A 41,931-nucleotide genomic window follows, 5' to 3' on the forward strand; every position below is an offset into this window, starting at 1 on the left:
GATATCAAAGCTTTAGGCCTAACCAATCAACGCGAAACGACAGTGATTTGGGATAAAAAAACTGGTGAACCTCTAGCCCCTGCGATTATTTGGCAAGATCGCAGAGCAAGTGATTGGTGTAATTCCCTCATTCAACAAGACTTACAAAACAAGATAAATTACACCACAGGACTCCGCATTGATCCTTATTTCAGTGCTGGAAAATTAGTGTGGTTACTTGAAAATATTGATGGTTTAAGAGCTCGTGCGGAACAAGGCGAAGTGGCTTTTGGAACCATTGATAGCTGGCTAGTTTGGAATCTCACTCAAGGTGCTGAACACGTGATTGAAGTCTCGAATGCTTCAAGAACCATGTTAATGAATCTGCATACCCAGCAATGGGATGACGAATTACTCGCACTATTTAATATCCCAAAAGCAATACTACCCAAAATCGTGGCTTCTGATTGCCATATTGCCAATACAGCAAAAGGTCTCTTAGGTGCAGAAATTCCAATTACAGGGATTTTAGGTGATCAACAATCAGCGTTATTTGGTCAATCATGTTTTGACGTAGGCTCAGCTAAAAATACCTATGGTACTGGCTGCTTTATGTTATTCAATACAGGTGATCAAATTCAACTGAGTCAGAATCAGCTTCTCTCCACTTTAGCTTGGCAATGCAAAGAACACACCTCGTATGCGCTTGAAGGTAGTGTTTTTATGGCTGGTGCGATTGTGCAATGGTTACGTGATGGACTAGGAATTATTCAAAGTAGCCAAGAAGTTGAACAATTGGCGTGTCAAGTTAACAATACCGATGGTGTCGTACTTGTTCCTGCCTTTACAGGCTTAGGAGCACCTCATTGGGATACGGATGCCCGCGCATTATTATGCGGTATGTCTAGAGGGACAAATAAAGCACATATTGCGCGAGCAGCTCTCGAATCAATCGCATTTCAAGTCGCTGACGTTTTGAATGCCATGCAATCTGATATTCGAAACCCTTTAAAAGAATTACGTGTAGATGGTGGTGCGAGTCAAAATGATATGTTGATGCAGTTTCAAGCCGACTTACTGAATGTTCCTGTATTAAGACCGCAACTTTTGGAGTCAACGGCTTGGGGAGCTGCGGCAATGGCAGGTTTAACTGCAGGTGTATTTAAAAATCCGTCTGATATTGCGGCATCATGGAAATTGGAAAAAGCCTTTGAGCCAACAATGTCTGAAGATCAACGTCAATTTCATTTACATCAATGGAATAGTGCGTTAAAACGTTCAAGATCAGATGTTTAGTATAAAAAACCGCCTACAAGGGCGGTTTTCTTATAAGAGATACATAGATTTTTCAATATGCGTATGAAGCAATACCTGTTGCAATTGCTTTACCTTCATCATTCACCATATTCATGCGCATCGTACAACCTTTGCGACCCATGCGTAGGACTTCAGCAGTGGCAATAAAATACTTTCCGCGCCCTGGTGATAAATAATCCACTCGCATATCCACTGTTGCTAAACGTGAAACTTTCTTTAAAGTTTCAGGCAACATATCAGGCTCTGCACGCTTGTAAAGCTCGCCCATTGCAACAATCCCGCCAATACTATCGAGTAATGTTGCTGCTACACCGCCATGCAAAATTTGGAAAGAAATATTACCAATGAGATTAGGTTTCATCTCAATATAACCTTGGATTTCACCTTCTACGACACGCATTTGCATTTCGTTGTAAGCGAAATAAGGAGAGGTATTAAATACTTGAGTGAGTTGATTTAATACCACTTCAAGATCTGGTTTAGCACCTAAATGGAGGTTACCCATCCATTTTTTTTGGGAATCGTTCATACAAAACTCAAATTAACATCATGAGAAAAAACCATCAGCATTTTCCCAAAAACCGCCTTAAGGGGGCTACAATTAGACCCAAGTAAAATACCAAACATCGAGATTGTGATGACTTATACGTTTAATCGCCCTGCTTTTCCTGCAACACGCATGCGCCGTATTCGAAAAAATGACAAACTCAGAGCGATGGTGAGAGAAACACATCTTTCTGCTGAACATCTCATTTATCCGGTATTTGTTCTACCAGGTCAAAATCAAACCCAAGAAATACCTAGTATGCCAAATATTCACCGTCTTTCAGCTGATTTGTTGTTAAACAAAGCTGAAAAACTTTTAGAATTAGGTGTATCTAAATTAGCTTTATTCCCAGTTACCCCACAAGAAGACAAAAGTTTAACTGCTGAAGCAGCATGGAGAGATGATGGTTTAGTTCAAAGCACTGTCCGTCTTCTAAAAAAAGAATTACCAGAAATGGTACTCATCACTGATGGCGCTTTAGACCCTTATACAACACACGGTCAGGATGGCATCATAGATGAAACAGGTTATGTCCTGAATGATGAAACTGTTGAGTGTCTGATTAAACAAGGTTTAAGCCATGCAGAAGCAGGAGCCGATGTTTTCGCACCGAGTGATATGATGGATGGTCGTATTGCTGCGATTCGTCAAGCATTTGAAGCAAATGGTCATATTTATACCAATATCATGGCTTATTCTGCCAAATATGCATCAAGCTTCTATGGTCCTTTCCGTGATGCAGTGGGTTCAGCATCTAATTTAAAAGGTGGTAATAAGTATAACTACCAAATGGATGTAGGAAACCGAGCTGAAGCTCTTCACGAAATTGCACTAGATATTCAAGAAGGTGCAGACATGGTGATCGTAAAACCAGGGATGCCATATCTAGATATTGTACGTGAAGTTAAAGACACATTTGGCATTCCAACATTTGTTTATCAAGTGAGTGGTGAATATGCCATGTTGGCAGCAGCAATCCAAAACGGCTGGCTTTCTGAAAGTGTGATTTTAGAATCATTGATGAGCTGTCGTCGTGCTGGTGCAGATGGAATTTGGACCTATTTTGCTGAAGATGCTGCAAAAATGCTTAAAGATCTGTAATACACTATTGAATCAAAAGCGCTTTTACATAAAGCGCTTTTTTTCTACTACAATCATCATCATTGTATTCGAGACCCAACTTTTAACTCACTCATTTAACATCTTACATCTCATCGATCTCTTTTCATCATTGAGATTATTTGCACGATTAGAGCTTGAATATGGTCTAATACACCCCGTCATTTTGAAGGTGGATAAAAATGCACGTTGCCATCATTGGATGTGGAATTAGCGGCTTACTAACAGCGCTTGAATTACTCGAACAAGGTTGTGAAATTACCCTCATTGATCAAAAACAAGCAGCTAAAGCTGCATCTTGGGCAGGTGGTGGTATTTTGTCACCTATGTATCCTTGGCGTTATCCCAAAGCAGTCAATCAATTGGCACAACTTGGTAAATCGTTATATCAATCTTGGAATCAAAAAATTCAACCATTGAGTGGCATTGATTTCGAAATTCACGATTCAGGCATGTTAATTTTTGATGAAGATGATTTTGAGATTGGACTCAGTTATAAGGCGCAATATAACGAGCCGATGCAGCATTGCGATTTACTCGACGAGACTCAATTAAGAAATCTGAATCCACGAGTTTCTAATACTTTCAAGCAGGCTTTGCATTTTCCACAATTGTCTAATGTTCGTAATCCTCGTCTTTTAAAGTCTATTCTGACTTATCTTAAATCACATTCAAAAGTAAAGATTATCGAGCATAAGTGGGTAGAAAAATTACTGATTCAAAATCAGCAAGTTCAATCCATTGTTCTGCATGATCGACATCAAATTAAAGCTGATCAGTATGTTATCGCTACTGGAGCTTGGTCGGCACATTGGGCATCACAACTCGATTTCAATATCCCTGTTCAACCTGTTCAGGGGCAGATGATCCTATTCAAAACCCCTGAAAACTGGCTACCCACGATGTGTATGTACAAGGTCATGTATATGATTCCACGTCGAGATGGCCATATCGTCTGTGGTTCCAGTATGGCGGAATTAGGTTTTGAACATCGCCCAAATTTGAAAACACAACAATCCATTTACCAAGCATGCATTCAACTCATACCTGAACTTAAAAATTTCCCGATTGTGCAACAATGGGCAGGCTTGAGACCTAGCTCACCTGATGGAATTCCATATATCGGTTTAATGCCTGAAATGAAAAACTTATGGGCGAATTTTGGTCACTTTAGGAATGGTTTATGCATGGGGCCAGCTGCAGCGCAGTTACTACGACAGCTCATGCTGAATCAGACCACCCTCGTTGATCCTAGACCCTATGACCCATCTTTGAAGTTTCAAGTTTAATGTGATGGAAGTAGTTGCTCCAACGCCATTTTGAGTTCTGGATACTGAAATGTATAACCTGCTTGAATAAGTGCTTCTGGTATAACGTATTGTCCATTTAAAACCAATTGAGACTGCTCACCTAACATGATTTTAAACAATGAATCAGGCAGACTTAAAAGCGGTTTCTTGTTTAAAATTTTTGCTGCGGTGCGAACAAAATACACCTGATTCGTTTGTTCAGGAGCAACGAAATTAAAAACTTCGTTTGGAGTGTCATTCAACATCAGAAATTCAATCGCCTTAATCACGTCCTGAATATGAATCCATGCTAAGGGCTGCTGACCTGAACCAATTTTACCTAACAGATTAAATCGAATCGGTAAGAGTAATTGTTGTAAAATTCCTCCGCCATGCCCAAACACCACGCCTAAACGAATGACCTTAATATCAAACTGATTTTTGTATTGGAGCGCCGACCTCTCCCACTCTTGGCAAAGTTCGGACATAAAGATCGGTTGAGATGATCCCTGCTCATTGTTTTTTTCTGACCATTCTTGATCAGGATCAATACCATAATACCCCACAGCAGAACCAGAAATAATTCGCTTGGGATGTTGCTGATGGGTCAGCAGATAATGAAATAATGCATCGGTCGTCTTCACCCGACTGTCGATGAGTTTTTGTTTTCGCCTTTGTGTCCAGCGACCATCACCAATACTTTCACCCGCTAAGTTAATAACATAATCAATTTGAGCGTGTTGAATATCATCGAAAGATTGAACCCATGTCAAACGTGGATGCTTCATTTTGGGATTGGACTGTCGGCTTAAACCAATCACCTGATAATCTTGATCTAGCAGATATGCAACCAAATAAGATCCAATAAAACCTGTTGCACCAGTAACTAAAACGCAAGGATGATACATGGAAATACTCTTATGATCTGATCCCTCTATCATGGTGAAAGATGCCTTTGAGCTCAATTCATGATTACTTATTTACCACCAATTTATTCGCCATGCGCTTCGCTTGTGGACCATAAAACCAAAAGGTAATTAAATATAATGGGATCGCCAGCATCAAAATCATAATTGCACTGAGACTTAAGAAACTGGAATTTTGGACATAGATTAAAAAGTTCTGCCAAATTTCAGGGTCTTTTCTCGAGAAAAATAAAATACTTAAAAAAACACCAAGAAAGTTATAGCCCCAAAAAATCAATGTAAAGCCTAATGTGAATTTTTTACGTTCTTGATCCGAAGGTGCACGTTGTTGTTGATCAATAAATTTATATAAAACAACAATCATCGCAATTAAATATGGAAGTGCAGTGACTATTCCTGCAATTGCCGAAGGCAATAACGCTGCCAAAATACCTGCAACCAGCGTTAATCCTAAGCAAAGTAAAAAGAACCATAAAAAATATTTTCTTAAAGAAACCATAACTCTCAGACGCAATAAATTCCTGTCACAAAGCATAACCGAAAATAAATCAAATATTTTTAATTTTCTTGTCAACCGAATCACAACCTTATGCGTTATATAAGGTACAAGGTCAGTAGCAACCGCGTAGTCATTGCACCGGCATCCGCAATGATACACGGTGACCTTATACCCCAATGAGACCTATAAATCATGCTTCTTGCAGAAAATTTAGTTTAGCAGCCTAAATTTGAATGACTGAAGTATTTTGGCCGACGATTTCACATCACTCGAATCGTCGGCTTTATTTTTGAACTTAATAAATTTTCTAAATATACTTTTATCCATAAAGATGAGATAACAATCAGAATAAATCCTAGTCGCAATGTATAAAGAAAAAATTAAACATAAAATTAGTCTAAAAAAACGTCTAAATTTTAAATCAGACTTTTGGGATGTATTGAATTATCCATTCAATCGCTTTCTTATCAGTATCGTATTAGTTTGCTATTGCTTTGTTTTTATTAAAGCATTTATTAATCATCAATTTCACATACCGCTTACAATCATCAGTTTACTCTGTGGTGTTTTTTATCAAAGTTATCAAATCATTAGAAACAAAGAAAAAATCTTAATTTATTCAATTTTAAGCCTATTTTTGAGTGCACTTTCATTTATTTCTATACAGAGTAATAGCTCGAATCCATTAATAATTTGGGTCTATTTCTATCTTGGTGCTTACTTAATAGTTTTTTCTGTAGAGCATCATCAGAGTTTAACCACACCTTTTGGTGAAGGTCTTAGTTTTTTATTCGCACTTGGAATTTGCTATTGGTTTTTCGAAAAACAGATGCTTGGTGTTGATACAGTATTATCGACATTTATCACAATAATCTTGTTAATATTTTTACTTTATTCGATTGTACATGCCTTTTTTGAAATTAAGCATCATCATTTAAGCCGTTTTCTACTGAGTTTCTTTACTTGTTGTTCAATTTTAATTTTGTCTATTGATCAAATTATAGAACTTTATTCACAGGGCGATATTACATCTGAGCATCGTTGGGTTGAGCGTTTAATTTTATTATTTCGATATTTTTTACTCGGTATATCGTCTTTATATCTTTTTCAAAACTTAATGCTGCTTCTCAGCTATTTTCCCAATAAATACACGCGTTCTTATTTTTCAGATGTCAAACAAAATACGCTGATCCATATCAAACGTTTTGCAGAAGATCAAATTTCTAAAACAGAAGCTTGGTTTGCACTCATTTTTACGGTTTCAGTCTATTCTTTAAATTATATCTATCAAATAATTCCCATCAATATGAGTATTTGGCTAAGCATTCTATTGGTACCCTTAGTCATCCAATCTTTTTTTTCATCATAAAATAGATCAATCGTTAACAGCAGCTAAACTGCATGCATCCTCTTCTCATAAGCAAATCTCGATCAACTCGAGAATCAAAAATAGAAAAAAGAGAAAAAGACGAAAAAAGAGTAAATCGAATAAAAAATAGCGATTAAAAGCTGTCTTATAGAGATGTTAAAAATTTCGATGTTTTAAAGTCCGATATTGGATAAGATGACAATTGAGATGTTTTGGGGTTCGGTAATGGCAGTGCGTTTTTTTCATACTTCAGATTGGCATTTGGGGCAATTTTTTCACAATCATGATCGTGACTATGAACACACACAATTTTTAAACTGGCTACTTGCGCAAATTCAACAAAAACAACCGAATGCCCTGCTGATTGCCGGTGATATTTTTGATGTGGTCAATCCTGCATCATCTGCTCAAAAACAGTTATACCAGTTTCTCACCGATGCCCATGCCATTGCCCCGCATATGCAAACCTTAATGATCGCAGGTAATCATGATTCCGGTTACCGCATTGAACAGGTTGAACCTTTTCTAGCGAAATTCAATGCCAAAGCGGTCGGTATTATTGGCAAACAGGATGGTGAATTTGATCTCGATCGTTTGTTGGTACCTATTTATGATGCTGATAAAAATATCGTTGCTTGGTGCTTAACCCTGCCTTATTTACGCAGTGCCGAAATTACAGGCTTAAATGAAAATACCACCAACAGCCAAAATGCGATTGCCTATTTACACCAACAACTTATTGCGGAAGCTAAAGCGCGTAAACAACCCAATCAAGCCTTAATTTTGATGTCACATGCCCATATGCAAGGCGGTGAAACCTCAGATTCCGAACGTCCAATTGTGATTGGTAACGAAGAGGCTTTATCCACTGCATTATTTGATGATGTGATTGATTATGTGGCACTCGGTCATTTGCATAAACCGCAAAAAGTTGGACAGGAACATATTCGCTACAGTGGCTCACCTATTCCACTGTCTTTTAGTGAACGCAACTATAAACATCAAGTGGTTGAAGTCACCATTGACCCCGAAGCTGATGAACAAAATCATTTTCAATATCAAGCGCACATTATTCCACGTACCGTGGATTTGATTCGAATTCGTGAACCCTTGTCTGAATTAATCACTACGGTACATGCCCTGCCAAAAGGCGAAATTGACAATCTCAATGCACGACATTTTCTAGAGATTGAATATACGACAGATGCCCCACCGCCTGTAGACTTACGTCAGCAGATTGAACTGGCACTGCCACCAAATCGTTATCGTTTACTGCGTATAGCTCGAATTTATCAAAAAGCAACGGAGCAAAACGATGAAAGTCACAAAGTCGATTTAGCGCCCCCCACCCCTGAAAAATTATTTTTAAGCTTGTGGGAAAAAATGGGCTATGAGCAGGATGAATCGGTGAAGCGTGATTTCTTAACTTTGCTTGAAGCGGCACAACACGATTTGGATCAAAAAGCGCACTAAGGACAGGTCATGAAAATTATTCGACTCAGTTTAAACAACTTGGCCTCTTTAGCCGGTGAACAACATATCCATTTTGAACAAGCGCCATTGGCTCAGGCAGGTCTGATTGCCATTACTGGTAAAACAGGTGCAGGAAAATCGACGCTGCTCGATGCCATGTGTTTAGCTTTGTACGATGAAATCCCACGTTTACGTGGCGCAGCTGGCAGCATGAAAGATGTAGGCGGTAAAGACATTTCAATTAAAGATTCGAAGAATATTCTGCGTCGTGGTACCACCGCTGGTTTTGCTGAACTTGAATTTCTTGCCCTTGATGGTAAACGCTATTTGGCGCGGTGGGACATTAGCCGTGCGCGTAAAAAAGTTGATGGCAATTTAAAAGTCGAGCGCTTTGTTCAATGTTTAGATGATGGCGCGACCTTAACGCAAAAAATCTCGGAAGTGACGCCACTGATTGAAAAGCTGATTGGTCTCAGTTTTGAGCAATTTACCCGTGCAGTCCTGTTAGCACAGTCTGAAGTCGGTGCATTTTTAAAAGCCAAAGACCATGAACGTGCAGACTTACTCGAATATTTAACCAATTCGCAAATTTTTAGTGAAGTCAGTAAAAAAGCCGCTGATAAATTTAGTGAAATTAAACAGCAACGTACTGATTTAGAAAAACTGATTGGACATTTGGAAATTCTCTCAGAAGATGAATTGACCGAACTGAATCAACAACATCATGCGCTGAAACTTGTGTTAGAAAATCTTGCACAAGCAGAAAAGCTCCTCGAAAATGATCTAAAATGGCATAAAGACCGCCATGAGCTCTATGCAGGCACGCAAGCAAAAAAAGAAGTCTATGAGGTACAATTAGACGCTGATCTCAAACTGCAACCACAAAAACAACTACTTGCCCAACTCGATGTATTTCAAGAAATTCGTGCCCAATATCAAATACAGAAAGACAGTCAATTAAAACTCAATCAACTGACGCACGATCTTAAAAATTTCCAACCGAAATTACAGCAAGTACACACTCAACATGAGCAAGCGACTCAGCAGTTGCATCAAGCTGAGCAGAATCTGAATCTATGGCAAAGCCAACTGGAACAACTGAAACCGCAATTAGAAAAAGCCACACAGCTTGATCATGAGATTCAAAGTAAAATTCAACAACATCAAATCATCAAACAAGAGCAACAACAGTTTTTTGTAAACCAAGTTCAACCACTTGAACTGCAATGTCAGCAACAGCAAATTGCTTTAAACCAAGCACTACAATCCAAACAACAATTTGAACAGCAATTGCAACAGTCTCAAGAATGGGCTGTTTTTGATGATTCATTTGCCACAACCACACAACGTTTAAACGATTATGTTCAGCAATATCAGCAACTGCAAAGTACGCAACCCACGTTATTGCAACACTCACTCGAGGCATTACAGCAACAACAGTCTGAATTACAACAGCGTATTTCAGTTTGGAAAAATCAGTATCAAGAACTTGCCTTACTGGAACAAAAACTACAACAAAAACAGCAGATCATTCAGAAATATGACCAATCTTCACGTATTTTGGAGCGCCTTGAACAACAGGCTATGCAGATAGTGCACAATGAACAACAGTATCAGCAACTTATTGAACAGCAAGAGCGTAATCAGAAAATTGCAGATGATTTAAAGCAACAGGTCAGCGTACAACAGCAACAGGTCCAACAGATTCAAATTGCTCTACAACAACTTGAGCAAATTTTCGAGCAACAGCGCCTATTGCAACATCAAAGCGTGCAGGATTTGCGTGCCCAGTTGAAACCGAATGAAGCCTGTATGGTCTGTGGTAGCCATACGCATCCTTTTGTTGAACATGCAGATTTACTCAGCAATGCTTTGGGACAATTGCAAGACCAACAGCTACAGCAAGCAAAGCAAGAAGATGATCAACTTCGCCAACAGCTTAAAAAATTGGAAATTGAAGTGTCAAAAGCTGATGCAACTTTGCAGCAACAGCAACGCCAGATTGATGTTCTGGCGCAAAACATCGACTTACAAGTACAGAAACTACATGCTGAATTACAAACCCAAGCTTTAAAGATTGATGCTCAACAACCGATCACAGAAATCTTACACGTGATTCGTACCCATCAAGAACAGACCTCGAAAACCATTGGGCAATTAAAGCTTGAATTAGAACAGGATCAACAGATCCTACACACATGGCGATTGGCACAGCAAAAAGCTGAACAAATGCAATTTGGCTTACAACAACGTCAGCAACTCGAACAACTAATCGAAGCCATCGTAACTCAGTTTAATGACCCTCAACGGCAACATTGGCAGGCAAATCCGCTGCATTATGCCGAGCAAATATTGCAACACTTGCGACAGCGCCAACAGCTTTTGACAGCGGTCACTGAGCAACACAAATACTGTGAGCACGTAAAAACTGAGTTAAATCAACAACAACTTAAACTTGAGCTCGTGCAAAAACAATCACAGGAAAAATTAGATCAATTGGCTGAAATTGCGCATATTGGAAAATCGCTACGTCATCAACTGAATACCCTGACTGAAGCCTATGCAGGTCGTCAGTATCAGAAGGTGAGCGAATGGCAAGCAACGCTGGATCAAGAGCAACAACAGTTACAACAAGCCATTGCCACACAGCGCCTGCAGTTAAAAGCTAGTGAAGAACAGCGCCAACAACTACAACTGCAACAACAGCATTTAGACAGCCAAATCACACTCAATACTCAACAACTGCAACAGGCGACTGAGCAAATTTCCACATGGATGAAGACTCATCCAGAGATGCAACCGAGTGTGATCGAACAATGTCTTGCAATTGAACATAATCAACACCGACAAATTCGGCAGAACTTGCTCAATCATCAACAGGCTTTAGAAAGTGCAAAAACAGCATGGCAAACACTTGAGGAACACTATGCTAAACATCTCGAACAACAACCTGAACTCAGCTTCGAAGAGGCTCAAAGCAAACTCGCTGAATTGGCATTAGAAAAAACCACACAGCAAAATGCCTGTAATGTAGCTGGTGCAAAGCTACTCATGAATGCGAACAATCAAGCCAACTATGCTAAGTATCAAAGCCAAATTGAGCAAATTAAAGCAGAAGAATATCGTTGGGGTCGTATCTACGATTTGATTGGGCATAAGGAAGGCACCAAGTTTAAAAAGATTGCTCAAGAACACCATTTAGATATTTTGGTGGAATATGCCAACCAACAACTGCAACCCCTATCACAGCGTTATCAATTACATCGTATTCCAGATAGTTTAAGTTTAGCAATTATCGATCTCGATATGAACAGCGAAGTCCGACCTGTGTTGTCCTTATCAGGAGGTGAAACTTTCCTGGTGTCACTTGCCCTTGCTCTTGCAATTGCCAATATGGCATCAGGTTCAATGAAACTTGAATCACTGTTTATTGATGAAGGCTTTGGTACGCTCGACCCAGCATCCTTACATATGGTCATGAATGCCCTCGATCATTTACAAAGCCAAGGTCGTAAGGTCGTGCTCATCTCTCATGTACAAGAAATGCATGAACGTATTCCGGTACAGATTCAAGTCAAACCTGTAGGTGCAGGTGCGAGTACCATTAATATTGTCGGTTAATGATTCATGATAAAAAGTTGAAGCCGTCAAATGACGGCTTTAATCTAAGCCTGTTTTCTTAAAGTTAAAATTTGCTCAGCTCGTCCAAAAGGTCCATTCAGATCATGAAGAATAGATGAAGTTAACCCGATACCGTCATCACCATATTGTTGCACTGTTTCCAGACCTAGCCACTTACCTATTGGCATACGATAGAGATGTATCTGTAAATCTAAATTTGGAAAAGTATAGTTAAACGGCCAACCTTGTCGTGTGACAATTCCATTCGCTGTATCGACCATTCCCATCAACTTCACAAAGTCTGAATGTATTTGTCCTTCAACCATGTCATAAGGATTGGTTAGCCATACAATGCCCTTGCCTGCCCGTCGATCTAAACGGCGTGCCTCAAGTGATTGAATATAGCCTCCAGGCCAGTTTCTAATTTCTTCCCATAAGATCCCCTCGTCAGGATCAGCAACTTTTTGATCTTCTAATCCTGCGACTGCCTGAGTATCACTCATCATCATTCGCCAAGTACGTGCCTGAATACAGCTTTTACCATATGCAGACATGGTCGACTCGATCAATTCAATGGTTTTTCCAGGTCGAATAATTCGAGTTTCAATTTGAAACTCCCCAGCGGGTATCAGGCCCAAAATATCTAAACTTATACGTCCAATCCGTAGGTCAGACCGAGCAGAAAAGTGATCCAACTCTGCACAAATAATCCCTGTTGCGGGCGCCATATGCTGTTCGTGCGCATTCCATGCACCTTGAGCATGTATAGTCGACTTATACTTAGCCAGTACTGATCCATCATCACACACTTTTCGTTCTAAAAGCTGATAATACGAACTCATCCAATTCTTCCCTGTTTTATGATTATGTGAAATATATTGGTTTATTTTTATACATAAAAAGTTGTATTTACAATGACAGCGACTGAACCCGAAAGTTCAGTGCAGACTGAATCCAATCATTTTGAGTAATCTCGCGCCCCAAATAAGGCCGTCCCTATGCGAACCATAGTCGATCCAGCGCTAATCGCATCTTGTAAATCACCCGACATTCCCATACTCAAGGTATCCCAATCAGAAGGATGTGCATGATGCTCTTTCATCTGATCAAAAAGTGTCTTGGCATCATAGAGTGCATCTACATTGCCAGGTGCTGGAATGACCATTAATCCTCGTAATCGAAGTCGAGGTAATATGCTCATTTGAGCAACCAGATCTTCGACCTCTGAAACTGCACAACCATCTTTGCTTTCTTGAGCATCAATATTCACTTGAAGACAAATATTGATAGGCTCCTGTTCGATTGTGCGTTGATTAGAGAGTCGCTCTGCGATAATAAAGCGATCAACCCCATGCACCCATGCAAATTGTTCAGCCAACTGTTTGGTTTTATTGCGTTGTACATGACCAATAAAATGCCATTCGATGTCTAAATCATTCAGCGCTTTGATTTTATCTAATGCTTCTTGCAGGTAATTCTCACCAAATGCTCGTTGACCAGTCTGATACATTTCTCTCAAAATATCCGCTGGATGCGTTTTGGAAACAGCAAGGAGTTTAACCTCGTTAGATTGTCGTTGAGCAACTTCACAGGCTTGTTCAATTTGTTGAATGACACTATTTCTCGCTTGCTCTAGACTCATCATGTATAGCTATCTCAGTTAATTCATCTTTTTTTACTTTCTTGCACGCTAACTGTTGGTTAAGCTGTAGGAAAGCCTTATTATTCTATCAAAATAATTACGATTTTAATGCGTTCGGGGAATTTATGGATATTACAGAATTACTGGCATTTTCAGTGAAAAACGGGGCGTCTGACTTGCACCTTTCTGCAGGAATGCCACCGATGATTCGTGTTGATGGTGAAGTTCGTCGTATTAACTTACCAGCCTTAGAACACAAAGAAGTACACCGCTTAATCTACGACATCATGAATGATAAACAACGTCGCGATTATGAAGAAAAATTAGAAACCGATTTCTCATTTGAAGTACCCGGTGTAGCACGCTTCCGTGTCAACGCATTCAACCAAAATCGTGGCGCTGGCGCGGTATTCCGTACCATTCCTTCTCAAGTGATTTCTATGGAAGACTTGGGCATGGGGCAAATTTTCAAAGACATTTGCGCCTATCCACGAGGAATTGTTTTGGTCACAGGACCAACGGGTTCAGGTAAATCGACTACTCTTGCGGCAATGATGGATTACATTAACGACAACCGTTACGACCATATTTTAACCGTCGAAGATCCAATTGAATTTGTGCACCAATCCAAAAAGTGTTTGATTAACCAGCGTGAAGTGCATCGTGACACACACGGTTTTAATGAAGCGCTACGCTCTGCACTGCGTGAAGATCCAGATATTATTCTCGTCGGTGAAATGCGGGACCTCGAAACCATTCGACTTGCACTTACTGCTGCGGAAACTGGTCACTTGGTGTTTGGAACACTGCATACCACATCTGCCGCAAAAACAATTGACCGTATTATCGACGTGTTTCCTGCCGATGAGAAAGACATGGTTCGTGCCATGCTTTCTGAATCGCTTCAAGCCGTCATCTCTCAAACACTTTTAAAGAAAACAGGTGGCGGTCGGGTAGCTGCTCACGAAATTATGATTGGAATTCCAGCGATTCGAAATCTCATCCGTGAGAACAAAGTTGCACAAATGTATTCTGCAATACAAACCGGTGCAAATTATGGCATGACCACTCTCGATCAAAGTCTCAAAAATCTTGTCGCGAAAGGCATTATTACCCCGCAAGTTGCACGTACAGCGGCTAAACAACCAGAATCATTTTTATAAAAAAGTGAACGTCATTTGATTTAGGGGAATCAAAATGGATTTTAATGACCTGCTCGACATGATGATTGCGCGCAAGGCTTCAGATTTATTTATCAGTGCAGATATTGAACCATCAATGAAAATTAATGGTGAAATTGTGCCTGTAGTTAAAACAAAGCTCACTGGTGAAATCATAGGTCAATTGATTCACTCGATTATGAGTGAAAGACAACGAATTGAATTTGCTGCAACACACGAATGTAATTTTGCTATTGCCAATCGTGATAAAACTGCACGTTTTCGTGTCAGTGCTTTTCAGCAACGTGATCAACCTGGCATGGTTTTACGTCGGATTGAAACTGTCATTCCAAGTATTGATGAGCTGAAACTACCGCCCGTCCTTAAAGATCTAGCAATGACTAAGCGCGGTATCATCTTATTTGTAGGTGCTACTGGTACAGGTAAATCGACTTCGCTTGCAGCAATGATCGGTCATCGTAATCAAAATTCTAAAGGTCATATCATTACCATTGAAGACCCAATCGAATTTATTCATCAACATCAAGGCTGTATCATTACTCAACGTGAAGTTGGCATTGATACAGACTCATTTGAAATTGCACTGAAAAACACACTCCGCCAAGCACCTGATGTCATTCTTATTGGTGAAATTCGCTCACGTGAAACCATGAACTATGCGATTAGTTTCGCTGAAACAGGTCATTTAGTATTTGCGACCTTACATGCCAATAATGCCAACCAAGCCTTAGATCGTATTATTCATTTCTTTGAGACGGATCGTCACAGCCAACTGTTTATGGACCTCTCACTGAATTTGAAGGCGATCATTGCACAACAGTTAATTGCGACTCCTGATAAAAAATCACGTCATCCTGCAATTGAAATCTTAATCAATTCTCCACTGATTTCAGACTTAGTGCGTAAAGGAGAAGTTCATGAAATTAAGGAAGTCATGAAGCGTTCCCGTGAAATTGGAATGCAGACGTTTGATCAAGCGCTATTTGACTTATATAAAGCTGAGAAAATCACTTATGACGAAGCATTGCGTCATGCTGACTCTGCCAACGATTTACGCTTACAAATCAAACTCTCTGAAGAAGATCCAAACTATCTGTTGAATTCTGGCCCCCGCCTCACTTTTGATGGTCAAGATGATTAATCAATAGTGAATAAAAAAGGAGCAATCATTGCTCCTTTTTTACTTTAATCAAGATTTATTTTTTACGGTATGCTTCTTGGCATTCAGGCGCATCGCAATAACCATATAAATTCAAAGAGTGACCTGTTAAAACAAAACCAAGTTGTTCAGCAACATTATGTTGTTCTTGTTCAATCAAATCATTGTGGAATTCAACAACTTTGTTGCAGTTCTGGCAGACCATATGATCGTGGTGATCATCTTGCATGATTTCGAATACAGAGTGATTATTCTCGAAATGATGACGTTGGATAATACCAGCAGCTTCAAACTGAGTTAACACACGATATACAGTTGCTAGACCGACATCTTCGCCTTGCTCAAGTAAGGTCTTATAGATATCTTCCGCGCTCAAATGATGCTGTCTTGAATTTTCTAATAATTCCAAAATCTTGATTCGTGGAAGGGTAACTTTAAGTCCAGCTTTGCGTAAATCTTGATTTGAAATAGGCATATAAAAAGGTCTCTCAACAAATTTTAAGTTGGAATATGCAACAGAGTTGAGATGCAGTATGATCTATCCTTGGATCAATTGCATCATAATTAATTTGGGATAGTGTAGCAAAATGCAAAAAATCATGCTGACGTTATTCGTCGCTTCTTTACTGGGTGGTTGTTCTGTCTTTGGTGTATACAAAGTTGATATTCCTCAAGGAACACCATTAACCCAAGCGCAAGCTTCAAAAATTCAAGTCGGGATGACTTACCAACAAGTTCGTTTTTTACTTGGTAGCCCAACCATTTCAGATCCTTTGAATCCTTTACGTTGGGATTACATCTACAATTATACCCCAGGTACATATGCTAAAAAAGCAAATATTCCTGCAACTCAAGGTCAGCATCTAAAAGTATATTTCGATGGTTCTGGCGTCGTGAATAAAATCGAAGGTTTAGAAACTATCCCAGAAACTCAACCTGGTTTACCAGGTTCGAAAGATGCGATTTTGAACGCGCCACCACTATAAAGAATTAGACATAAAAGAAAACCCCTCAAAGAGGGGTTTTTCATATCATTTCAATTGTTTAAAGCGATTGCCACGACAATAGCGCCCAACTGGATTCGCTGCTGCCCGCTTACGGCGAATATCTTTTGGATTAATCGTTAATGCCCGATAGATTTCCACCCGATCACCTGCTTGCAGAACATGCGATTGATCTTGTACTTTCGTCCCAAAAATTCCAACAGCATACTCGTCTGGCAACTGCGTACACGACGCGATACCACTTTGTGTAATAGCATCCGCAACAGACATGCCTTCCACAAATTCAAGTTCAATGTGAAACTGCTGGTCTACAGCAGCATAAGCAACCCAAACTTTTGCATTTTGGATCATGGTAACAATTGACCTAAGTAAGAAATCATTGCAGCCACAATTGCTAAAGGTGTCACAATACGTACAGCCACACGCCAGATATTATAAAAAGCTTCATTACTAAAATTCAGCGCTTTACGTAAATGACTAATTTTCATGATCCAACCCACGAAAATTGCATAGATTAAACAAATGCTTAATCCCCAAAGCATTAAAATCGGAGTTAAAAATAGATCGGCTGCAGGGAATACCCAAATTAAAAGTGGTGCAAGCAATAAAAAATATTGCACCGCTTGTGCTAATCCACGATGTGCGAGTTGTTCCTTACCAAGTTGCAGGAGTAAAGCTACTGCAAATATTGTCGCGATTAAAACGATATATGCTGGAATTGCAGCACTAATTGCAAAATATCCAAATCCAGCCACAGCCACCAGTTGCGCTAGCCAAATCGGTAAAGTTTTTGGCGTTGCAGCATCTTGTTTCTCTTGATTGAGATTTGTCTGCCAATATAATCCAAGCCCGAGACCTGAAGCTACTAAAGCGAGAATAGTTGCATTGCCCCACTCTTTAAACTCAACAGGAGTCAGCTGCCAATCATTGACTTGGACACCAAAAACCTGAGCCGCGATTAAACTTGCAATCGTTGCAATCGCAGTAAGTACAACCAATACAGAACGTTGAAGAAATGATAAACCAAATGCAATGAATGCTGCGATACCCATCAAAATATTTGAACCAATACCAAAATCATTTTGTTGTGCTACAGCATTAGAAGTATTAAGTAATATACCGCCTGCTAAGAATGGAATAAAAATAACAGCAAGCCAACCAACCACTCTCCAACGTTGGTGCGCATCGGCTTCACGGGTCAATTTTGATAATGCGTTCAGCGCTGATGTTTGAGCTCGTTTCGCCAATCCAATTTCTAAATAGATAATTGGCAACGCTAAAAACAACATCGTTGCAAACCAAAGCAACCAAAAATCGAGTTGTCGATCGATTTGCAAGCCTAAGCTTGGTGCCAGACCCACAATAATGATAAATGATAAACAAAATGCCATCAGCGGCGATAACCATCGTGACATAGCGGTGTCCTGCATGAGGTATTCCATTAAAAAGTTTTACGCTATTTTGCCTAGCTCAATCATTAAAATCAAAGTCTGGCGTTAAAAAAGTAAGTGTAGATCTTAGACACTTCACATTAAATTTTTAATACTGATCCGCGCGAGTAACACGCTTCAAGCTTGGGTCACGGGCTTCTCTGACCAATCGCTCAACGTGAGTTATGGTACGTAGTGTTGGCTTACCATCCTGAAATAAAATCATTTCGCCGGGCGTATATGCAAACCAAGCTTCATTATCTGTTAATGGTTCTGTCGTAATTACAGCCACACGATCTTCAGGTGTCGTGACCTGACTAAAATCGACTTCAACATCAATATCAATTAATCGTGCAGGTTGAAATGGATATTCGCGAACAATCCAGTGTAATTTTGTGGTCGCATAACTATACAAAGCCTGTCCATTTGATAAACAAAAATTGAATGTCCCATGCTCTGCTATTGTTGGTGAAATTTCTTCTAATGCATGAAATACATCTTGGACACTTGGCTCTACATAACCAAACTTTTGTACGAGATGTTCTAATAAATAGCAAAATGCAAGCTCACTATCTGTATTACCTACTGGTGTGAACTGTCCCGACAACCTTGGATGAAAATTATGCAGATCGCCATTATGCGCGAAAATCCATTGTCTCCCCCACAATTCACGAATAAATGGATGAGAATTTTCTAAAGTAATTTTTCCCTGTGTTGCTTTACGAATATGGGCAATGACATTACGCGATTTAATCGGGTAATTACGAACTAATTCTGCAATTGGAGACTCGACTGCAGATTGGTTATCAACAAATAAGCGACATGCCTTATCCTCAAAGAAAGCGATGCCAAAACCATCTGAGTGATCTGACGTTATTCCAGCGCGCTGAGAAAAACCACGAAAAGAAAACGTAATATCCGTAGGGGTGGCACAATTCATTCCAAGTAGTTGGCACATAATCTTTCATTTTGCTTTAATTATCAGTTTTATTGTGCATCAGCCTTATAGATCTTGCAAATATGAATATAGCAATTGAATATGTTTTATGCTGGATATATGGGACATAAAACGATTATTCTTATCAAACAAAAAAAGCCACCGAAGTGACTTTTTATTATGTGATTATGAATTAGTGCGCCGACTTAGAACGATTGGTAATCAATGTTCCAACACCGTGATCCGTAAAAATTTCCAACAAAGTCGCATGTGGAACACGACCATCCACAATATGCGCGCTCACTACACCCCCTTTCACCGCATCAAGCGCACATCCCACTTTCGGAATCATACCGCCGTAGATCACACCTGTATCGATCAAGCGATCGACTTCTTGTGTTGTTAGTCCAGTGAGTAGGTTTTTATTCTCATCCAATACACCACTGATATTCGTAAGAAGAATTAACTTTTCTGCACCCAAAGCTTCAGCAACTTTACCAGCAACTAAATCTGCATTGATATTGTAAGTATTACCTTCCTCATCAACACCGAGTGGCGCAATCACTGGAATAAAATCACTTTGAGTGAACATTTCCAGAACGTCAGTTTTTACACCGACCACTTCACCCACTAACCCAAGATCAATTTGTTGAACAGATCCATCCTCTTGGGTTTTTTCCATCAACAACTTTTGAGCACGAATTAAGTTACCGTCTTTACCCGTTAATCCAATTGCACGACCACCATGTTGATTGATCAAATTCACAATAGACTTATTTACACTTCCGCCCAACACCATTTCTACAACTTCCATAGTTGCAGGATCAGTTACACGCATTCCATCAATACGGTCTGATTCACGCCCAAGTTGTTTCAAAAATGAATCGACTTGAGGACCACCACCATGAACCACAACCGGATTAAGACCAACTGTTTTCAGAAGCACGATATCACGGGCAAACGAACTTTCTAATGCAGGATCAGTCATTGCATTGCCGCCATATTTCACTACAAGTGTTTTACCTGTAAATCTTTGGATGTATGGCAAAGCTTCTGTCAAAATTTGAGCTTTGTCGATGCCAGTTTGTTGGTGTGGCATTCGCCTCTCCTTCATTCCTACATTAGTGTGCATTCAAAATACTTTGAGCAAGCACAGGATATTTTTCATTTAAAATTTTTACAAAATGCTGGCGAATTTCATAAAGTTTTGATGGACTATCTGCATCAAACCGTACCGTGAAGTATTCACCAGTATTTGATGCTCGCATAATGCCAAATCCGTAGTCAAAATCAAGGCGAATACCATCGATTTTACTCATTTTAGCCCCAGTACTTTTACAATTCTGCTCTATCAAGGCTAGGACGTCTTGCGGATTTGCATCTTGAGTTTCAATATAGGTATCTTCAGTACCAAAGCGATCTGGGAATTGAGCGAGATATTCAGATAGCGTGATATTAAGTTGACTCAATGCCTCCATGACCCGTAATGCTGCATAGATACCATCATCGTAACCAAAACCACGACCATCATTGAAGACATAATGACCCGCATATTCTCCCCCAAAAACAGCTCGACCTTTGGATTGGGAAATATAACGGCGCATGAAACTGCTGCCAGTACGAATCATTTTTGCGATGCCTTGTAATTGTTCAATGGTTTTTGACACCATCGTTGAACATTTTACGTCATAAACAATTTCATGATGTGGATGCTGAGTTAAACACAATGATGCGAATAATGCCAACAAGCGATCAGCAGACACAATGTGAGCATTCTCATCCAGAATGACGGCACGATCACCATCACCATCGAGAGCAATCCCTAAATCCGCCTGATGCAACAAAATTTTTTCTTTTAACTGCGTCAAATGCTTCGCTTGTGAAGGGTCTGGAGGATGATCTGGAAACTCTCCATTTTCACAACAACGTATTGAAATGACTTCGCATCCCATTTTTTGTAGTACTAAATCAGCACAACGCCCAGCGGCACCATGCATACCATCTAATACAACCTTGAGTGGACGCTTTAATTGAATATCCTTGAGCAAAGCATGCTGATAAGCCAAGCAATACTCTGATTTAATCTGATGTGTCAGTTGAGGTGGCGTTGGAAAGTGATCATGTTGAAAATAGAAACCTTCTGCATACTCCCCAACATTTTGAATCATGTCTGGACAAGGTGGTTCATATTCAATAATCCATTTAATCCCATTATCATGTTTAGGGTTATGACTCGCGGTCACCATGATGCCATTGCCATTTTTATGTCGAGCAGCAAAATACATTTGTGGGGTTGAACAACATCCAATGTTCTCGACATTCATCCCTTGTTTTTTGAAGACTGATTCAATAATCCAAGCAAAAGTAGGTCCAGTCAGTCGAGCGTCGTAACCTAGCACGATACTTTTCTGACCACGTGATTGATACTGAGCAACGAGCCCATGTGCAATCGCATAAATTGTTCTTGTATCCAATTGACTGACTTTTCCGCGAATATCATAAGCACGGAAAATTTGTCTTGGAAAAATAAGTGGTTGGGTATTCATTCTTAATTAACACCGTTGACTGCTGAGTCAGAACAGCGTGATGAGAGTTGATCCAAATAAATTTTGAATATATTGAGTAATAAAAAATATCGTTATTCTTTATATAACGTGTACCAATTTCAATTTATATAATCTTTGTTAATATTTTGCAACATATAAATAAAAGCCTGATTTTACAGGCTTTTATCCAAAATACTATTGTTTTCCAGTGTGTCCGAATCCACCAGCTCCTCGCTCACTTGCCTTGAATTCGTCAACTAAATCAAATTCAGCTTGTAAAACAGGAACCAATACGTATTGAGCCAATCGCTCACCTGGCTCTAATGTAAATGCATTTTGACTGCGGTTCCAAACTGAAACCATTAATTCACCTTGATAATCTGAATCAATTAGACCGACGAGATTTCCTAATACAATCCCGTGTTTATGACCTAAGCCAGAACGAGGCAAAATCAAACCCGCATAACTTGGGTCTTCGATATAAATTGCCATACCTGTTTTAACTAAAACAGTCTGACCAGGCTCAATAGTGATCGCTTCATCTACACATGCACGTAAATCTAAACCTGCTGATCCTGTTGTTGCATAAGTAGGTAATGGCCATTCTTGACCAAGTCGTTGGTCAAGTACTTTAACTTGAACTTTCATATTCAATCCTGTTTTAAAATGTAATTAACGTTTGAGTAAAGCTTTCAGATTTTGCAGATAATGCTGTGCCTGTAATTTTGGATCGATATTTTCAGCCAATTTCTTTTTTCGACCTAGCCAATCGACTTCATCTTGTGGCAATTCGTCCAAGAAGCGACTTGGTGTCATTTGTTTCATCTGACCACCATTTTTACGCTGTTCTGCAAGCGTCAAAGTCAGACCTTGTTTGGCACGGGTAATACCAACGTACATCAGTCGACGTTCTTCTTCGATGGTGTCAGCCACAATTGAATTCTTGTGCGGAAGCAACTCTTCCTCAAGCCCCATAATATAAACAAATGGGAATTCCAAGCCTTTAGAAGCATGCAAAGTCAGTAAATTTACTTTATCAATATCTTCATCTTCTTGCTGTTGCTCCAACATATCCAGCAACACCATCTTACGAATGACACTTTCGATATTTTTTTCATCGACATCTTCAGCACGATTGATCAAACTTTGAATACTGCTATAAAGCACTTCAATATTGTCAATTTTAGTTTTTTCTTGTGCTGGCGTCGCTGCCGTTTCTTTGATGTAGTCGATATATCCTGCCTCAACCATCATTTGGCGGACTTTAGGTACAGGTTCATCATCATCTAACAATTCACGCGTAAAACCTTCGATAAAATCGGCAAACTCAGCCAATTGAGATGTCGCCTTCTTCGGTAATACCATACTTAGACGCTGATCATTCGCGGCACCTAGTAGAGAAAGATTATTCTCTTGCGCAAATAAACCTAGTTTTTCTAAAGTCACAGGTCCTATGGCGCGTTTAGGTGTGTTGATAATCCGTAAGAAAGCACTGTCATCTTCAGGATTAATAATGAGACGTAGATAGCTCATAATATCCTTGATTTCAGCACGACCAAAGAACGACTGACCACCAGAAAGTTTGTAAGGAATCTGCATCTGACGAAGTTGTGTTTCTAAAACACGTGCTTGGAAGTTTCCACGGTATAACACGGCGTAATCTTTCCAATTTTTGCCATTCATCAATTTATGAGTCAGCAAATCTTTAACAACACGTTCCGCTTCATCATCATCATTACGACAAGTAATAATACGGATCACCTCACCATGTCCTTTATCACTCCACAATTTTTTATCAAAAATATGTGGGTTATTCTCAATCACATGGTTTGCAGCTTTTAAAATACGACTGGTTGAACGATAGTTTTGCTCAAGCTTAATGACTTTTAAATTGGGGAAATCTTCCTTCAATAAGGCCATGTTTTCTGGCTTTGCCCCCCGCCAAGCATAAATTGATTGGTCATCATCCCCTACAGCCGTAAATTGTCCCATGACACCAACAAGTAGTTTGACCAAGATATATTGGGCGGTATTGGTATCTTGATATTCATCAACCAATAAATAACGTACACGGTTTTGCCATTTATCACGGACTTCAGCATTTTCTTGAAGAAGGCGTGTCGGCATTACGATTAAATCGTCAAAATCGACCGCATTATAGGCACGTAAATTACGCTCATAAAGTTGATAGAGATGCGCAAATTGAACATCTTCAGCCGTTTCACAAGTCGTATGTGCTTGCTCAGGCAAAATTAGATCGTTTTTCCAATCTGAGATCATCTTCATCGCTTTTGCGATCAGCTCTTTACTTTCTGCACCAGACAAATTATCTCGGTGCATTAAATCCATTAAAATACGCTTACAGTCATCAGCATCTAAAATGGAAAAGTTTGCTTTAAGTGGCGTATGTTTTAATTCTAGTCTTAATAAATTCAAACCAAAGGTGTGAAAGGTAGAAACAGATAAACCCTTTCCATCCTCTTTACCAAGCAATTTACCGACACGCTCTTTCATCTCTCGTGCAGCTTTGTTGGTAAAAGTCATCGCCGTAATACGATGTGCTGGTATACCGCATTTTTTGACTAAATATGCAATTTTCTGTGTGATTACAGAGGTCTTACCTGAGCCTGCCCCAGCAAGTACTAACAAGGGTCCTTGAGTGTATTTCATGGCTTCAAGTTGCTTGTCGTTCAAATGACTGGCTGATGACATATTCTTTCCTCTTTTCCTTCAGCGCTCGATTATAGTCATCTGCTTCGAATATGACTAACGTTAAATTTAATGAAGGTATATTTGAATAAATTTCAGACATAAAAAAACCACCCGAAGGTGGCTTTTTTAAGATCATGTATTATTGAACTGCGTAAACAGCAATCTCTACACGACGGTTTTGTTCTTTACCTGCTGCAGTTGTGTTATCTGCAATTGGGTTTGAAGAACCTAAACCTTGAGCATTAATACGTGCTGTAGAAACACCCTTAGATGCTAAATAGCTAGCAACAGATTGAGCACGTGCTTGTGACAATGGGATGTTAATCGCATCATTACCTGAACTATCAGTATAACCAGTTACAAGGATACCGCTCTTGTTGTCTTCAGTTAAAACTTGTGCAACACGGTTTAAAGTGTCATAGAAGTTTGGCTTGATATTTGATTTATTTGTATCAAACGTAATAGCACCTGGCATTACTAAGTTAATAGAGCCATCTGGATTACGGTTTACATCAATACCTGTACCAGCAGTTGCTTGGCGTAATTTTTTCTCTTTATTGTCGAGATATACACCTGCAGCACCACCTAATACAGCACCAATCGCTGCTGCACGGTTATTTTGACGGCTAGTGTTCGCATTACCTTTAGAAACACCGTAACCAGCTGCTGCACCAATTAAAGCACCCAATGCAGTTTTGTCATACTCGACGCCACCAATATTGTTACCAGTTGTTTGACAACCAGAAAGTACCATTGCCCCAACCACTGCAGCTGAAATAGCTAATGCACGCATGGGATGACTCCTTTTATATGTTTTTGTATGTGATGAATAATGATTTGTTAGAAACAATTTAACCATTACTATTTTGTTAATAATAAACAGTTTATTAACAATATGTAATCTTTTGTAGCATCTTTCGTTAATGCTTCATCATATTTTATACATAGTTAAGAAAACGGGCTTTGTGATTTGAGCGACTCGATTTATAGTGTTTTAAAAATTTCAATCACATGCAATCACTTTTTAGGACTGTGCAATGGCAGCAGAGAAGCAGAAACAACCTATTTTAAAAAAAATTTCTAAGGGTTTAACCGTAGGTTCTGTGATCACAGGAAGTACATTTTTTCGTGGCCCACCTATTCTTGCATTAGGTTTGACTAAACTCGTAAAAAAATCATCAAAAATCGATGAAACCAATATCAATATCGCCAATGGTTGGATTGGTACGAATAACTGGCTCATTGAAAAAGTTCTCCCTGAGCTTAAATGGCACATCACGATTGATGAAGATCTAGATCTCAATCTACAAGGTCATTACATCATGACCTGTAATCACCAAAGCTGGGTGGATACAACTGTTACTCAATATTTTGGTCTTAAACGTATGCCGCTCACACGTTTTTTTACGAAATGGGAACTCATTTTTATTCCTTTTGTTGGGCAAGCATTCAAGATCCTTGGTTTTCCTATGATGAAGCGTCATACCAAAGCGCAAATCGAAAAAAATCCTGCGCTGAAATATCGTGATATGGAAGAAGCGCGTAAATCGTGTGAACAACTGCTCAGCCAACCTTTTACCTTATTAAATTATTTAGAAGGTACGCGCTATACGCCCGAAAAACATGCTCAACAAAAATCTCCGTATAAAAATTTACTCAAGCCTAAAGCGGGTGGTCTAGCACTTGCCCTAAATATTCTAGGAAGTGAAATTGATGCGCTGGTCGATATGACCATTGTCTATCCAGATGGTGTGCCAGGTTATGGAGATTTTTGGTTAGGAGAAGTTTCTCAAATTGGCGTAAATTTAAGAAAAATTGAAATTCCTGCTTGGGTTCATGGCGGCAATTATGAGGATGATGCCGACTATCGCGCTCGTTTCCAAAAATGGGTTGATGAGCTTTGGACAGAAAAAGATCAGTTAATTACACAGTTAAAACAACAGCTTCAAGCTGAATCTGTAAATTAAGCTGTCCTCAGAATGTATTGCATATGACAGAACGCATGACTAATTCTCGAAAAACTTTCCGTCCACAGCGTCATGACACGTTATTTTGGAAGATGTTCCTGATTTATGACATCTTTATGATGCTCATTATTTTAGTCAACTTGTTTTGTCTATGTGCCAATGCAATTTTAATGAGTAATTTTGGCTCATGGGTCTTTGATACGGTTCAATTACCTCAAATTCTGGAGTTTTATAAATCCGAGCTTCACCCATGGGTCATCATTACCGAAAGTTGGTTTATCACATTTTTAATTGTCGAACTCGCTGTAAGATGGCTGATTGCAATCGTCAATAAACATCATCAGCGTTGGTTTTTCTTTCCCTTCATTCATTGGTATGAAATATTAGCCATTATCCCTTACCTTCGCTTTTTACGTTTAATTCGCGTCGGAGTGATTGCCTATAGACTGCATGAGCTAGGCTATAAAGTCATACCTAATAAATGGTTCAGACGTCTTAATTTTTACTATAACGTGATCATGGAAGAGCTCTCTGATCGTGTGGTGATTACTGTCATTGATAGTGTAAAAAAAGAGTTAGACACTAGCTCGACCCATAAAAAAATCATTCATGATCTGGTGAATCACCATCGAGACATGTTTGCCAAGACATTAGCGCAAGTCTTACAAGAATCTTTAGCAACCGAATTAAAACTTCAAAAAGATAATATCTCGCAAGGCGTTGGTCACATTGTCATTAAAGCAATTGAAGACACACCAGAACTAACACAGCTCTTAAAGCTGATTCCATTGGTGGGTGGTCGTATAGAACAGCAAATCCACAACATTGGTCAACGATTAGGTGAAAATATTACCGACGGTTTAGTTGAACCTTTTATTTCTGGAACCATTGATAAACCGAATGTGCATTATCAACTCATTGCTGAAAAAATTAGCCAGCTCAATATTGATAATCATGCATTAGAACAACTCGTTGAATCTGTCGTTTATGAAAGTCTTGAGTCTTTAAGAAAACAGGTCGCAGTAAAACAATGGCAAATAGAGTTATCAAAAAACAATCAAGTCAAGGAATGATCATTTCTCTATTAATTTAATATATCCGCTAGAGAATTCTTGAGAATTGAACTAGCATTTGCACAATTAACAATTTTTACTTCGATTATAAAGCGCGAAGCAAGCAAGGAATGAATATGGCAGATATTCGGATTACCGGTAGAATGGTGAATTTTACCCGAATTACCTTTGACACCAATGATCATAATGTTATCCGCCAACAATTAAGTGCCATGATGAGTGAAACCTCTTATGAAGGTGCGCTTGTCATTCTTGACACAACCGTTGAACAAGAACTCATTGGACTCATTCAATTGGTCATCAGTTTAGGGTTACAGCCAATGGCTGTCGTTGATGGTTTAATGGGTGATGAAGCACGTGCGATCCAATTCCCAGTTCTTGCGGCTGATCGTCCTTTGCAGCGCATCAAAGCAACAAAAGAACAAGTGGTAGAAGCTCCAGCAAATACCCCTGAAGCTGAGAAGGCTCCAACACACATAGCTCCTGCAACCACACATAAAACTTCGTATCACAATGAAGTGCTTAGAACAGGACAATGTCTGGTACAAGATCACGGCGATATTATTTTAACTGCTGGAATTAATAGTGGCTCTGAAATCATCGCTTCAGGAAATATACATATTTATGGCTCTGCTCGTGGTAGAGTCATCGCCGGCGCCGGTGGCAATACAGCAGCACGAATTTTCTGTCATGTTTTAGAAGCTGAATTAGTATCTATCGCAGGAACATATTGTGTTGCAGATGATATTCCACCACATATGCTAAAAAAGTCAGTACATATCTATTTAAATGATGCTCAAGAGCTTGTCTTTGAAGCACTCGAATTTTAATGTATAACTAAACATGAGAACCCCTATAGTATTGGGGATAAACATAACAGGAGTGGATTCGGTGGCGAAAATTGTTGTCGTAACATCAGGTAAAGGTGGCGTAGGTAAAACAACTACCAGTGCATCTTTTGCAACAGGTTTAGCCCTTCGTGGCCACAAAACTGTTGTAATCGATTTTGACGTAGGTTTACGTAACCTCGACCTTATCATGGGTTGTGAGCGTCGTGTTGTTTATGATTTTGTGAATGTATTAAATAACGAAGCGAGATTACAACAAGCACTTATTCGCGATAAAGAAATCGAAAATCTATATATTTTACCTGCATCACAAACCCGTGATAAAGATGCGTTAACCGATGAAGGTGTTGCACGTGTTATGGACGAACTTTCTCAAGAGTTCGACTACATCATTTGTGACTCTCCTGCAGGTATTGAACGTGGTGCGATTTTAGCAATGTACCATGCTGATGAAGCAATCATTGTAACGAACCCTGAAATTTCATCTGTCCGAGATTCCGATCGTATTATTGGTATGTTGGACAGTAAAACGAAGAAAGTAGAAAATAACGAAGGTCGTATTCGTAAGCATCTTTGTATCACACGCTTCAACCCTGAACGTGCTGACAAGCAAGAAATGTTAACAGTCGATGATATTTCTAAAGATATCCTTCGCGTGCCAACGCTCGGTGTAATTCCTGAATGTAAAAGCGTGTTACAAGCTTCGAATGAAGGTAAGCCTGTTATTCTTTATACTGAAGAAGCAGCTGGACAAGCTTATGACGATCTTGTTGCACGCTTCCTTGGTGAAGAACGTCCATATCGTCACATCTCTGTGAAGCCGAAAGGCTGGTTAGCACGTTTATTTGGAGCATAAAGATGGCAGGATTCTGGAGTAAACTTTTTAGTAGTGATGACAAACCATCAAGTGCACAAACAGCTAAAGATCGCTTAAAAGTTATCGTGGCATCTGAAAATGGTCTAGGTAAGCGTTTAAGCCAAGATAAAATTGATTTAATGAAAAAAGAAATCATGCAAGTTGTGAATCGTTATGTGCGTGGTGTAGATGAACAGCATATACAAATGTCGGTTCGCTCTGAAGCAAATATCGAAATGCTAGAAATGAATATCAATTTGCCTGAAGAACGTTAATCTGATTTTTGATTAGTCAAGCAAATTGAATCAGGGCAAAATATGAGAGTGGCAGAAATAGGCTATTAGCTATATTCCGCCCACTTGAAGCAGAGCTTCAAGTCTTGCGACTAGACAAAGCAGTGCTTTGCTCATCTAGTCTCATATTTTGCCCTTTTTTATTGATTAAAAATACCAAGGAGATTGTGATGGCATTATCACAGCCAGCCACGTTCAATGAAGAATGGTCAGACGAGCGTGTTTTTGCCTATTTAAATCAGTTACCTCCTGAAGGTGTAAACGCTGATTTTCATGTTCTCTATCATGCTTTTAAACATATGCGTGCTAATGACTATGAGCGTTTACTTACTAAATTTATAGCAGATGGTCGTAATCTTAACGCTCAAAATCCTGAAGGCAAACGTATTCATGATGTGATCGCAGAATTCCCACGCCAAAGTGCAGAATTCCTTGCTGTTTTAGCAAAATTTGCCTAAAAACAGATAAAAAAGCCTGCTTGAGCAGGCTTTTTTGATTTAAATCTATCTTATACCTGTTAAAAAATAGTTTCGTATTAAGGTTACTTATACGTTTGGGTGAAACTTAGATTATTTCCATTGCCAACCCAATGCAATAGCACCACCAACATCACCTTGTGAACTTGCGGTTCCAGATGCTTTATAGACAAAGCGATTCGTTTCAGAAACCCCACTAAATCCAATGGCAATACCTTGCTCACCATCCCATGTACCAGCAGCTGCACTGAACATACTTGCACCAGCATAAGTTGGCTGGGGTAATGAAGCGACAGCCAAAGACGCTGCAATAGCTGCTCGAGTGTCACGTCGTTCATCGGCAAAACTCTGTTCTAAAGCATTTACACGTCGACTAGTATACTCATTGGCCTGATTCAATATTTCATTGGTTCGTATATTCGTATATTCCTGTGCATCGCTCAAAACTTGCTGATCTGCTTGACGCATTTGTTTTACATTGACTGCGTCGGTATCCGCTGTACCTGCTGCCACATTAACAATTTGGCGCTGTTGCGTAGAGGAACCCACTGAAACCGTATTGTCCCGATCGGTAGACGAAGCATTTCCTAAAAGAACAGCATTATTTGCGTCAGACGTTATATTATTCCCAAGAGCTACAGTACTATTTCCTGAAATATTGTTGAAATTACCAACTGAATGCGTATTTTCACCCGTAACCGTATTGTGATTTCCTAAAGCTGTTGCATGTTCACCAGCGACTTGTGATTCAGCCCCAATTACAATACTCTCACGACCCGATGCTACTGATGAACTTCCGATTGCAAGAGCATCTTCACCTGTTGCATTTGGTAATATTGCATTTTCACTAGGATTTGTTCCAACAGATATTGCGACAGTTCCACCACTAGCCAAAGACGTTAGCCACTGTTGTTCGGTGCCATTAAAGCCATTTTGTACAGCAATCTCAAAAGCACTAAAACCTTGATCACCTTTGTCACCTTTTAAGCCTTGAAGTCCTTGATCACCTTTATCGCCCTTGTCGCCTTTTAAGCCTTGAAGTCCTTGATCACCTTGATCTCCCTTATCACCTTTCAATCCTTGAGGACCTTGGTTACCTTTATCTCCTTTGAGTGACGTCAGCCAATCTTGCTCTGTTCCTACAAATCCATTATTCACCGCCACTTGGTAAGCACTATCACCTTGTGGTCCTACACCGCCACCAGGTCCACCGCTTGCACCTGGTATACCTTGATCCCCTTTGTCACCTTTCAACCCTTGTGGACCTTGATCACCTTTATCTCCCTTATCGCCTTTTTCACCTTTTAATGATGTAAGCCAATCTGTTTCAGAGCCCTCAAATCCATTACTCACAGCAACCTCGTACGCACTTGGTCCAGCTGGTCCAGTGGTACCTGTACCTGTTTCACCACCAACACCATTATTTTCGAGTGCAGACACTCGGTCTTTTAACGCTGTAAATTCAATATCAATCCCTCTAATTGTTTGATTTACGTTTTGGTATGTAGAGCCTTGCATTTCAAATGAAAGGGGCATCACACTCCCCTGAAACATAGTCACCCCAGTACCCAGAATTCTTTGTAAACTGGCTGTCAATTGATCAACATTAATAGCATCATGAGTATCTAATCCCCATGCTAAGTTCATGATTCGGCGTTTTAATTGATCACTACCGACTGAAATAACATTCTCTCGATCTGCAACCGATGCACTACCTAAAGCAACAGAGTTGCTCGCATAAACCTGACTCAGCTCACCAATCGCGACTGACTCTCTTACGGATGTATAATTTGGTCCTGGTCGAATAATAATAGAACCACCGACAGCCACATTAGTGTGACCTTGCACATTACTGTTGGAGGCAAATATATGAGAACTCGTCGCACCAACCTCATTAAATCCACCAAAAATCATCGAGCCATTAGTGTTGACGTCGTGAATATTATTCATACCAACAACAACAGATTTTACAGACGAGTTTAAATTTGAAATACCTATAGAGATACCCCCTTCAGCAGTATTTGAACTACCGATCGCAATACTCCCTTCCCCCTTAACCACTTGATTATTACCAATGGCAATATTACTTGTATGATGCGTTGTGTTTTGATTTCCAATGACCACATTATTTTGCGTTGTCGTTACAGCGTTTGGTGTCACCGTATTATTCAAACCAAAAACAGTATGATTCATCCCAATATTGACGTTATTGCTTTGTCCCATAACCACACTGTTCGGTGCAACCACTGAGTTATTTTCACCACAGATGAAAGATGTAGTGTCTGAATTCGTCGCTGTGCCTGTTGAACCCTCACATTCATCAGCTTGCACCTGACTCGTCATTGCGGTTAATGCCCCAATTAAAATCAGATAACCTGTCGTCATTCCAATATTTTTTAAAGATTGTGTAAAACGTGTACGTCCAAGTTCCCCTGTTACGACTAATTTTCCATTACGATTACGGATAACTCGGTATATATGGTTCATGTAATTCCCCTTAGTTTTTGACATGGTCATGTCACTTGCAGGTTTTCCATAGTTTGCAAGAAAGACCTTTTATAATGAGGAAAATCAAACCATAAAGCTGATAATCTAGAAGCCCCCCTTTAAGGGGGGATGAAAAAAATATTTTTGTGAAAAAATGATTAATATTTACTTTTTTATCTCAATTTTTTTAAAAAAATCTATAATTTGAATTTGTTATAATCAAAACAGTTCAATCGAAGATGAATTCAATAAGTTTTCGTAAAAGTGATCGAACAAGGCTCGGCACCCTCCATCGCCTGAGAAATCTTTGCTGTACTCAACTTCCGCTCCTTACCATTGCGCCCAGTATTTTTGACTATTTGAATTTTTTGATTCCACATGATGCCTACGGTATGGCACTGACCTATCCAAATGGTGAACCTTATATACTGTATTACAAAAATCTTAACCCTCAGTCGATGAGGTATGTCCAAGAAAATACTGAATTATTCTTAAACTTAAAAACCGAAAGCCATATCCGCTGGCTCAACTGCCCTATGTTACCCAAAGTCGGAAATCTTTTACGCCCAGATGATCCGTATTTTCATAGCTTAACCTACCAGATGATTGTGCGCCAAAGCGGTCTTCACCATACACTAGATCTAAGATTAGAACGCAATCATATTCCTGCAGGAGGTATTACCCTCTATAGGCGTATGTCACACCCCTTCCAATTACAAGATCATCATTTATTAGAACAAGCTGGTGTCTATATCGAATATGCGCTTAACAATCAAATGGAGGATGGCGACGATGTAATTGAATCAGATCAAGCGTTGTTAATCGTGAATTCTCAAAATGATTTAGTCATGATGACTGATGCTGCAAAGGATTTACTGAATCTCTTCCCGATACATTATGAATTTTGGGAACCATATAAAGCGTTGCCAAAATCATGCTATCAAGTCATCAATGAGCTTAAATATGGGCAACAAATCCCCAAGCTTAGTTTGACCATTCCTAATGGAATATTAACCCTTCGTGCTGAATGGTTAAGTAGTCAAAATACAACCGATACAAATATCGCCTTATACTTAAAGCGCTCATTACCACGCTCCCTCATTATTTTAAAAAAACTAGAAGCACTTGATTTATCCCCCCGAGAATGCCAAGTGGCTTTTTCGTTAATTACAGGCATGAATAAAAGTGAAATTTTACAAAAATTATCCATTAGCCCTGCGGTATTTAAAGATTGTGTCAAGTCAGTTTATCAAAGCTTGAATGTTCACTCTGTGAGTGAACTGATCACATTTGCCAGCCAATGGACTACCCCCAAAAACAACACTTTTTTGAGTTAAATAAAAAAAAGCAACCTATGGTTGCTTTTTCTGAGTCAGTCTTCGTTATACTAAAATTTCACGTTTACCATTTGCGCCCATTGCACTCACGATACCGTTTTCTTCCATTTGGTCAATAATACGTGCGGCACGATTATAACCAAGACTAAACTTACGCTGTAAAGATGATGTGGATGCTTTACGGGTTTCCAAAACAAAAGCAACACATTGATCATAAAGTGCGTCACGGTCTGAAGCACCATCCCCATCTTCAAAGCCACGTGATGCTGGTTCTTCATCAAATGGGGTGAGAATTTCATCCACGTAGTTTGGTGCACCACGCTCACGCCATGCATCACAAATACGGTTCACCTCGTCATCGGCAATAAATGCACCATGCACACGCTCAGGCTCAATTTTACCTGGTCCTAAGAACAGCATATCACCATGTCCAAGCAAATCTTCTGCACCACCCGCATCCAAAATCGTACGCGAGTCAATTTTAGAGTTTACACGAAGTGCAACACGCGTCGGTATATTCGCCTTAATTAAGCCAGTAATTACATCGACGGATGGACGCTGTGTCGCAAGTAATAAATGAATGCCTGCAGCACGTGATTTTTGAGCTAGACGAGTGATCATCTCTTCCGCTTTCTTACCCACCTGCATGATCATATCTGCGAATTCATCTGCAACAATCACAATCGAAGGCAATGGTGTAAGTCTAGGTGCACGTTCTCCAGCAACTGACTCACTGGCTTTCCAAGTTGGATCAAATAGATCTTCACCATTGGCAATTGCTTCTTCAACTTTACGGTTATAGTCACTCAATTTACGTATTTTTAAGAACGACATCAGCTTATAACGACGTTCCATCTCATTCACACACCAGTTTAAAGCGCTGACCGCATCTTTCATGTCAGTCACAACTGGTGTAAGTAGATGTGGAATATCATTATAGTTCGCCAATTCAAGTTGTTTAGGATCAATCAAAATAAGACGCAATTGATCTGGCGTATATTTTAAAAGCATCGATAGAATCATCGAGTTTACAGCAACAGATTTACCTGAACCTGTGGTACCGGCAACCAACATATGTGGTGCCTTGCCCAACTCAGTAATGACTGGGTTACCAGAAATGTCTTTACCCATGGCCATGGATAAGATTCCATCTGGATCCTTAAATTTTGGAATTTGTACCAATTCAATCAGGCGCACCATCTCACGTATGCTATTCGGAACTTCAATTCCAATGTAAGGTTTTCCAGGGATCACCTCAACAACACGTACTGATGCCATCGACATTGATCGTGCTAAGTCACGAGAAATATTAGTTACTTTCGAGGCTTTCACACCAGGCGCAAGATCCAGTTCAAATCTGGTCACGACTGGACCCGGTTGAGCTTCAATCACTTTCGCTTTGACATTAAATTCTTGTAATTTAATTTCTAACAGTTCTGATAATCTTGATAATTGTTCTGCAGTGAAGTTTACTTTTTTGTTTGGGTCTACTTCATCAAGTAAATCCAAACCAGGAAGTGGTGATAAATCTTTACGGCGCTCCGCAACTTGCATTGCACGAGACATTGGACGACCAGCAGCATCTGTTAATGGCGCATCGAAATCAAACTCATCCTCTTCAACTTCAGGCTTACCTACCGTTTCTTGCCAAGCTTCTCTAAAAGCATCTTTATCTGAAGATATACGTTGTTTTTCCTCATCACTCACTTTAGTAACAGGAATTGATGATCCCTCTTGCTCAACAATGTTTTGTGGTGATGGGGCAATAGTGTCTTGCTCTGATTCATATTCCGCGACTGTATCTGACTTAGGTGAAGTCATAAATTTAATATTTGGCGTCACCAAATTTGGGCGCTTGACCTCTGAATTAGACAAAGCTTCTGCTTCATCCGCAAGTGATGCAAGACCATCAAGCTCAGAAGCTAACAAATCTGCTTTAGTGATCGCTTCCGCAGCTGCGCTCGATTGACTTGCGTATACAGCACTTGCACCAATAGCTGAGGTATTTTGGATTAGGGATGCTGTATTTTGATCATCAGCAGATTGACCTGAAGGATTTGTTTGATGATGAAAAGGAGTATGAATATCTTTGGCGTGCTGTCCTTGTGGAACAACTTCAAGCAATTCATCAAAGATTTGATCATCATTCCAGTCCAAAGCAGTATCTTGAACAGTTGAGCGCTGCTCTACTCGAACGTTTTTACTTAATTCATTAATTTCTGAAGTACGTTGATCAAGCTGATCCTCCTCTGCTGCGCGCAAAAGCTCATCAATTTCTCTTTTATGATCTTCATCGCTATGCAAGGCTTTCCAAACTTCACCCGTTGGAACAATACGTTGACTCTCACGCTCTAACTCATGCGCTTTCGCGATGGTACGCTCGAGCTCTGCCTCATCATCTTCATCAAAACGATGATTTTGTTGAGACTCTTGGAAACGCATATCTTCAAATAGTTTTTCAGCAGTACGTTCATGACGCGCTTGTAATTGATCTATTTCTTCTAAATGACTGACATCATTGAGCTCAGCTTGATAAGGGACTGGAGCTGAATCTTTTACAGGAGGTTCAATTTCTTTTTTCGCTTTTGGCTGAGTCGTCAAATCATAAGCTGATTCAGTCTCAGGTACATTTTTATAGAATAAATCTTGCAAATAAGCGGGTGTCGCCTTCAAAGTAGACCATGTCTTGTTCCACTGAATACCAAAAGCCAGTGTGATTAGAACGATGCTAAGTACGATCAGAAAAAAAACGGCGCCATAAATCGTCAAAAGCTGTTTTAAACTCTCACCCAATTCGTAACCAATGATTCCACCTGAAGCGTTAGCAAGCGTATCTGCAGGCACTGACCAAAGTAAATAAAACAAACTCGCGACGGTAAGTAGAATGAAAAATTGAGCAGCAAAACGAAATGGGCGACTCAAAAAACTTCTTGGCCACCACACTTGAATCGCTTCAATGAATAAATAAATTGGAATCAGTAAACTTGCCCAGCCCAGAAATCCAAATAAGAGATCTGCAATCCAAGCACCTGCGACACCACTTGCATTTGAAACTTGTTGAGTATCACTCGAAATATGCATCCAACCCGGATCAAATGGCGTATAAGTCACTGTTGCTAAAAACAGATAAATACCAAATGATATTAAGAAGAATGTTAAAACTAAGCGCTGTGCATATACACTCGACACCGCAGTCATATACTGTCCTGTAAACGATTATTCATTAATGTTCTAATGTTGAAATGGAACAATTTCTTCATTATAGAAAACTTACTATTATGCACCTGTTCATAAAAAAAAGGTGCAGCTTTCTAAGGTTTCCTTGTTAACACTTTTATCTATATAGCTCAATTCGATTTAGTTGATCAATATAATCCACATTCATTCCACACAACTGTGGTGAAGTTTCACGTATAATTTTCAGTAAATCGATATATCAAATTAAAAGGATGCTTATACATGAGCGCTCGTCACTCAAGATTGATTATTTTAGGTTCTGGTCCTGCAGGTTATAGCGCAGCTGTATATGCTGCACGAGCAAATTTAAAACCAACTTTGATCGCTGGTATGCAATTGGGTGGTCAGCTCACCACAACTACAGAAGTTGATAACTGGCCAGGTGATCCTGAAGGCTTAACAGGTCCTGCTTTAATGGAGCGTATGCAAGCTCACGCAGAACGTTTTGGTACTGAATTGGTTTACGATCACATTAACGAAGTTGACTTAAATGTACGTCCATTCGTTTTAAAAGGTGATATGGAAGAATACACGTGTGATGCTTTGATCATTGCAACAGGCGCTACGGCTCAATACTTAGGATTAGAATCCGAAGCTGCTTATATGGGTCAAGGTGTGAGTGCGTGTGCAACTTGTGATGGTTTCTTCTATAAAAATCAAAAAGTCATGGTTGTCGGTGGTGGTAACACTGCGGTTGAAGAAGCGCTTTATTTATCAAACATTGCTTCACATGTAACACTTGTACATCGTCGCGATAAATTACGTTCTGAAAAAATCCTTCAAAATCATCTTTTTGCAAAAGAGAAAGAAGGCAAAATCAGCATCATCTGGAACCATGAAGTTGAAGAAGTACTTGGTAACCCTCAAGATGGCGTTACTAGTGTTCGTTTGAAATCTACAACTGATACTACAACACAAAACGTTGAAGTGACTGGATTGTTCGTCGCTATAGGTCACAAACCTAATACTGCAATGTTTGAAGGTCAGCTTGAACTACGTGATGGTTATATCCAAGTTCAAAGTGGTACACGTGGTAATGCAACTGCGACTTCTGTTGAAGGCGTATTTGCTGCAGGTGATGTTGCAGACAATATCTACCGCCAAGCAATTACATCAGCAGGTTCAGGTTGTATGGCTGCTTTAGACGCTGAGAAATATTTAGACAACTAATATTTATTTAAAAACCCAAAAAACCACCTTCGGGTGGTTTTTTTATTCTTTCAACTTGGCATAATCATTTTAAACATTTTTATCTTCGGTTTTTCATTATTATTTTTAGAACTTAATCCCTATGCTCCCTCCTTCTGAATTTATTTTCCCTAATCCAATTGAATCCGATCCCGAAGGTCAAGGACTAATCTGTATAGGTGCTGACCTCTCCCCTTCTACATTATTTGAAGCTTATACACATGGTTTATTTCCTTGGTTTTCCGAAGGTGAGCCGATCTGCTGGTGGAGTCCAGAACCTCGCTGCATTATCTACCCTTCGTCATACCATCCAAGTAAATCACTCATTCGTAACATGAAAAAACATGATTATACGATTACCATTAACCGTGATTTTGAACATGTGATACGTTCTTGCTCATTACCACGAAGTTATGCCAATGAAACATGGATTAATGAAGATATCATTCAGGGTTACTGTTCATTATTTGAGTCAGGCTATGCATATAGTGTCGAAGTACGCAGAGAAAATTCGATTGTCGGCGGGCTGTATGGTGTCTCTATAGGTCAGGGTATTTTTGGTGAATCCATGTTTAGTCGAGAGACTGATGTTTCAAAAATGGCTTTTTATACCCTCATGTTGATCAGCCTTGAAAACCAGGCACCCTGGGTTGACTGTCAATTGGTGAATGATCATCTCATGAGCTTAGGTGCTTGCACAATTTCTCGCCAAGACTACCTTAATTCGTTACAAGATGTGATAAAACAGCCTCAGATTGATTGGCAAAAGTATAAAGACGGTGTATTTTCAAGTAAAACAATAGCATTTGATCAACGACTCATGGATTGAGAAATAGGAGGGACAATATGAATTCTTATCAACCCCAGTCCCTATTAAATGAATTGCAGTATTACATTACACCACCGCATGACTGCAGTTATCTTCCCGAGAAATCAGCACGGATGGTCTTTTTAGATCCTGCTCATAAAATCGACGTTGTAACTTTATCAGAATTGTCTCGTGTAGGATTTCGAAGAAGCGGAGATTTTGTCTATCGACCTGAATGTCATTTGTGTCGACAATGCCTTTCATGTCGTGTACCTGTTGATGCTTTTAAAATGAACAATCAACAAAAGAAAGCTTGGAAACGTAATCAAGACTTAGAAGTTAGAATAACCCAAACTCAAGATGCTACTGATTTACACTATCAACTCTATGAACGTTACATCAATGAGCGTCATTCAGATGGAGATATGTTCCCCCCTAGCTATGATCAATTCGAGAAGTTTTTGATTCACAGTTGTAGCAATAGTTTCTTTATAGAACTTTGGAAAGATGATCGACTCATTTGTGTCTCAACCTGCGATGTATTAGATGATGGAATATCCGCCGTCTATACATTTTTTGATCCAGATGAATCCAAACGTTCTTTAGGTGTTTTTGCAGTCCTTAAGCAAATTGAATATGTAAAGCAGCACAATCAAGAGTTTGTATATTTAGGATATTGGGTACCCCATTCATTCAAAATGAACTATAAGTCCCAATATGCGCCTTTTGAATTATTACTGGATGGTCAATGGCGACGTGTTAATAAAATGCTCAGCAACGAAGAAATCGATCAATTAGGTCATATGCTGATGACGACACTTCCCTCTGAATGGAATAACTTTATTGTAAAGTAGGGTATTGAATTTTGTCACTTGAATAAATCTGCAAAATTATCACTGCATGCCTTTACCATAATGATGGCATGCTCTTTTCCACCATCTAATGTTGGATAATAGTTTTTACGCATATCAATTTGATGAAATCCGGATTTCTCATATAGTGCAATCGCAGCCTTATTACTTTCTCGGACCTCTAAAAAGATTTGTACGGGATCATTATTGAGTTGAGCTATTGAAGCTTCAAGCAATTGATATCCCAACCCTTTTCCACGCATTTTCGGATGAACTGCCATCAACAGCAAATTTGCTTCATCCAATACAGGCTGTAAAATACAGAAACCAACAACACGATTCTGGTATTCAATCACTGTGGATTGATATGAATCAACCGCTTCTGAAAATTGTTTTTTTGTCCAAGGATGCGTCTGCCCCAAACTTTCAATTTCATATACCACCTCAACATCTGATGTCAGCATCGGTCGAATCATAATCATTACATTGCATTTTTTAAGTGAGTACATTATAGAAAGTTCGAAAATAAATGAAATAAAAAAAGGCAGCTTACGCTGCCCGAATGCACAAAAGTAAATACTTAAAAACCGAGTTTTGCTTTCCATGTTGCCAATAAACCCACGGTATCCAAATCATTCGGATGGAAGCCTGGTTTAAAATAAGCCAACATTTCCTTACCCATACCAGAAATAATGCCTTTAGATGGACTATATCCATAGGTATAAATATCTTTCAAAGATGCAATATTTAACTGTTTATCGTCTTTCAATAAACGCGCTACAAAATAAGTCTGCACCATGAATAGCACAACCATTGCTGCCACTAAAGAAGATGTTCGAGCAAGATAAGATTTGATTCCTTTACCGAACACACCTTCAAATACATCATATGCGACAGCCTTATGCTCATTTTCTTCAATGGCATGCCAAGCCCACATCGTCGCCATTGTTTCATCAGTCATTAATGCTTGAATATGTTCGTTACGCAATAATTCTGAGGCAATGGTTGCTGTAAAATGTTCTAGCGCAGTCGTTCCCATCAGATCGATCATTTCTTGTGAAATACCAAATGGTTTCATAACGGTGCTAGCTGACTTACGAAAAGTTTGAATGACCGTATCTGTGGCTTTTTCAAGTGCAGCAACATCATGACCAAATTTTTGTGCTGATGCATTAAAGCCAGCATGCTCATGTGTATGCATTGCTTCCTGACCAATAAATGCTGAAATCTCTTTTTGGAGATCTTCATTATCTTTAATGGCTGGATGTTGGCGAACTGCACGCACTGAATCGATAAAGAATTTTTCACCTGCAGGAAATAATGCAGATAACGCTGTCATGAAATGAGTTAATCCTGCTGAACCATTCATCCAATATTCTGGTACGTGATCAAAATCAAATTGCATACGACGTACTGGAAATGATGCACCGGCACGATTTGTAATATTTACTTTAGCATTCATTGCTGGACTCCTATTCGGGATCTATCCAAATCTAGTTTTATGATTCTTTTCATTACTTCATCTTAGTGATTTATTATTTTTATGATAAATGCCTTATAGGTCACATCATTATCAGTTAAGGACAGCTTACAACTCTTATTGTCTAACAATTTTATAGATTCCATAAAAAAACGCCCCAAAGGGGCGTTTCTTTCACACAATCAATACTTATGCAGTTACTTTAGCAACAACACCAGCACCAACTGTACGACCACCTTCACGGATCGCAAAACGTAGACCTGGGTCCATTGCGATTGGG

38 protein-coding genes (1 of these 38 cut by a window edge) are annotated in these 41,931 nt (G+C 39.5%); 19 read left to right on the forward strand and 19 right to left on the reverse strand.

The annotated features are described in order from the left end of the window. Window positions 1-1,275 carry the 3' portion of a glycerol kinase GlpK gene (gene glpK / locus AC1M9P_RS12925; protein ID WP_481587867.1) on the forward strand. Its footprint begins 210 nt before the window's first position, so only the last 1,275 of its 1,485 coding nucleotides appear in the window; its start codon lies beyond the left edge, outside the window; it ends in the stop codon at window positions 1,273-1,275. Window positions 1,276-1,327: 52 nt separating this feature from the next. Here the strand turns inward: glpK and AC1M9P_RS12930 are convergent, their stop codons facing one another. Continuing rightward, window positions 1,328-1,825, reverse strand: coding sequence for a thioesterase family protein (locus AC1M9P_RS12930; RefSeq protein ID WP_035266285.1), 498 nt, complete (start codon window positions 1,823-1,825; stop codon window positions 1,328-1,330). Between the two features lie 108 nt (window positions 1,826-1,933). Here AC1M9P_RS12930 and hemB point away from each other — a divergent pair, with 108 nt between their 5' ends. Further along, on the forward strand, window positions 1,934-2,944 hold the full coding sequence (hemB, locus tag AC1M9P_RS12935) for a porphobilinogen synthase (protein ID WP_180000234.1): 1,011 nt from the start codon (window positions 1,934-1,936) through the stop codon (window positions 2,942-2,944). A gap of 200 nt (window positions 2,945-3,144) precedes the next feature. Beyond that, window positions 3,145-4,251, forward strand: coding sequence for a glycine oxidase ThiO (gene thiO, locus AC1M9P_RS12940; protein WP_481587868.1), 1,107 nt, complete (start codon window positions 3,145-3,147; stop codon window positions 4,249-4,251). On the opposite strand, the gene AC1M9P_RS12945 is transcribed toward thiO, so the two are convergent. Beyond that, window positions 4,248-5,159: a TIGR01777 family oxidoreductase gene (locus AC1M9P_RS12945; RefSeq protein WP_481587869.1), complete on the reverse strand. Its 912-nt coding sequence runs from the start codon at window positions 5,157-5,159 to the stop codon at window positions 4,248-4,250. The genes thiO and AC1M9P_RS12945 overlap by 4 nt on opposite strands. Before the next feature lie 64 nt (window positions 5,160-5,223). Then, window positions 5,224-5,676, reverse strand: a complete 453-nt coding sequence (locus AC1M9P_RS12950) for an ABZJ_00895 family protein (protein ID WP_481587870.1) — start codon at window positions 5,674-5,676, stop codon at window positions 5,224-5,226. A 637-nt stretch (window positions 5,677-6,313) separates the two neighbouring features. Between AC1M9P_RS12950 and AC1M9P_RS12955 the strand changes: the two genes are divergently transcribed. From AC1M9P_RS12955 to AC1M9P_RS12965, 3 genes are all read left to right on the forward strand, one after another. Beyond that, window positions 6,314-7,045 (forward strand): hypothetical protein, encoded by a 732-nt coding sequence (locus tag AC1M9P_RS12955; RefSeq protein ID WP_481587871.1) that lies wholly within the window; start codon window positions 6,314-6,316, stop codon window positions 7,043-7,045. A 225-nt stretch (window positions 7,046-7,270) separates the two neighbouring features. After that, entirely contained in the window at window positions 7,271-8,518 is a 1,248-nt protein-coding gene (locus AC1M9P_RS12960) for an exonuclease SbcCD subunit D (RefSeq protein WP_481587872.1), read from the forward strand. 9 nt (window positions 8,519-8,527) lie between these two features. Continuing rightward, on the forward strand, window positions 8,528-12,139 hold the full coding sequence (locus AC1M9P_RS12965; protein WP_481587873.1) for an AAA family ATPase: 3,612 nt from the start codon (window positions 8,528-8,530) through the stop codon (window positions 12,137-12,139). Window positions 12,140-12,183: 44 nt separating this feature from the next. Here AC1M9P_RS12965 and AC1M9P_RS12970 read toward each other — a convergent pair whose 3' ends face one another. After that, window positions 12,184-12,981 (reverse strand): thioesterase family protein, encoded by a 798-nt coding sequence (locus AC1M9P_RS12970; protein ID WP_481587874.1) that lies wholly within the window; start codon window positions 12,979-12,981, stop codon window positions 12,184-12,186. Window positions 12,982-13,097: 116 nt separating this feature from the next. Beyond that, a complete protein-coding gene (locus AC1M9P_RS12975; protein WP_035267462.1) occupies window positions 13,098-13,784 on the reverse strand; it encodes a YggS family pyridoxal phosphate-dependent enzyme in 687 nt (228 codons plus the stop codon). A 122-nt stretch (window positions 13,785-13,906) separates the two neighbouring features. Here AC1M9P_RS12975 and AC1M9P_RS12980 point away from each other — a divergent pair, with 122 nt between their 5' ends. Together AC1M9P_RS12980 and AC1M9P_RS12985 are read left to right on the forward strand one after the other, a co-directional pair. Then, on the forward strand, window positions 13,907-14,944 hold the full coding sequence (locus AC1M9P_RS12980) for a type IV pilus twitching motility protein PilT (RefSeq protein WP_092768204.1): 1,038 nt from the start codon (window positions 13,907-13,909) through the stop codon (window positions 14,942-14,944). A gap of 34 nt (window positions 14,945-14,978) precedes the next feature. Further along, window positions 14,979-16,103 (forward strand): PilT/PilU family type 4a pilus ATPase, encoded by a 1,125-nt coding sequence (locus AC1M9P_RS12985; protein ID WP_481587875.1) that lies wholly within the window; start codon window positions 14,979-14,981, stop codon window positions 16,101-16,103. A 55-nt stretch (window positions 16,104-16,158) separates the two neighbouring features. Here AC1M9P_RS12985 and fur read toward each other — a convergent pair whose 3' ends face one another. Next, window positions 16,159-16,596: a ferric iron uptake transcriptional regulator gene (fur, locus tag AC1M9P_RS12990; RefSeq protein ID WP_035267453.1), complete on the reverse strand. Its 438-nt coding sequence runs from the start codon at window positions 16,594-16,596 to the stop codon at window positions 16,159-16,161. A gap of 112 nt (window positions 16,597-16,708) precedes the next feature. Here fur and AC1M9P_RS12995 point away from each other — a divergent pair, with 112 nt between their 5' ends. Beyond that, window positions 16,709-17,107, forward strand: coding sequence for an outer membrane protein assembly factor BamE (locus AC1M9P_RS12995; protein WP_092768200.1), 399 nt, complete (start codon window positions 16,709-16,711; stop codon window positions 17,105-17,107). A 45-nt stretch (window positions 17,108-17,152) separates the two neighbouring features. Here the strand turns inward: AC1M9P_RS12995 and AC1M9P_RS13000 are convergent, their stop codons facing one another. From AC1M9P_RS13000 to AC1M9P_RS13035, 8 genes are all read right to left on the reverse strand, one after another. Next, complete coding sequence (locus AC1M9P_RS13000; protein ID WP_092768198.1) at window positions 17,153-17,476, reverse strand: RnfH family protein; 324 nt, start codon at window positions 17,474-17,476, stop codon at window positions 17,153-17,155. Beyond that, window positions 17,473-18,555, reverse strand: coding sequence for a hypothetical protein (locus tag AC1M9P_RS13005; protein ID WP_481587876.1), 1,083 nt, complete (start codon window positions 18,553-18,555; stop codon window positions 17,473-17,475). Before AC1M9P_RS13005 ends, AC1M9P_RS13000 begins: the two co-directional genes overlap by 4 nt. Before the next feature lie 109 nt (window positions 18,556-18,664). After that, window positions 18,665-19,513, reverse strand: a complete 849-nt coding sequence (locus tag AC1M9P_RS13010; protein ID WP_481587877.1) for a class II glutamine amidotransferase — start codon at window positions 19,511-19,513, stop codon at window positions 18,665-18,667. Between the two features lie 172 nt (window positions 19,514-19,685). Continuing rightward, window positions 19,686-20,591, reverse strand: coding sequence for an acetylglutamate kinase (gene argB, locus AC1M9P_RS13015; RefSeq protein WP_481587878.1), 906 nt, complete (start codon window positions 20,589-20,591; stop codon window positions 19,686-19,688). A 22-nt stretch (window positions 20,592-20,613) separates the two neighbouring features. After that, a complete protein-coding gene (locus AC1M9P_RS13020; protein ID WP_481587879.1) occupies window positions 20,614-22,038 on the reverse strand; it encodes a phosphomannomutase/phosphoglucomutase in 1,425 nt (474 codons plus the stop codon). Between the two features lie 195 nt (window positions 22,039-22,233). After that, window positions 22,234-22,686 (reverse strand): dUTP diphosphatase, encoded by a 453-nt coding sequence (gene dut, locus AC1M9P_RS13025; RefSeq protein ID WP_035267418.1) that lies wholly within the window; start codon window positions 22,684-22,686, stop codon window positions 22,234-22,236. 24 nt (window positions 22,687-22,710) lie between these two features. Then, window positions 22,711-24,750, reverse strand: a complete 2,040-nt coding sequence (locus AC1M9P_RS13030) for a UvrD-helicase domain-containing protein (protein ID WP_035267404.1) — start codon at window positions 24,748-24,750, stop codon at window positions 22,711-22,713. Between the two features lie 139 nt (window positions 24,751-24,889). Continuing rightward, window positions 24,890-25,543, reverse strand: coding sequence for a YiaD family glycine zipper/OmpA-like lipoprotein (locus AC1M9P_RS13035; RefSeq protein WP_092768184.1), 654 nt, complete (start codon window positions 25,541-25,543; stop codon window positions 24,890-24,892). A 244-nt stretch (window positions 25,544-25,787) separates the two neighbouring features. Here AC1M9P_RS13035 and AC1M9P_RS13040 point away from each other — a divergent pair, with 244 nt between their 5' ends. The 6 genes from AC1M9P_RS13040 to AC1M9P_RS13065 all read left to right on the forward strand — a co-directional run bounded on the left by AC1M9P_RS13040 (window position 25,788) and on the right by AC1M9P_RS13065 (window position 30,245). Beyond that, a complete protein-coding gene (locus tag AC1M9P_RS13040; protein WP_481587880.1) occupies window positions 25,788-26,717 on the forward strand; it encodes an acyltransferase in 930 nt (309 codons plus the stop codon). A 35-nt stretch (window positions 26,718-26,752) separates the two neighbouring features. Beyond that, complete coding sequence (locus AC1M9P_RS13045; RefSeq protein ID WP_481587881.1) at window positions 26,753-27,790, forward strand: preprotein translocase subunit SecA; 1,038 nt, start codon at window positions 26,753-26,755, stop codon at window positions 27,788-27,790. 116 nt (window positions 27,791-27,906) lie between these two features. Next, the gene (gene minC / locus AC1M9P_RS13050; protein ID WP_481587882.1) at window positions 27,907-28,620 is read left to right on the forward strand and encodes a septum site-determining protein MinC; all 714 of its coding nucleotides are present in this window, start codon (window positions 27,907-27,909) and stop codon (window positions 28,618-28,620) included. A gap of 61 nt (window positions 28,621-28,681) precedes the next feature. Next, window positions 28,682-29,494: a septum site-determining protein MinD gene (gene minD / locus AC1M9P_RS13055; protein WP_035267390.1), complete on the forward strand. Its 813-nt coding sequence runs from the start codon at window positions 28,682-28,684 to the stop codon at window positions 29,492-29,494. 2 nt (window positions 29,495-29,496) lie between these two features. Then, a complete protein-coding gene (gene minE, locus AC1M9P_RS13060; protein WP_035267388.1) occupies window positions 29,497-29,769 on the forward strand; it encodes a cell division topological specificity factor MinE in 273 nt (90 codons plus the stop codon). A gap of 188 nt (window positions 29,770-29,957) precedes the next feature. After that, window positions 29,958-30,245 carry a PA4642 family protein gene (locus AC1M9P_RS13065; protein ID WP_481587883.1) on the forward strand — a complete coding sequence of 96 codons (288 nt, stop codon included), beginning with the start codon at window positions 29,958-29,960 and terminating at the stop codon, window positions 30,243-30,245. A 111-nt stretch (window positions 30,246-30,356) separates the two neighbouring features. On the opposite strand, the gene AC1M9P_RS13070 is transcribed toward AC1M9P_RS13065, so the two are convergent. After that, the gene (locus AC1M9P_RS13070; RefSeq protein WP_481587884.1) at window positions 30,357-32,750 is read right to left on the reverse strand and encodes a YadA-like family protein; all 2,394 of its coding nucleotides are present in this window, start codon (window positions 32,748-32,750) and stop codon (window positions 30,357-30,359) included. 239 nt (window positions 32,751-32,989) lie between these two features. Between AC1M9P_RS13070 and AC1M9P_RS13075 the strand changes: the two genes are divergently transcribed. Then, entirely contained in the window at window positions 32,990-34,087 is a 1,098-nt protein-coding gene (locus AC1M9P_RS13075) for a helix-turn-helix transcriptional regulator (RefSeq protein WP_481587885.1), read from the forward strand. A 45-nt stretch (window positions 34,088-34,132) separates the two neighbouring features. Here the strand turns inward: AC1M9P_RS13075 and AC1M9P_RS13080 are convergent, their stop codons facing one another. Next, window positions 34,133-37,285 carry a DNA translocase FtsK 4TM domain-containing protein gene (locus AC1M9P_RS13080; RefSeq protein ID WP_481587886.1) on the reverse strand — a complete coding sequence of 1,051 codons (3,153 nt, stop codon included), beginning with the start codon at window positions 37,283-37,285 and terminating at the stop codon, window positions 34,133-34,135. Between the two features lie 261 nt (window positions 37,286-37,546). Here AC1M9P_RS13080 and trxB point away from each other — a divergent pair, with 261 nt between their 5' ends. The 3 genes from trxB (at window position 37,547) to AC1M9P_RS13095 (ending at window position 40,174) form a co-directional block, all read left to right on the forward strand. Next, entirely contained in the window at window positions 37,547-38,494 is a 948-nt protein-coding gene (gene trxB, locus AC1M9P_RS13085) for a thioredoxin-disulfide reductase (protein WP_481587887.1), read from the forward strand. 115 nt (window positions 38,495-38,609) lie between these two features. Then, the gene (aat, locus tag AC1M9P_RS13090) at window positions 38,610-39,341 is read left to right on the forward strand and encodes a leucyl/phenylalanyl-tRNA--protein transferase (RefSeq protein WP_481587889.1); all 732 of its coding nucleotides are present in this window, start codon (window positions 38,610-38,612) and stop codon (window positions 39,339-39,341) included. A gap of 17 nt (window positions 39,342-39,358) precedes the next feature. Beyond that, entirely contained in the window at window positions 39,359-40,174 is an 816-nt protein-coding gene (locus AC1M9P_RS13095) for an arginyltransferase (protein WP_481587888.1), read from the forward strand. 14 nt (window positions 40,175-40,188) lie between these two features. On the opposite strand, the gene rimI is transcribed toward AC1M9P_RS13095, so the two are convergent. The 3 genes from rimI to AC1M9P_RS13110 all read right to left on the reverse strand — a co-directional run. Next, window positions 40,189-40,647, reverse strand: coding sequence for a ribosomal protein S18-alanine N-acetyltransferase (gene rimI, locus AC1M9P_RS13100; protein WP_481587890.1), 459 nt, complete (start codon window positions 40,645-40,647; stop codon window positions 40,189-40,191). A 104-nt stretch (window positions 40,648-40,751) separates the two neighbouring features. Beyond that, window positions 40,752-41,633, reverse strand: a complete 882-nt coding sequence (locus tag AC1M9P_RS13105; protein ID WP_035267371.1) for a metal-dependent hydrolase — start codon at window positions 41,631-41,633, stop codon at window positions 40,752-40,754. Window positions 41,634-41,840: 207 nt separating this feature from the next. Then, window positions 41,841-41,931, reverse strand: a 91-nt coding sequence (locus tag AC1M9P_RS13110; protein ID WP_019509660.1) for an EF-Tu C-terminal domain-related protein, incomplete at its 5' end; no start/stop codon positions are given.

It is taken from the genome of Acinetobacter sp. 25-47-122, assembly GCF_056779695.1.

Excerpts from the sequence above, each read along its gene's own strand:
- AC1M9P_RS12930 (WP_035266285.1), bottom strand. The coding sequence starts at position 1,825 with ATGAACGATTCCCAAAAAAAATGGATGGGTAACCTCCATTTAGGTGCT.
- hemB (WP_180000234.1), top strand. The coding sequence starts at position 1,934 with ATGACTTATACGTTTAATCGCCCTGCTTTTCCTGCAACACGCATGCGC.
- thiO (WP_481587868.1), top strand. The coding sequence starts at position 3,145 with ATGCACGTTGCCATCATTGGATGTGGAATTAGCGGCTTACTAACAGCG.
- AC1M9P_RS12945 (WP_481587869.1), bottom strand. The coding sequence starts at position 5,159 with ATGTATCATCCTTGCGTTTTAGTTACTGGTGCAACAGGTTTTATTGGA.
- AC1M9P_RS12950 (WP_481587870.1), bottom strand. The coding sequence starts at position 5,676 with ATGGTTTCTTTAAGAAAATATTTTTTATGGTTCTTTTTACTTTGCTTA.
- AC1M9P_RS12960 (WP_481587872.1), top strand. The coding sequence starts at position 7,271 with ATGGCAGTGCGTTTTTTTCATACTTCAGATTGGCATTTGGGGCAATTT.
- AC1M9P_RS12965 (WP_481587873.1), top strand. The coding sequence starts at position 8,528 with ATGAAAATTATTCGACTCAGTTTAAACAACTTGGCCTCTTTAGCCGGT.
- AC1M9P_RS12970 (WP_481587874.1), bottom strand. The coding sequence starts at position 12,981 with ATGAGTTCGTATTATCAGCTTTTAGAACGAAAAGTGTGTGATGATGGA.
- AC1M9P_RS12975 (WP_035267462.1), bottom strand. The coding sequence starts at position 13,784 with ATGATGAGTCTAGAGCAAGCGAGAAATAGTGTCATTCAACAAATTGAA.
- AC1M9P_RS12980 (WP_092768204.1), top strand. The coding sequence starts at position 13,907 with ATGGATATTACAGAATTACTGGCATTTTCAGTGAAAAACGGGGCGTCT.
- AC1M9P_RS12985 (WP_481587875.1), top strand. The coding sequence starts at position 14,979 with ATGGATTTTAATGACCTGCTCGACATGATGATTGCGCGCAAGGCTTCA.
- fur (WP_035267453.1), bottom strand. The coding sequence starts at position 16,596 with ATGCCTATTTCAAATCAAGATTTACGCAAAGCTGGACTTAAAGTTACC.
- AC1M9P_RS12995 (WP_092768200.1), top strand. The coding sequence starts at position 16,709 with ATGCAAAAAATCATGCTGACGTTATTCGTCGCTTCTTTACTGGGTGGT.
- AC1M9P_RS13000 (WP_092768198.1), bottom strand. The coding sequence starts at position 17,476 with ATGATCCAAAATGCAAAAGTTTGGGTTGCTTATGCTGCTGTAGACCAG.
- AC1M9P_RS13005 (WP_481587876.1), bottom strand. The coding sequence starts at position 18,555 with ATGCAGGACACCGCTATGTCACGATGGTTATCGCCGCTGATGGCATTT.
- AC1M9P_RS13010 (WP_481587877.1), bottom strand. The coding sequence starts at position 19,513 with ATGTGCCAACTACTTGGAATGAATTGTGCCACCCCTACGGATATTACG.
- argB (WP_481587878.1), bottom strand. The coding sequence starts at position 20,591 with ATGCCACACCAACAAACTGGCATCGACAAAGCTCAAATTTTGACAGAA.
- AC1M9P_RS13020 (WP_481587879.1), bottom strand. The coding sequence starts at position 22,038 with ATGAATACCCAACCACTTATTTTTCCAAGACAAATTTTCCGTGCTTAT.
- dut (WP_035267418.1), bottom strand. The coding sequence starts at position 22,686 with ATGAAAGTTCAAGTTAAAGTACTTGACCAACGACTTGGTCAAGAATGG.
- AC1M9P_RS13030 (WP_035267404.1), bottom strand. The coding sequence starts at position 24,750 with ATGTCATCAGCCAGTCATTTGAACGACAAGCAACTTGAAGCCATGAAA.
- AC1M9P_RS13035 (WP_092768184.1), bottom strand. The coding sequence starts at position 25,543 with ATGCGTGCATTAGCTATTTCAGCTGCAGTGGTTGGGGCAATGGTACTT.
- AC1M9P_RS13040 (WP_481587880.1), top strand. The coding sequence starts at position 25,788 with ATGGCAGCAGAGAAGCAGAAACAACCTATTTTAAAAAAAATTTCTAAG.
- AC1M9P_RS13045 (WP_481587881.1), top strand. The coding sequence starts at position 26,753 with ATGACTAATTCTCGAAAAACTTTCCGTCCACAGCGTCATGACACGTTA.
- minC (WP_481587882.1), top strand. The coding sequence starts at position 27,907 with ATGGCAGATATTCGGATTACCGGTAGAATGGTGAATTTTACCCGAATT.
- minE (WP_035267388.1), top strand. The coding sequence starts at position 29,497 with ATGGCAGGATTCTGGAGTAAACTTTTTAGTAGTGATGACAAACCATCA.
- AC1M9P_RS13065 (WP_481587883.1), top strand. The coding sequence starts at position 29,958 with ATGGCATTATCACAGCCAGCCACGTTCAATGAAGAATGGTCAGACGAG.
- AC1M9P_RS13070 (WP_481587884.1), bottom strand. The coding sequence starts at position 32,750 with ATGAACCATATATACCGAGTTATCCGTAATCGTAATGGAAAATTAGTC.
- AC1M9P_RS13075 (WP_481587885.1), top strand. The coding sequence starts at position 32,990 with ATGAATTCAATAAGTTTTCGTAAAAGTGATCGAACAAGGCTCGGCACC.
- AC1M9P_RS13080 (WP_481587886.1), bottom strand. The coding sequence starts at position 37,285 with ATGACTGCGGTGTCGAGTGTATATGCACAGCGCTTAGTTTTAACATTC.
- trxB (WP_481587887.1), top strand. The coding sequence starts at position 37,547 with ATGAGCGCTCGTCACTCAAGATTGATTATTTTAGGTTCTGGTCCTGCA.
- AC1M9P_RS13095 (WP_481587888.1), top strand. The coding sequence starts at position 39,359 with ATGAATTCTTATCAACCCCAGTCCCTATTAAATGAATTGCAGTATTAC.
- rimI (WP_481587890.1), bottom strand. The coding sequence starts at position 40,647 with ATGATTCGACCGATGCTGACATCAGATGTTGAGGTGGTATATGAAATT.
- AC1M9P_RS13105 (WP_035267371.1), bottom strand. The coding sequence starts at position 41,633 with ATGAATGCTAAAGTAAATATTACAAATCGTGCCGGTGCATCATTTCCA.